The organism is Pedobacter sp. ok626 (assembly GCF_900100435.1).
Lineage (GTDB): Bacteria > Bacteroidota > Bacteroidia > Sphingobacteriales > Sphingobacteriaceae > Pedobacter.
Genome location: NZ_FNEX01000001.1, coordinates 173,015 through 230,685, shown reverse-complemented (window position 1 = coordinate 230,685; position 57,671 = coordinate 173,015). Strand labels below are relative to the sequence as shown.

General features: G+C 40.6%; 43 protein-coding genes (2 of these 43 running past the window's edge). 14 read left to right on the top strand and 29 right to left on the bottom strand.

Annotation, left to right across the window (positions count from 1 at the left end):
- Positions 1-499 carry the 5' portion of a 6-phospho-3-hexuloisomerase gene (hxlB, locus tag BLS35_RS00820; protein WP_090776884.1) on the bottom strand. The gene continues 92 nt to the left of window position 1, outside the view, so only the first 499 of its 591 coding nucleotides appear in the window; it begins with the start codon at positions 497-499; the stop codon falls past the left edge of the window.
- 12 nt (positions 500-511) lie between these two features.
- Entirely contained in the window at positions 512-718 is a 207-nt protein-coding gene (locus tag BLS35_RS00815; protein WP_090776883.1) for a hypothetical protein, read from the bottom strand.
- On the opposite strand from BLS35_RS00815, the gene BLS35_RS00810 reads away from it, so the two are divergent.
- On the top strand, positions 703-1,563 hold the full coding sequence (locus tag BLS35_RS00810) for a helix-turn-helix domain-containing protein (protein ID WP_090776882.1): 861 nt from the start codon (positions 703-705) through the stop codon (positions 1,561-1,563). The two genes, BLS35_RS00815 and BLS35_RS00810, sit on opposite strands and share 16 nt — an antisense overlap.
- 20 nt (positions 1,564-1,583) lie before the next feature.
- Here BLS35_RS00810 and BLS35_RS00805 read toward each other — a convergent pair whose 3' ends face one another.
- Positions 1,584-2,357 carry a glycosyltransferase domain-containing protein gene (locus BLS35_RS00805; protein ID WP_090776881.1) on the bottom strand — a complete coding sequence of 258 codons (774 nt, stop codon included), beginning with the start codon at positions 2,355-2,357 and terminating at the stop codon, positions 1,584-1,586.
- Between the two features lie 93 nt (positions 2,358-2,450).
- Here BLS35_RS00805 and BLS35_RS00800 point away from each other — a divergent pair, with 93 nt between their 5' ends.
- Entirely contained in the window at positions 2,451-3,479 is a 1,029-nt protein-coding gene (locus BLS35_RS00800; protein WP_090776880.1) for a glycosyltransferase family 2 protein, read from the top strand.
- Here BLS35_RS00800 and BLS35_RS00795 read toward each other — a convergent pair.
- Both BLS35_RS00795 and BLS35_RS00790 read right to left on the bottom strand, forming a co-directional pair.
- Positions 3,468-4,793: an HlyD family secretion protein gene (locus BLS35_RS00795; RefSeq protein ID WP_090776879.1), complete on the bottom strand. Its 1,326-nt coding sequence runs from the start codon at positions 4,791-4,793 to the stop codon at positions 3,468-3,470. The genes BLS35_RS00800 and BLS35_RS00795 overlap by 12 nt on opposite strands.
- A gap of 3 nt (positions 4,794-4,796) precedes the next feature.
- Complete coding sequence (locus BLS35_RS00790; RefSeq protein ID WP_090776878.1) at positions 4,797-7,034, bottom strand: peptidase domain-containing ABC transporter; 2,238 nt, start codon at positions 7,032-7,034, stop codon at positions 4,797-4,799.
- A 189-nt stretch (positions 7,035-7,223) separates the two neighbouring features.
- Here BLS35_RS00790 and BLS35_RS00785 point away from each other — a divergent pair, with 189 nt between their 5' ends.
- From BLS35_RS00785 to BLS35_RS00740, 9 genes are all read left to right on the top strand, one after another.
- Positions 7,224-8,099, top strand: a complete 876-nt coding sequence (locus BLS35_RS00785) for a lantibiotic dehydratase C-terminal domain-containing protein (RefSeq protein ID WP_090776877.1) — start codon at positions 7,224-7,226, stop codon at positions 8,097-8,099.
- A 6-nt stretch (positions 8,100-8,105) separates the two neighbouring features.
- Positions 8,106-8,915 (top strand): hypothetical protein, encoded by an 810-nt coding sequence (locus tag BLS35_RS27640; RefSeq protein WP_175459565.1) that lies wholly within the window; start codon positions 8,106-8,108, stop codon positions 8,913-8,915.
- A 9-nt stretch (positions 8,916-8,924) separates the two neighbouring features.
- Positions 8,925-9,617 carry a hypothetical protein gene (locus tag BLS35_RS00775; protein WP_090776876.1) on the top strand — a complete coding sequence of 231 codons (693 nt, stop codon included), beginning with the start codon at positions 8,925-8,927 and terminating at the stop codon, positions 9,615-9,617.
- Positions 9,618-9,715: 98 nt separating this feature from the next.
- Positions 9,716-10,537, top strand: a complete 822-nt coding sequence (locus BLS35_RS28015; protein WP_207909065.1) for a hypothetical protein — start codon at positions 9,716-9,718, stop codon at positions 10,535-10,537.
- Between the two features lie 46 nt (positions 10,538-10,583).
- On the top strand, positions 10,584-11,243 hold the full coding sequence (locus BLS35_RS00765) for a hypothetical protein (RefSeq protein WP_132225900.1): 660 nt from the start codon (positions 10,584-10,586) through the stop codon (positions 11,241-11,243).
- A 71-nt stretch (positions 11,244-11,314) separates the two neighbouring features.
- Positions 11,315-13,030, top strand: a complete 1,716-nt coding sequence (locus tag BLS35_RS00760; protein ID WP_165973191.1) for an erythromycin esterase family protein — start codon at positions 11,315-11,317, stop codon at positions 13,028-13,030.
- Between the two features lie 5 nt (positions 13,031-13,035).
- On the top strand, positions 13,036-13,914 hold the full coding sequence (locus BLS35_RS00755; RefSeq protein WP_090776873.1) for a hypothetical protein: 879 nt from the start codon (positions 13,036-13,038) through the stop codon (positions 13,912-13,914).
- A gap of 276 nt (positions 13,915-14,190) precedes the next feature.
- Positions 14,191-14,712 (top strand): hypothetical protein, encoded by a 522-nt coding sequence (locus tag BLS35_RS00745; RefSeq protein ID WP_090776871.1) that lies wholly within the window; start codon positions 14,191-14,193, stop codon positions 14,710-14,712.
- 15 nt (positions 14,713-14,727) lie between these two features.
- On the top strand, positions 14,728-15,270 hold the full coding sequence (locus tag BLS35_RS00740) for a DUF922 domain-containing protein (protein WP_090776870.1): 543 nt from the start codon (positions 14,728-14,730) through the stop codon (positions 15,268-15,270).
- Positions 15,271-15,279: 9 nt separating this feature from the next.
- On the opposite strand, the gene BLS35_RS00735 is transcribed toward BLS35_RS00740, so the two are convergent.
- On the bottom strand, positions 15,280-16,041 hold the full coding sequence (locus tag BLS35_RS00735) for a DUF72 domain-containing protein (RefSeq protein ID WP_090776869.1): 762 nt from the start codon (positions 16,039-16,041) through the stop codon (positions 15,280-15,282).
- A 169-nt stretch (positions 16,042-16,210) separates the two neighbouring features.
- Between BLS35_RS00735 and BLS35_RS27460 the strand changes: the two genes are divergently transcribed.
- Positions 16,211-16,360, top strand: coding sequence for a lmo0937 family membrane protein (locus BLS35_RS27460; protein ID WP_132225902.1), 150 nt, complete (start codon positions 16,211-16,213; stop codon positions 16,358-16,360).
- 23 nt (positions 16,361-16,383) lie between these two features.
- Here the strand turns inward: BLS35_RS27460 and BLS35_RS00730 are convergent, their stop codons facing one another.
- Positions 16,384-16,758 carry a nuclear transport factor 2 family protein gene (locus BLS35_RS00730; protein WP_090776868.1) on the bottom strand — a complete coding sequence of 125 codons (375 nt, stop codon included), beginning with the start codon at positions 16,756-16,758 and terminating at the stop codon, positions 16,384-16,386.
- Positions 16,759-16,773: 15 nt separating this feature from the next.
- The gene (locus BLS35_RS00725; RefSeq protein ID WP_090776867.1) at positions 16,774-17,103 is read right to left on the bottom strand and encodes a four-helix bundle copper-binding protein; all 330 of its coding nucleotides are present in this window, start codon (positions 17,101-17,103) and stop codon (positions 16,774-16,776) included.
- Positions 17,104-17,279: 176 nt separating this feature from the next.
- Here BLS35_RS00725 and BLS35_RS00720 point away from each other — a divergent pair, with 176 nt between their 5' ends.
- On the top strand, positions 17,280-18,086 hold the full coding sequence (locus BLS35_RS00720) for a hypothetical protein (RefSeq protein ID WP_090776866.1): 807 nt from the start codon (positions 17,280-17,282) through the stop codon (positions 18,084-18,086).
- 82 nt (positions 18,087-18,168) lie between these two features.
- On the opposite strand, the gene BLS35_RS00715 is transcribed toward BLS35_RS00720, so the two are convergent.
- The 11 genes from BLS35_RS00715 to BLS35_RS00665 all read right to left on the bottom strand — a co-directional run bounded on the left by BLS35_RS00715 (position 18,169) and on the right by BLS35_RS00665 (position 38,728).
- The gene (locus tag BLS35_RS00715; protein WP_090776865.1) at positions 18,169-21,003 is read right to left on the bottom strand and encodes a family 78 glycoside hydrolase catalytic domain; all 2,835 of its coding nucleotides are present in this window, start codon (positions 21,001-21,003) and stop codon (positions 18,169-18,171) included.
- A gap of 9 nt (positions 21,004-21,012) precedes the next feature.
- Positions 21,013-23,799 carry an alpha-L-rhamnosidase gene (locus BLS35_RS00710; protein WP_090776864.1) on the bottom strand — a complete coding sequence of 929 codons (2,787 nt, stop codon included), beginning with the start codon at positions 23,797-23,799 and terminating at the stop codon, positions 21,013-21,015.
- 28 nt (positions 23,800-23,827) lie between these two features.
- On the bottom strand, positions 23,828-25,687 hold the full coding sequence (locus BLS35_RS00705) for a beta-N-acetylhexosaminidase (RefSeq protein WP_090776863.1): 1,860 nt from the start codon (positions 25,685-25,687) through the stop codon (positions 23,828-23,830).
- A gap of 32 nt (positions 25,688-25,719) precedes the next feature.
- On the bottom strand, positions 25,720-27,021 hold the full coding sequence (locus BLS35_RS00700) for a hypothetical protein (protein WP_132225903.1): 1,302 nt from the start codon (positions 27,019-27,021) through the stop codon (positions 25,720-25,722).
- 69 nt (positions 27,022-27,090) lie between these two features.
- The gene (locus BLS35_RS00695) at positions 27,091-29,388 is read right to left on the bottom strand and encodes a hypothetical protein (protein ID WP_090776861.1); all 2,298 of its coding nucleotides are present in this window, start codon (positions 29,386-29,388) and stop codon (positions 27,091-27,093) included.
- 25 nt (positions 29,389-29,413) lie between these two features.
- The gene (locus tag BLS35_RS00690) at positions 29,414-30,760 is read right to left on the bottom strand and encodes an IPT/TIG domain-containing protein (RefSeq protein ID WP_165973192.1); all 1,347 of its coding nucleotides are present in this window, start codon (positions 30,758-30,760) and stop codon (positions 29,414-29,416) included.
- 17 nt (positions 30,761-30,777) lie between these two features.
- A complete protein-coding gene (locus BLS35_RS00685; protein ID WP_090776859.1) occupies positions 30,778-32,400 on the bottom strand; it encodes a RagB/SusD family nutrient uptake outer membrane protein in 1,623 nt (540 codons plus the stop codon).
- 20 nt (positions 32,401-32,420) lie between these two features.
- A complete protein-coding gene (locus BLS35_RS00680; RefSeq protein WP_090776858.1) occupies positions 32,421-35,774 on the bottom strand; it encodes a TonB-dependent receptor in 3,354 nt (1,117 codons plus the stop codon).
- Positions 35,775-35,995: 221 nt separating this feature from the next.
- Entirely contained in the window at positions 35,996-37,147 is a 1,152-nt protein-coding gene (locus tag BLS35_RS00675) for a FecR family protein (protein WP_090776857.1), read from the bottom strand.
- 91 nt (positions 37,148-37,238) lie between these two features.
- A complete protein-coding gene (locus tag BLS35_RS00670) occupies positions 37,239-38,093 on the bottom strand; it encodes an alpha/beta hydrolase (protein WP_090777322.1) in 855 nt (284 codons plus the stop codon).
- Between the two features lie 89 nt (positions 38,094-38,182).
- A complete protein-coding gene (locus tag BLS35_RS00665; RefSeq protein ID WP_090776856.1) occupies positions 38,183-38,728 on the bottom strand; it encodes an RNA polymerase sigma-70 factor in 546 nt (181 codons plus the stop codon).
- Positions 38,729-38,873: 145 nt separating this feature from the next.
- On the opposite strand from BLS35_RS00665, the gene BLS35_RS00660 reads away from it, so the two are divergent.
- A complete protein-coding gene (locus tag BLS35_RS00660; RefSeq protein ID WP_090776855.1) occupies positions 38,874-39,695 on the top strand; it encodes an SGNH/GDSL hydrolase family protein in 822 nt (273 codons plus the stop codon).
- A 135-nt stretch (positions 39,696-39,830) separates the two neighbouring features.
- Here BLS35_RS00660 and BLS35_RS00655 read toward each other — a convergent pair whose 3' ends face one another.
- The 10 genes from BLS35_RS00655 to BLS35_RS00610 all read right to left on the bottom strand — a co-directional run.
- Positions 39,831-40,598, bottom strand: coding sequence for a sterol desaturase family protein (locus BLS35_RS00655; RefSeq protein WP_254778586.1), 768 nt, complete (start codon positions 40,596-40,598; stop codon positions 39,831-39,833).
- A 1-nt stretch (position 40,599) separates the two neighbouring features.
- Complete coding sequence (locus tag BLS35_RS00650; RefSeq protein WP_090776854.1) at positions 40,600-42,891, bottom strand: Gldg family protein; 2,292 nt, start codon at positions 42,889-42,891, stop codon at positions 40,600-40,602.
- Positions 42,892-42,901: 10 nt separating this feature from the next.
- On the bottom strand, positions 42,902-45,685 hold the full coding sequence (locus BLS35_RS00645) for a M16 family metallopeptidase (RefSeq protein ID WP_090776853.1): 2,784 nt from the start codon (positions 45,683-45,685) through the stop codon (positions 42,902-42,904).
- Positions 45,675-48,326, bottom strand: a complete 2,652-nt coding sequence (locus BLS35_RS28120; RefSeq protein WP_254778584.1) for a MutS-related protein — start codon at positions 48,324-48,326, stop codon at positions 45,675-45,677. Before BLS35_RS28120 ends, BLS35_RS00645 begins: the two co-directional genes overlap by 11 nt.
- A gap of 2 nt (positions 48,327-48,328) precedes the next feature.
- Positions 48,329-50,632 (bottom strand): Gldg family protein, encoded by a 2,304-nt coding sequence (locus BLS35_RS00635; RefSeq protein ID WP_090776852.1) that lies wholly within the window; start codon positions 50,630-50,632, stop codon positions 48,329-48,331.
- 16 nt (positions 50,633-50,648) lie between these two features.
- Positions 50,649-51,572, bottom strand: a complete 924-nt coding sequence (locus BLS35_RS00630) for an ABC transporter ATP-binding protein (protein WP_090776851.1) — start codon at positions 51,570-51,572, stop codon at positions 50,649-50,651.
- 143 nt (positions 51,573-51,715) lie between these two features.
- Positions 51,716-52,483, bottom strand: a complete 768-nt coding sequence (locus BLS35_RS00625) for a DUF4397 domain-containing protein (protein ID WP_090776850.1) — start codon at positions 52,481-52,483, stop codon at positions 51,716-51,718.
- An 18-nt stretch (positions 52,484-52,501) separates the two neighbouring features.
- On the bottom strand, positions 52,502-53,941 hold the full coding sequence (locus BLS35_RS00620; RefSeq protein ID WP_090776849.1) for a RagB/SusD family nutrient uptake outer membrane protein: 1,440 nt from the start codon (positions 53,939-53,941) through the stop codon (positions 52,502-52,504).
- A gap of 11 nt (positions 53,942-53,952) precedes the next feature.
- Positions 53,953-57,270 carry a SusC/RagA family TonB-linked outer membrane protein gene (locus BLS35_RS00615; protein WP_165973193.1) on the bottom strand — a complete coding sequence of 1,106 codons (3,318 nt, stop codon included), beginning with the start codon at positions 57,268-57,270 and terminating at the stop codon, positions 53,953-53,955.
- Between the two features lie 254 nt (positions 57,271-57,524).
- On the bottom strand, positions 57,525-57,671 hold the final stretch of the coding sequence (locus tag BLS35_RS00610) for a FecR family protein (RefSeq protein WP_090776847.1). Its footprint extends 984 nt past the window's final position; 147 of the gene's 1,131 nt are visible here — the last part of the coding sequence; the start codon falls outside the window, past its right edge; the stop codon is at positions 57,525-57,527.

Here is a 57,671-nt window from a genome sequence, read left to right as displayed (position 1 = left end):
GCAGGAATTGTTCAAATAGACTGCCGGCATACTGCGCAGAACGACTACTTTCCAGATCTTGCTTTCCCGCTGCAGGAACCAGGATCACCTGATCTGCAAGACCGGAAAGTAAGGAATCTTCTTGTGTGGAAATCGCAACTACCATGGCCCCCATTTCCTTAGCTTTCTGCGCTGCCCTTACAATGGTACTTGTCGTACCTGATGCGGAAGCAGCAATTAACAGATCTCCCTTTAAGATTGCAGGTGTAGTGGTTTCTCCTACAAAGTGGACTTTAAGTCCAAGGTGCATCAAGCGCATCGCAGCTGAACGCATCGCAAAACCAGAACGTCCGGCTGCAGTAATAAAGATATGATGGGCAGATTTGATATCATTGACCAATGTGGCCACTTCGTTGAAATCCACCTGTTTTAATAGCCAGGTATTTTCCTTTAAAATCATCTCCAGATTGGCGCGGATATCTTTTGCAATCTGCTGCTCACTTATATTTTCAACCTCCATATTTCTTATGCTTTAATCTGGGGTAAAAGTAATCAGGCAGAACAGCTCCAGCCTTATACAATCCGCCCATTCTGTTGGACAATCTGGAAATTGGAAGCTCAAAAAGTCATAAACAAGCCACAAAAAAACAAGGATTTCCGAATAGTCCACCATAATTTCCCAATCGTCCAATACGCCAAATTCATAGTCCTTATCTTTATACCATGATGAATTCAGCATTGCAACCGGCACTTGAGAAATCGTTAATCTATATCCGCAATCTGGGCAATTGCCCTCCTAGCTACCTCAATGATCCGGGAAGAAAGGATTTTTTTGAAATTGTATGGTTGAAAAATGAAGCAGCACTTCATACCTTAAAAGATATAGCACTTGATCCTAAAGCTGACTGGATTTATCTAATTCCACCATACAGAGTCCATCAGTTGAACAAGGCAGGAAAGAATGGCGAACTGATTTCTTTCAAAAGAAGTATGCTGGAAGAAGAAGATAAGGAGTTTCTCCTCGATCTTTTTAAAATCTTTAATGTACAGGGAGAATTCTCCTGCCTGAGGTTAAATGAAACGGCTGCGGCTGAGCTCTCCGGAATATTCCATTTGCTGGAAAAGGAATATACAAGCAATAACTTCGTAATGGTAAAAGCTTTACTCAAAGTCTTCCTGCTTAAACTGATCCAGGTAAAGGAGCACGAATTCACCAGTCAGGATATCCATCAAAAAAGAGTGTACGAATTTTTAATGCTACTGGAAAGTAATTACCAGCACGTGCGTAACACAGACTTTTATGCAGGCAAATTGGGAATCAGTTCCAAACGCCTCAACCAAATCCTGAAAGACAAACTAGGTAAGACAGGTATGCAGCTGATTCATGACAGAATCATACTGGAAGCAAAACGAAGTATCATCCATAGTGAACTCAGTATCAAAGAAATATCCTACGAATTAGGTTTTTCAGACCGTCCGTACTTTAGCCGGTTCTTTAAAAAACAAACTGGGCAAACTCCCGAAGAGTTTCAAAAACAAGCCAGGACACATATCAAAGAAAAATTCAACACTTTAGTAGAATAATCAAATTGAATAGTCAAAAATCACTTATCCACCCAAACTTTTAAATCATCCAATAGATTTGTTTTCATAAGCTCTTTAACTGCTGGGCTATTAAAATGCAAATGACAAGGTCTGGTACCTGTGATTGAATTCGTAAATCGTCCATCTTCAATGATCATTTCGTTCAACAAACGATCTTTTTCTTGGCTTAACACAACCTTTTTCAATTCTTCGGAATGCAAATACGCTTTGGAAACTGGAATTTTACTGCAAAGCGTGTAAAATATTTCGCAATCAACGTCAATTTTAATTACATCTTGTTCATTCAAATAGATTTGATTCCATACGTATTGGTTACTCCATAAATGCTGAGAAAGCTCGATTCTATTCTCAAAATAGTATTTTTCAATTAAATCTACGATATCCCCACTCCTCCCAATAAAACCGCCACTATTCAGATATCTGAAATGAGTATCTTCAGTAATTCTTGGATAAAACCTACTTAATGTTGGTTCCGGCCAGCAAGCGATTTCACCAGAAAACACTATCGGGATATTAAATCTGTTGTATTTCTCAATGATTTCAGCTTCACTTGCAATAAAATAGGCATCGAATGCATCAGTAAATAAAATAAGCTCGTTCTTATCGATATCTTTTAAAAACTCATATAAGAGAAGATCCTTCAGCCTATGACCAGTGTATTTATCTTTAACTGTGAGAACTTTTAATTTCAAGTTATGGAATTCACAAGAAGGTTTTAAAAAGTCGATTAATCCTTCGTGATCATCTGTTGTGATTACACAAACTACTATCATGATTAGCGTTATTAATTGGTTAAATATCTATATATTAGTGATACTAGATCAACAATTATAGGATTATTTTTTCATTATATTTTTTCGCTCCTCATGAGTAATATCAAAATTTCCTTCTGCACTACCTGTATGAACAGGTTATCCTATCTCAAGCAGACGCTTCCAAAGAATTTAGCCGACAATATGGATTATGAAAATCTTGAGTTTGTGTTGCTCGATTATAATTCTTCGGACGGTTTAGAAGAATATATAAAATCAAACTATTCAGAATTTTTAAGTACTGGCAGACTTGTCTATTTTAAGATCGATTCTGTACAATTTTATGACTGGAGCCATTCAAGAAATCTTGTCGTTTCCTTAGCGACCGGTGATGTAATCTGCAATATCGACGCAGACAATTTTACCGGAGCAGGTTTTGCTACCTATGTGAGCGAAATTTTTAAAGAAATGTCTAATGTTTTTTTGACGACCTACTATACGTCCATGAAGAAAAATGATGTATTGGGCAGGATATGTATGCTAAAGAAAAGCTTTGTGAAAATCGGAGGATACGATGAGCGCATGAAACACTATGGTTTTGAAGATATTGATCTAATTTACCGTTTGAAGCGTTCGGGAGTTGAGAAGGTAGATATTGATAATCCTTCATTCTTGAATGCAATACAGCATTCTAACAAAGAGAGAATGTTAAACTCTAAAGAAGGCTTTTATCTCAAAGAATTATACATCAGATATATAACCCCCTATAGTTCTGAACTACTTTTTCTTTTCCAGGATAATACAACTAAGCTTGCTACGATGGTAAACAATTTTTTATTCAGCAAGCTAGAACCTGAGATACCTTTAAATTTTTCATTTCAATATAATTTCTCTATCCAGGAAGACTCCTGGACAAGCGGAGCCTGGCAAACGGATGGGCCGACTAACATTAGCGATTTTAAAAGCTTTTATAAGTTAGAATCTAAGCAGTTACGCGAAGACGCACTATTCTTTTTTCATCAGATTTCCAACAGATTAATTATGGAAGAAAACACAGAAAAGGGAATCAGCGTTGTAAAAAATAAAACTACAAAGAAAGGTAGCCTATATAGAAACTTCTCTCATACGCCTTTATTGGTTTAATTTATACCGCAAATTATCAAACAATCGTTCTATCAAACGGCGCTTATGAACAATGATATCACCCGTACCTTTTGTCTCAAAGCGAAATCCAAGTTCAGAACCGTAATTCGTTTTTAACTTGTCTGGTAAAGAAACATTCACCAAATAATTTTCAACAGCTCCATTTACCGTATTCTGCACATTGGTCGTCAATGAAATAGAAGACACCAATCCCTTGATACTTCCATATTCCATATAGGGGTAATTTTCCAATTTTATAATGACTTCCTGGCCAACCTCTACCTTCCCTGCCCCCTGAACTGGTAAACTCATTTGCCCCAATACATTATTTTGTAATGGAACAATCGTAAAAATAGGCTCACCGCTCTGAACAAACTCACTTTCCACCCAAAATTTCAGAAATTGTACCTTACCATCCATCGGTGCCTTCAGTACATATTTTTCCTCCCACATCTTAAAGTTATCCTCCAAATCTGTAAAAGCAGAAATCAGTTCCAATTCCAGTTGATTTTCCTTCTCCATTTTTTGTATCATATTCTGTTGCAACTGGTTATCCGTTTGCTGCAATTGGCTATTGGTAACAGAGTACTCTTTAAGCATATTTTGGTAACCATCCTGAGCAGAAATAAATGTGATTTGTGACCGGTCGTTTTCAGCTTCGGAAAGTACTTTTTTAGAAAATAAAATTGAATCCCTACCTGAGAATTTACCGACAAGCCCCATGCTTGCTCCGCTCATTTGGATTCGATGCGCAGTAATATCTCGAATTTTGCTATACTCTTTGATCAGCTTGTTTAATACTTCAGCTTGTTTATCATACAGGTTTGCATGATAATATTGGGCTGTCTTTGTAAACGCGTTAAGAAAGGCAAAATATTTAATGCTCAATTCGCCCAATGAAACATTTTTAGGGAACAAGGCTAACTTATCAAAGCTTTTGATATCCTTTACACTAAATCCTCTGATTAAACGCTCTACCTTTCGGACATCATCTAAATTTGCTGCATTATGGATCATCCCAACATATTCCCCCTCTTTCACCTCTTTCAAATTTTTAAGGTCATTCAACTGGAGTTTACCAGAGGTATGGGCTACCAGTTTCACAACTGCACTGCTCGCATTTATAGAAATTGATCCCGTTACAATGTCCGGATACTTGATCATCCAGCCAAAAGCGAAAAAAATGGATACCAATGCTAAAACAAAAAGGGTGATACGTAAGCCAAAGTTGGCGGGCATCCGATCAATAATCGCCTGGACCTCTTCGGTACGCTCTGCATTTTTAAATTTTTCTGGTGTAACTTCAGTTTCCATTTCTTATCCTTTTGTTTCTAATAACTGACTATCAATATTCGGTGTTAGCTCATTAATCAATTCTACCTGAGACGCTACCAATTGATAATAAAGTCCACCTTTCTTCATGAGCGTATCGTGTGTACCGATTTCTACAACACTTCCCTTTCTCATTACAACAATCTGGTCGGCCTTACGAACAGTACTCAACCGATGCGCTACTACGATGACTGTTTTATCTTTAAAAACACTTTCTAAGGCAGAGATAATTTTCTGCTCATTGATGGTATCTAAAGAATTGGTTGCTTCATCAAAGAATAGAAAATCCGGATTTTTATAAAGCGCTCGTGCAATCAATACCCGCTGCTTTTGGCCACCACTTAGGCCCCGACCACGTTCGCCCATCATTGTTTGATAGCCTAAGGGCAATTGCTCTATCTCAGTAGCAATATTTGCAGTTTCAACGGCATCACGTAAGCGCTCATAATCAATTTTCTCATCGTCTAATACAATGTTATTCATTATGGTATCACTAAATATTTTACCATCCTGCATAACTACGCCAACCTTGTCCCGCCATTGTTTCAGGCCAATGTTATTTAAATTCATACCCCCGATCATAATTTCACCGTATGTTGGCTTGTAAAGACGGAGCAGCAACTTAAGTAATGTTGATTTACCACTGCCACTATCCCCAACAATAGCGGTCACCTTCCCTTCAGGTATGGATAAATGCAAACCATTGATAACGACTGGTGAATTGCGGGTATACTGAAAAAACACATTTTTTAATAACAAGCTTTTGTCTTGTATAAGCGCCAGGCTGTTGTTGCCCATATGTTCGTCTTCTTCCTCTTGTTCATGTATCTCATTCAACCGGAGAAAACTGAGATGCGCAAATTGAGCCGAGACAATAAAACTCACAAACTGTTGTACCGGACCGCTTAACATACCAATAATAAATTGTGTGGAGATCATGACTCCAAAGGTGATCTCTCCCGCTATGACTGCTTTCGCACAGAAAAATGTAATCAATAGATTCTTAATGCTGTCGATACATTGAGCGCCCAGGTTTTGAATATTATTCACAGTAAGGCTCCGTAAATTCACTTTATATAGCTTTGCCTGAATGTTCTCCCACTTCCAACGTTTCGCTTTCTCATAATTATTCACCTTGATGTCTTGCATCCCTTCTATCGTCTCAACCCAGTAGCTTTGGTTTTTGGAAATTAATTCAAAATAATTCCAATCCAATTTGCGTCGTAGCTTCAAAAAAGCCAATACCCAAACTACATAGAGCGTACTGCCAACCAAAAAAGTATAAAAGATAAAAGTATTATAAACCCAAAGAATAATTCCGAAAACAACAAAGGTTAAGACAGAGAAAACCATGTTTAAGGAGTTGTTCATGATGAAACTTCTGATGCGTTCATGGTCATTTGCCCGTTGTAGAATATCCCCCGTTAACTTAGTCTCAAAGAAAGTTATAGGTAACTTCATCAGCTTCATGAGGTAATCCGAAATGAGTGCAATATTTATCCGCGATGTGATGTGAACCAAAATCCAATCGCGTACGGCATTCGAAAGTGTGATCGAAAGAATAATTGCAATGTTTGCTATGAGTACGATATTGATGAAATCGACATCCTGCCGCTGTATACCTACGTCGATCACTGCTTTTGAAATAAAAGGCAAAAGAGCCTGCAATAGCGTTACGATAAACATAACCACAAACAGATTTACAAAGTTCTTTTTATAAGGTGTAAAGTAAGCAACTAAATTACCAATCGTTTTCTTCCTATTCCGCTTCTCATTTTCATGTATTAATTTGAAGTCTGCCTGTGGTTCTAATGCCAACAACACCCCTTTTTTCAAATCATATTTCTGCTTGTACCAGTTTTCGGTAAACTCTGGATAACTATAGCTGACTAAACCTTTAGCCGGGTCTGAAACGTAAATTCTCTTCGCAGTTGCTTTATAAACAACCACAAAGTGACTGTTCGCCCAATGAATAATACACGGTAAAGGCACTTTTTCGTATAAATCCTGAATCGTTGCTTTTATACTGATACTTCTTAATCCAATACCTTCGGCTGCATAACTCAGATCAAGAAAAGAGACTCCCTCACGTGACAAACCACATTTATCCCGCAAATATTGCAATGAATAGTATTTACCGTAAAATTTTGAAATTGTTTTCAGACAGGCCGGACCACAGTCCATTTTATCTAACTGCCTGTCTACAGGGAACGTTTTGAGCATGGTTAATTTAGAGATTTGGTTTAGTTTTTTTTAAACGTTTAGCTAATATAAAGGGTCAACACTATTATTTTCTCTACACGAAAAACATTGAGACAAAACGACAAAAAATTGAACAAAATATCGCAGTGAAACTTTTTAGACTTGTATATAAATACACAATCCTAAATGGTGTATTTATAAACCAATATAATGATAAGACGCTCTCCAATAAGCTTTTCCATATACTATTCCAGACAGGAATGGCCTAATTTATTAAAGAACTGCTTAGCTCCCCTTATACAAGAGTTGGAAACAGCTGGTATTTGTAGCCAGTATACACTATCTTTCTGCGAAGAACAAGGGGAACATCTAAGATTAGTATTGCATCTGCAATCTACGGATCTGCACCAGATCCCGTTTTATCAATCTACTATTGAAACGTTCTTATCTGCCCATCCTACAAAAAGGATAATTAAACCCCTACCCCTCCAGGACACTTTTTTTTTAGATCTACCCAACAATAGTGTATACCTCAATATTTTTAAACCCAATTCAACTTGCACACCGCAACTTAATTCCGATCAAACTGCTTTGATCCGAAAAGAGATTTCCGCATTAATGTTGGACACCTTTGCAGAGCACATGCTTGATGAAGAATCGTTGTTTAACTTTTATCTCTGCTTAGAAATCGTGGCTTTAGCCGTATTTGGCAACCCATTAAATGCGGCAAAAGTCCTGCAGGCCGATTGTGAGAAACTTGCTGACCGATTACCTGTAGCAGACTTGATCCGACTTCAATATGAAGCCAATAAGCTCATAAAAACCAACCTTGATGATTTAAATCAAATGGTGACTTTGATAGCCGATGGCGATTGCACAGCTGACACAGAATGGCTGGCAAATTGGCTACAAATATGCAGACAAATGGTCCCGACGGTAGAGCCGATTAGCATTTTTAAAGATATCAGTATGCTGATCTGCAGGCATATAAATTTTTATCATCCCAAATGGAGCACATTGGCACTTATGGTCATGAATCGCCTATTAACCAACTACATAAACCAATCTATTTTACAACCTAAATAGTTAGAAATGAAAAGACTAAAATTAAATCTCGACCAGTTGAGCGAAGAACTGGAAATGCTAGACCCCGAGCACCTACGCGGCATTAAAGGTGGTTATGGTGAATCTGGGGGAAGCGGTGGATATGGCGGATATAACTCATGGGAGGAATTATGGAATGCCATGCAAAACGGCTATGTTCCACCAGAAGGTACTTATAACCCTGGTGGAGCAGGCGGTTATGGAGGATACAGTGGTGAGGGTGGTTATGGCGGGTATAATGGCGGAGGGCCGGGATGGTATCCGCCAGGAGGCAGTGGTGGTTATGGCGGATATTCTCCTTCTGGCGGGTATGGCGGCGGATATGGTGGGTACGGTGGATCTGGCGGATATGGTGGTTATATGGGGGCGGTTGACCCGAGCTGGGATTGCGTATTAAATTGTTTCGATTACTTAGATGGTAGTTCTCATGATTGGAATTTTTACAATTTTAGTATCCATTATAATTTAGGATATAATGGCGCAGATTATGGAGGAGTATTCACTGAGCACATTGTCAATATTGGAGGCTTCGGCGGTATGGCCGTAACCGAACTTAGTTCGGGATTTTCGATGTCAAGCGATGGAAAAGTCGGTGGTAACCATGTAATGATCACATACAACACTGGCGTTGCAGGAGCAGGTCATGCTGTCATTGCAGAGGGTTGGTACAATGATGCTAATGACGGGGGAAAACTCAAGATCGAATTTTATGACCCTACAACGGGCAAGAGGAGTCATCTGAATATGTCCGATGCAACTGGATTTTATGCAGTGAGTGGTACATCAATAGGGAGTTAAATAAATAATATGAGAAATTCTATAATCTGGATTGTTACCGCTTTGACCTTTATCCAGGTCGCTTATGCACAGGAAGTGCAGACAATGACGTTTGATATTGGACGGGGCAGGACGATAACAGTGACTGGCGACCCAAGTCCTAAAGCACCTCTAAAAGAGTTGAAATTAAAATATTCCAAACCAGATGGATTCAATGAAGTACATAAAAGCGAATGTTTTGATGACAATATTAAATTAAAGTCAATGCTATATTGTATATCTAATCAGTTGGTATCTGAAGATGAAGAGTTTGTAGCCTTTTTCCCCCTACATAGGCCTTATGCTAAATCTGATTCAATTAGCATAAATAAAATGTTCTCAGGGTCACTTCGCTCATTGAATGGCATGCATTTAAACGAGCTAAAACATCATATTGGGAAGGCATATGATGCCGAGGCAGCGAGGCACTGGAAAGATTATGTGACATACTATTCTTCAGCAGAGGCTAAGACAAAATTTAATGCTGACACGGCAATATCTTATACAATCCGATTGGACAGTAATGCATTTTATCGAGGTAAGTATTCATACGTGGCTGCACTACTTCTGCAAAAAAAAGACCTTGGGTATGTTTGTATGACATTCTTTTATACAGATAGCGCAAACGGAAAATTAAAAAAATATTGGCAGGCTATGGAAGGTATGCTCAGGTATGAATACTAATCAACTCAAGTCCAACACCTTGGAGTTAGGATAGTTTACATTGAACTGTGTCAACAAAAAAGCTAAACCAATCTATTTTACAACCTAAATAGTAAGAAATGAAAAGACTAAAATTAAATCTCGACCAGTTGAGCGAAGAACTGGAAATGCTAGACCCAGAGCACCTACGCGGCATTAAAGGTGGTTATGGAGAATCTGGGGGAAGCGGTGGATATGGCGGATATAACTCATGGGAGGAATTATGGAATGCCATGCAAAACGGCTATGTTCCACCCGAAGGCACTTACAACCCCGGCGGATCAGGCGGATACGGAAATTACGGCGGATATAATGGCGGATGGCCGGGATGGTATCCTCCAGGAGGCAGTGGCGGTTATGGAGGCTATTCTCCTTCTGGCGGCTACGGCGGTGGTTATGGTGGTTATGGTGGCCCCAATCCCTCTGCTACATTGGAGTTGATTAACAGAGTTCAAAATAATTTTTCCCAATTCTATGGTCACTTTCCTAATGCAATAACAATAGCAGGCTCTACAGCCCCCCAGGGATATACTATAAATTCCGAAGGGCAATATATAAATACAGTATCGGGAGCCGCATCATACGGCTTAACTTATAAAAGCGGAGATTTAACATTTGTGTATATATCTCCCTATATTATGAACCTGGATGAAACTACTTCTATGGGTCTAATCGGTCATGAATTAATTCATGCAGCTCATTTTAGCGAACATTCCGCTTTATATAATTCAAATTCTAGCCAGTTCAAATTGAACTCCGAGTATGCAGCCTATAAATTTCAACGGGATTATTATATTTCCACTGGTGATACTGAAAGTAGAAATTTATGCCAAGAACAGATGGATAGTCTTGAAGCTGCAGGAGCCGACACGACCTGGAGATCTAGCCTGACTAGCTTTTAAAGCTCATTAATTTATATCTACCATGAAATCATTTTATTTAATTTGCTTGCTTTTTCTGTTCACTGAGGTATCTGCTCAAGATAGGAAGGGAAATCTGGAAGCGCGACTTAGTGTTATCCAGGATCCTGAGGATCAACGTCATTTGATGGCCATTGGCGTTACGTTCATTAATCATACTGAAAAGGATATTTACTTACCGAGAATAGATGTCATTTCAGGATCAAGAAGCTCTTATAGTTTAATTTCCTTCTATGAGAAAAAAAATGGTGCTTACGAGATTCGAAAGCATCGAGAAATAGTTCTAGACGACAATCCCCATGTCATGTCTAATCCGATTCCAGGAGCCTCCAATCTTACCGCCAGCTTGAATTTGGCTAGCGTAAAGTTGAAAAGAAATCGTATTTCCGAAGTAAAAAAAATGATTCGGAACAGCGCGCTTAGGATTGACACCACTGCTTTGTTCGCTTATGATAACCTACCATTATTTCTGAAATCTGGTGAGGAACATACTTATTATTATACAGTGGAAATTCATCATCTCGCTAAAGGACAGTATAAATTTGCCTATGAACCAAAGGCTCTGGAAAATGAGCGACCAACTTTACCGGACGAACTGGTTGGATATAAAAAGTATAAAGGAAAAATAGTTTCCCAGCCTGTTTATATAGATTTTATTACAATAAAACGAAGGGAACATAGCTATTGAAAAATCAAAAAAAACACCGGCTTTTATTTTTGTTTCTTATGCATCTTTTTGTCATTTCAAGTGCACAAACAATGCGCGAAAAATATGATCTAAATTTTCAAAACGTAACATTATGCAGGAGGGCATGGTTATCATCAGGCAATAGCATCTTCTTAGTTGATACAACAAACATTAACGAGAATAAACCGGCATTCAAACTATATTATAATAGTAGGGCAAGAGACAAAAATATGCAATGCAACCTGTCAAGAATGATATTATTACCAAAAGTTGATCAACCAAAAGAATGCGAGATATCCATAATTTCCAAAGACAATGTAATTCATGATCTATATTTCAGACTGACGCTATTTGATCAGAATGAAAAGGAGATCTCAACTAAAGCAATCAGAATAAATAGTAAACAATGGGAAAAGAAATCTATTGTTTTACCTCTTGCGAAAGCAAAGGCCATCAGAATTAGCATAAATTATTTAGGTGATAGCGCCAATGACCAAAGTATCTGGCTCGACCGCATAGCTATAAAAATTGATGGAAATGATATCACATCACAAAATTATTTTTCGAAAAAGAAAGAAGACAGCCTGGAGGTCGTTCATAGTTTGAAAAAGAGGTATATTGTTCCCTTGGCTTTTGACAATGACAGTACATTGTTAAAAAAAATTGGTGCAATACGTCAAAAAAAAATTATTGGCCTTGGAGAATCGACCCACGGAAGCAGTAGCATACAATTGGCAAATTATCAGTTTATTAAAAATCTGATCCTAAATCAGAACTGCAGATTGATTTTAATGGAAATGCCAATGGATAATACGCTAATGATGGATCTGTATGTATTGGGAAAAATCCCAGAAAGCTATCAAAATCAGATTATATCTCATCTAAAACCTTCTATATGTGGCTATAGGAATTTAATTACTTTTCTCAATTGGTTAAGATCCTACAACGAACATTCAGTCACTAAGGTTCACCTGTTAGGTGTTGATAATCCAAAATATCCAGAACTTTATCTCTTTGAATATCATTTGACCATCTTAGGAAAACAAAAGGGTAAGTTCTATTTGAAGAAAATAGCCGATGAAAAGTATGAAGAAATCCTAACTCATGCACAACTAGATACAGTGCTGAAAACAAAATTAGGTTATAAATCATATGAGTTATATCTACTCTTTCTAAAAGAAGTAATCGCCAATCAAAAAAGTAATGTTGAACCACTGGCGAATAGAGACCTCAATATGTCTAACAAAGTACAAAACTTGGTGAAGTTATTTCTTAAGTCAGATGAAATCGCCGCTATTTATGCCCATAGTGGCCATATTACCAGCTTACCTGAAATGGATAGTTATTTAAACACGGACCCATCTTTAGGTTTTTATTTGAGAAAAATCTATAAGGATCAATATTTCTCCATCAGTTTTCAAATTGGAGAAGGAACATATTCTCAAGATGAATGCTCAATGAATGGAAAAATAGTCTCAGACAGGCTACTTTATCCACCTGCTTATAGCTTCGAGTACGCTGGACTTGCTACTGGATTAAATTACTTTTACTATCCGTCAAAGTACCTTGGAGATGCTATTCTTTCTTACGGTAAGATTTCTAGAGGGAGCAGATATGCAGACCTATATCGTTTTTCCTCATTAAAGAAAAGATTTGATGCATATGTGTTTATTAAAGAGAGTAAACCGATTGAAGAGGTGGAATCATTTCCTATAATATATAACATGGATTTTTTTGCTTCAAGAAGAAAAGCAATGAATGATGTTTTAAATGAAATAGACAACTAGATACAATGGAAGGTCTAAATTCAATCGACAAATCGAAACGCGATATATTTACTTCTGTTTATTTTATTTTTGGGCTCCTATTATTGTTGATAAACGACTTCTACCTCAAACAGGCTTTCCACAATCAGATCACAGGAAAACTTAGTGATATTGCCGGATTATTTATTTTCCCAATTTTCTTTTCGCATATTTTCCGTGCTAAAAAAGCTGTATATGTATTAACAATCGTATTATTCGTTATCTGGAAATCAGACCTAGCTACGCCAATAATCATTTATTGGAACAATTTGAATTTATATCAAATAGAAAGGACAATCGACATGACAGATCTCTATGCTTTGCTTGTAATTCCAATCAGTTATAAATATAAAGGAAGGTTAACATTCCGCGACGATGTATCGTTCAAGTATTTACGGCTATTTATCATGCTATTAGCTTGCTTTAGTTTCATTGCTACAGCTGGAACTCATGGGAATATAGCCAGATATAATATTGATGCAAGCAAAGCGGATGTTTATAATGCTTTGAAGCTTTTGGAAAAAGATAATCCCCAGAATGTTGTGCCAAATCCCTTTCCTGGACCTCCTGAACGTGTAAGCGTTAATGGTGAATCAGTGGGGAATGAAGATGATAGTTTGGTCGATAGCTTATATTTTAAGTTGTACAGACCTGACGAGAAAAAATACCCGGTAATTCGGTACTTTTTTAGCGGTGGAAACAGTAATTGGCAGGACAACAATTGCCAATTGGTATTAGTTGGTGTGGTGAATGGATATGGTAATAGTCTTTTTGAAAAAGACTTAAAAGCAGATGATAAGTCAAAGGCAAGAGATGATTTTAAAATATTAGTACTAGATAATTTGGATAAATATTTAAAAAAATAAAGTATCTATTTTACAACCAAAATAGTTAGAAATGAAAAGGTTAAAATTAGTGCAGAAGGAAATTTTAGTTCAGGATTAGAATAGATTTATTATGAAAGTATGCATCATCTTTTTCTTAGCTGTGTTTATGTGGATACAGGATTCAATCGCTCAAATGCCAATAGATGCGAGAATTATCTTAGTTGACACGTTGTTAAAAAATCTGAATAGTCACGAATTGAACTTACAGTTATATATTATAAAAACACCGGCGGCCAGAATTATTTTATTCCAAACATGTTAAATGGGTTCTATTATCAAAATAGGGATACACTCTCAGTCTATAAATTAAACGATGGAGCTTATAATTTAATACTTAGGTCAACGGGTTCTAAGGGCGGATTGGCTGTGTATCAAAAAACAAATTTTCAATCGGAAAATTGGAACAAGCTGTTCTATCGAAAAAAAGAATACGGAGATAGTATAGCTACCACTATACCACCACTCAAGGCACGCAACAATCAAAATGTGCTTTTTCTATCTAAAGGTGAAACATTTTGCTTATATGATATAAGTGCTCTAACTCATAAATTAAGAAATGAAGGAGAATATCTTTTTAAGTTTAGTCTGAATGTAAAATCAGATCCAAGCCTGCCGGAAGATATTGCTGGATACAAAAATTATGCAGGTTATAGTATAGTGGTTAAACCATTATACATCTCTGTAAAGCCAGTTAAACAAGGTAGTAAATTAACAATCCGTGATGAGAATCATAAGAAAACTCGCTCATTTGTTTGGAAATTTAAGAAGAGTATCTAACCTCCAGCTTTCAATATGAAAATATTTTTCCGCGTCCTACTTCCCATCCTTATCAGTGCGTTGGGAACTAAAACTGTTTGTGCACAAAAAAAATTGAAGGACGTCCCCCTACTCACCATAAGTGATTTTCGGGCACCTGTACCTCGCAATGCTAGGTTCCCCATTTATTTCAAATACAGGATTTATTATAAGATAGATACGGTCATCGAAAAAAGCAACAACAAGTACCAAGTCTTCGTAAAAACCAAGATAGAGCCACGGCCAGAAGAAAGCTATTGGGATACCGAGCGGGTACACATGAAAGACGTTTCACAAATGTTGATGCATGAGCAGGGACATTTTTACCTTGCGTACATCTGTGGCAGCAATATCGAAAAAACTATGTCTGCTTTTAATTTCACTGTCAATTGGAAAGAAGAAGTACGAAAAAAATTCTTCGAACTTCTAAGCAGTGAACGCGAATCTAATACCAGGTACGACGAGGAAACTGCACACGGGCTTAGACTAAAACAACAAACCAAATGGAATAAGTGGATGCAGGAAGAGTTGGGAGAGTGAGAAATAACCTTACCCTACGACTTTGTCCTTCAATGTAAATAAGTTCGCTAAGGCCTTACCCATAGTATTATTGAAATAACAATAAACTGTTTTTCCCTCCGACATCCAGTCCCGGATGTAACCAGCGTACTCATTTAAAACCTCATCCTCATAGCTCCCTCTATAGCTCCCATCCGGACCATGAAAGCGCAAGTAAACAAAAGGAAGTTCCGTTTCCAGCATTGGCGTAGCTGCTGGCGCTTTATCATGGATCACGATACCCAACCCAGCATCTTCTAATAACTTATAAACCAGATCTACATATAGCGAAGTATGCCTAAACTCCAATGCAATATTCCAATCACCATTTGGATCAGATTCACGCAACGTATTTACCAATAAAGCCAGCTGTTTAAATTGAGAGATCCGGACACTGGCTGGGAACTGCACCAACAAACAGCCCTTTTTGTCGCCTACCAAATCTATGATCCCTATAAAACGTTTTACGGCTTCAGTGTCAAATGCTAAGCCTTTATTATGGGTAATCTCCCTGGAGAGTTTAAAGGTAAATCTAAATTCTTTTGGTACTTCTGCAGCCCATTTAGCTACAGTGGATGCCATAGGTACTTTATAAAATGAACTGTTCACTTCGATACTGTTCATCATCGAACCATAAAAACAAAGCCGGCTTTTGCCTTTAAATTCTTCAGGATAAAAAAATTTATTAGGTACAGGCAACAATAAGCCACTAGTTCCATAATAATAAGCTGGTTCTCGATTAACTGGTAACATCAATGCCACATCCGTTAAATTTTAAGTTTTATTATTAAAAAGAACAGGCAAACAGAAATATTGTTTCCTCTGCAAGATCATTTACCCTGATGACTTAATTACAAAATAAAAAACAAAACCATCCCCCATGCGTTATAAAGTGACATCTTAACCTATAAAATAAAATATCATGGGAAATCTACTTTATGCCATCGCAGTCATTTTGGTTCTCATTTGGGCCATCAGTTTTTTTGGCGGTTTTTATACCGGCGGAATCATTCACATCCTGATCGTCATCGCCATTATATCTGTAATTCTGGGTGTCATTCGGAGGGCTTAATGAAGGAGCATACATCCTGTAAATTATTTTCTTAATTCAGATTCTGTATGCATAGCACAGATCCAATTTCCATTCTCCTTAACCCAGGTTGATGTACATGCGCATTTCCCTGAAGATTTCTGATCTTTCACCTCATATTCTAATTCTATAAGGTAGGCTAAAGTGGCTGTCCTTTCATCTATGATGTCGCTTTCAGCATCAGAGATATTGAGAACTTTCATTTGACTTCCTGCTCCAGAATCAAACATTTTTTTGAAAGAAGCTTCATCCACACTCCTTACCCCATCTTTTCCTGCTACGATGCAGGGGAAGCGGGTAAGTTTTTTTACAGTATCAAAATCGCGAGTTTCCATCGCTTTCCAATACCTTTTTTCAAGTTCAAGAATTTGATTTTCCATAATATTAGTTTTTGATTAAGCAGCCATTTTTCTACATTCTTCTGCGCAACGCAGACAGGCCTCTGCACATTCTTCGCAATGCTCGGTATTGTGCTTACCACATTCAATTCCGCAGGCATCACAGAGTTCTGCACAAATCCTGCATATATCTTTAGCCTGGAGACTTCCCAAGCTCATCAATTGAGCAGCAGCATAACAAACCGTGGCGCATTGCATATCCAGATCAATACAAGCAGCCATCATTTTAACATCTTCTTCTTTGGTGCAGGAGCTAGCGCAGTGGTTGCAGACTGCCGCACATTCCAGGCATGCATCAATGCATGATTTCCATTCATGATATCCCATAATTTTCACATTTAGTATTAAAAAAACATCCCTAACTCAGAATTGATTTGAATACTTTATAAAATGACATATCTGCTGCCGAAAAACTGAATCGAGAACTCATCAAAAAATACCCATTTCTAGGTATTTACTGCTAAAAAAAGCCGCCTTACTTTTGAAAACTAAAAGCCATCCTTATGAAAAACCTATTTAAATTAAAGCTATTGCTTTTCTTTCTCGCATTAACCTTTGTCCTGAATTCTTGTAAAAAGAATAAATCTGTGCCTCCCGCCGAAGAAGAAATACCTGGAACAGCAGATGGAACACTAACTTTAACCACAGTCAGTATTGAATATTCTGGCATTAATGTTTTTGTTAAAATACAGGCCGCTGGGACTGCTACAATGAGAAACTGGGGAATCTGTTGGAGTACAAACCAAAATCCAACTACTTCAAATACAAAAAATTCGGGTACAATACTCCCCGGCACCACCAATATGTCTACCAGCGTTGGTGCTACGCCGATTGAAGGTTGTGTTAAATATTACGTTCGTGCCTTCGCCATTACGACAACAGGCGAGACCTATTACGGTAATCAACTGGATTTCAAAACTGTTGGAATACTAAATGATTGCCATCCATTCAACGGATTTTGGCAGAACTCAGCAGGAACTATTGTATTCAAAGGAAATGCAGCGCATTTCTCCTTCAATTCGATCACTCCTACAGCAAAACCTGAATATGGCTGGAGAAATGCATTGGATAGAAATTTGATTTCTATTGGAAGTGACTATATCTATAATATTGTTAAAAAAACGGCAACTACCTGGAACTGCACAGTGATGTGGACCAAAGCTAATGCCGCTGGCACCCTTACGGAAGAAGTAAAACCAGCTCCAAATTCAACACTCACCTTAAGTACTGATGAAAAGACAATAACAATTAACTCTACCAGTCCGTTTGGAACCGGACCGGGGACGGCTGTACTTTCCAAGCAACCGTGAAACAGATAATAATTAGGGGAAGTCCGGATCAGAGAGCGAAAACAATCTATTCCAGACTTCCCCTCAACCCAAAGTGTAAGTTTTAGTATGGCGAAAAACCAGAGCGGTCAATAGATTTTAGCCTTAAATTATGCCGACCGCTGCTGACTTCCAACAAGCCATAGCCATCTTTAAAGCCTTTAATTTTCAGGTGATCACTTTCTTTAATACTGTTTTTGACATCATTTTCTGCCAACTGAATAACTGCGGTGCAGTTCGGCGGAACGCTCAGCTCCAGATTTAAATCCCTACCTTTTCTTTCCCAGGAAGTCTTAATTAAACCTGCGGGGGAATCAAAGGATGCTTTAGCCCAGGATAAAGAAGAGGCTTTTAAAGCTGGGAGTTTAATTAGAAATTTTTGAAAGCCGGGCGACCCGGGGTCTCTTTGAATACCAGCTACCCCCTCCACATACCAGGCACCAGGATAGAGGTAAGAACTATGCAGCAGGGAATGTCCGGGGAGATCCTTTTCCCACATTTCCCAAATCGTCGTCGCACCATTCGCCTTCATATACCCCCAACCCGGATAATCCTTTTGTGAGGTCATCGAATAAATCAGATCATCCCTTCCTTCCTGACGCAACAATTTAAACAGAATCGCTCCTCCGGTAATTCCGACATTGATATGCCCCTTATGTAACACCAGAATATCTTTTTCCAATCTTTTCATCACCCCGGCCCTTAAATCTGCGGGAGGTATCTCTGCCAGCAACGCAGCTGCAAGGTTAGACATAGAGCCATCTGCATAACTTTGATCAGTAGCCCGGTAAAATCTGGAATGGATAGCAGCCTTGCATCGCTCCGCTTGCTTTTCCCAACGCCCAGCCTCTTCATTTTTACCAATTACCCGCGCAATTTTTGCCGCTGTACGTAAATTAAATACCCTATAACTATTATTTAAACAAAGGGTCTCCTCTTTATCATTGTTCATTCCCGCTGCCGTGGCACCTGGCCATAGCCAATCACCCAAAAAATCCCAGCTACCACCAAATCGTTGTAATATATCATCTTTGGTGTGTAAGTCGAGGAAAGCCAACCATCCCTTTATCAGCTCAAAATTTCTTTCCAGAATGCGCTGGTCTCCCTCATGCTGGTAAACAAACCAAGGCAAGGAAACTACAATGCCACCCCATGCCGGTCCCCCGCCCCCGGAGTAAGTCGGAGCAGTATGCGGCAAAATTCCGTTATTAAATATTCTGCCACTCATAACATCTGTTCTGGCGAACTTCGGATCGTACATATTGCCCACAATGGATTCCGTCCCTTGTACATCTCGCCAGTCCTGCATCCATTTAGTGTAAAATGCGCCCAATTTGTAATTGTACATTCCCGTTTCACAGGTAGCGTGTGCATCACCTCCATACCCCAGTCTTTCACGTTGTGGACAATCGACTACAAAACCGCCAATAGCCAGATTTTCAAAGGTCCACCGTACTTTATTATAAATCCAGTTTTGCAGCGTATCCGAACATTCAAAACTGGTAGCCGTCTGAAAATTCGTTCTTACCATCCACCCCCTCACATCACTTAAACGAGGTTTATATTTCAATCCATGGATGGTGATCCACCTACCGGAACTATAATTAAAACGATTACGAAAAGTCCCCTTACCGCTTTCACCAATGATATAGGCACTATGCAGGTTGAAAGTCTGGTCAGCTTGCGCTCTTTCAGAATATTCAAATTCTATTCTATCACCCTTATTTCCCATCAGATCAACTTCCGTCCAGCCGGCAAAATTAACGCCCATATCCACCCTATATGAACCATCCGGCCTGGCCTCAATACCAACACTTTTGATCTGGTCAAATACGCGGTTCGGTTCAACGTTTTGTGCAGACAAAATCAAGTCAGGCTGATAAATGACTGCTTTATTCCAGCTTGTTTCATCGCAGGTTACCGTATTCCAATCGGGAACCTCTTTATTCGCGTCCCAAAGCTCACCACCCATTTTAGCAAAATCCCAGGTTCCCAATAATTTATTCGGACTTTCATGTGTTTTCCAGCTTTCGTCGGTTTGAACAACCATGACAGGTTTGGTTTCCGCACCAGCATTTTTTTTATTATAAATAGCCAATTGCGCGATCACTATTGGGGTGTTTGGCCTCCCGGGTTTTACATAGGGGCCAAATATCGACCAGGACGTTCCTAACCAAATGCCAATTACATTTTTCCCTGGCTCCAACGCAGCCGCAATATCATAAGCCACATAACGTGCACGTTTGGTATGATCCGTTACTGCGGGAGCAAGAACATCATTGCTAATTTTCTTTCCGTTCACATATAACTCATGGTACCCTACCGAGGCGAGGAATATCACAGCCTTTTCGGGTTTCAGCTTTAAGCTAAAAGTTTTTCTCAACCAGGGATCGGAAATGTTGCAGTCCTTTTGTGAGGGATCAAATAGCTGATCTGTTCCGACCCATTTGGCTTTCCAATCTTTCTGCTGAAGTAATCCTGTTACCCAATATGCAGTTTTACTCCATCCGGAAACAATTCCTTTTTCATCTTTGGCAGCTACCTTCCAATAATAATAACGATCTGACCGCAGTCCCTTCCCCTTATACTCTATTTGTTGCATCTGATCAGAAGCAATCCAGCCAGAATCCCATTCGTCGCCTCTGTTCTGATTCAGCAGCTGCATGTCAGAAGCCACTATAATGCGGTAAGCTGTTTGCTTCTGTCCATAGGCAGCTGGATTTACAGCTTTATAAGTCCAGTTTAAACGAGGGATCAATTCATCCAGTCCAATGGGATTATTCAAATACTCGCAACGTAAATTCTCAGGCTGCATGCTACTTTTCGGAACTACCGAAAAAGCACTTCGTATTCCAAAAACCAACACTATGAATAGCAACAGCAGATTTTTTTTTATCATGATCAGAAATTATTTTACCCAGTCTAATAAGTAGGTTCCAGAACCCAAAACAATTTTCAATTTACCCTTTTCAATATACGCTTTCCTAAATTCTTTGCGCTGATCTAAGGGGTGTTGATTCAGCTTTGACAGCTTCGTATCAGAAATCGGCAAAACAATTAAGGCTTCTGTATTTGCAGGGATGGTTACCTGCAATAACACTTTACGTTGCTCCACCTTCCAGTCGACCGCAATACGGCCACTAACGGCCTTATAACTTGCTTTCAACCATTCTATCCCTTCTACAAACTGCGGCTCTATCAAAATCTTGCTAAAGCCAATGTCCCCCTCCTGCTGTTTTATTCCTGCCAGGCCGCTATAAAACCATTCCATTAAATGGCCCAGCATCATGTGGTTATTGGAGACATTTTTCAGTGCAGGCCAGGATTCCGTTAATGCAGTCGCACCGCTTCGGATCTGATAACCATAGCCTGGAACATCATCCCTGTTGTTCATTTGGTACAGCAGCTGTGACGCTCCTCCCTCTTCCAATACCCTGATCAGATAACGATATCCAATGTCGCCCGCTGTAAGCGCATAACCGCTTTGCTGTATAGATGATTTCAAATTAGCAAATACCTTTTCCTTGAAGGATTCGTCTACCAGCCCCATATACAGCGCCATGGCATAGGAGGTCTGGCTACCAGTTGAATAAATACCTGTTTCCGGCTGGAAGAACTTTTTATTGAACGCTTTTTTAATACTCCCCGCCAGTTTCCTGTAACCTTTTGCATCTTCTGTTTTTCCCAAAACATTTGCAATCTGGCCAAGTAAATCTGCGTCATAGTAAAAGGTAGCGGTCGCAGTTAAGGATTTAGGCGTAAGCTGTGATTCTCCCGGCTCTTTTGGACCAAGGTCAAACCAATCACCCAAACCGTGTGACAAAATATGGGCTTCAGCTTTACTTTCCAGGTAACTAAGATAACGTTTCATCATCGGGTAAGCCTTTTCAATTGCTTTTTTATCACCATACCATTTATATAAATACCAGGGTATAATAATAGCAGCACTACCCCATTCCGGAGAATCCCTGAAACCATCATCAAATACAACATATTCAGGAACAATATCCGGCACCAGGCCCGAAGACAGCTGTGATTCAGCCATATCGTCTATGATTTTATTGTAAAAGAGCTGAATATCATAGTTATATTTTAATGAGCCTCCGACTAAATGTGTCTGTTCCAGCCATCCCAGTTTCTCTCGGTGTGGACAGTCGGTGCTTACATGACTCATGTTACTCTTCATCGCCCAATCGATCAGCTTAAAAGTTTGATTGAATAAGGTATTAGAGCAGCTAAATGTACCTACCTCCGGAAGGCTGTTACGGGTATGAAGCATTTGAAGCCCCTGTATTAAAGGTTTGTCTGACATTCCAGACTGACCCGCTGGAACTCCGCCCTCAATCAAGGCATATCTGAATCCGTAATAGCTAAAACGAGGCCCCCATATTTCTTCGGTACCGCCTTTAAGGGTATAATCGAAATAATAGGGACTTCCCGATGCCTTCTGATCCGGCATTCCCTGAACGGTCAAGATTTCCGCAGGAATAATCCGGACCCGGTCTCCCTTTTTTCCCTTAACTTTCAGCCGAATAATACCAGAGGTGTTCTGACCAAAATCATATAAGTAGCTGCTCTCGGTTATTTTCCTGATCGTTTGCGGCTCAAAGGTTTGCATCACCTTTAATGGATAGCTGGTTTCTGCCTTCATCGCCCCCCCTAAACCGGCCAGTAAAACTACCTTTTTCCAGTGCTGATCATTAAATCCAGCGCTATCCCAACCGGGTTGTTCAAGGCCCGCATTATAATCTTCACCGCCATAGATGCTACTGAATACAATGGGCGATGGACTTGTTTTCCAGCTACCATCGGTCACAACCTCCCCGCTACTGCCATCCTTATAACGGATCAGCAGTTTCAACCTCAGCATAGGGAAACCTTCGGCCCTCGCCATTTTACGGTAACGTTCGCGGTTCACATACATAAAGCCGGGTCCTACTATCGCTCCCAATGCATTTTTTCCTGAAACCAGCGCAGCAGTTACATCATATGTATTATAAAGATTAGTTTTAGCATAGTTGGTCCAGCCGGGAGCAAGAAAGTCATCTCCTACTTTTTTACCATTCAACTGCAGCTCGTAGTGCCCCAGTCCGGAAACAAATACATAAGCTTCAGCAATCGGCTTTTGTACATTAAAGAGCCTTCGGAAGTAAGGAACAACGGCAGGCTGAACAGCCTTTTTGCCCAGTGATTCTCCATTACCATGTAATCCAGGAACAACCTTCATAGAATCCTCCAGCACCTGGTAAGCGATCCAGTGGCTTTTATCCCATTCTTTTACGTTTAAAATACCGGTAGAGAAAGATGTTGGCCTGCTCCATTCGGATGGTTTACCATTTGCAGACCAAATTCTTACACGCCAATAATACCGCTTGCCAGACACAAGTGGTTCTCCTCTGTAAACTACGGACATAGCAGAACCAGCATTCATTTTTTGTGAATCCCAGAGGTCCGCCTTCCCTGACTCAGCGTTTTTGGCCTTGCTAAACACCTGTACCTGAAAGGCCCTTTGTAGGAATGACCGCTGCGTAGCACCGATCTCCCATCTGAATTCAGGATTAGAGTTTGCGATGCCCACAGGGCTTTCCTTTTGATCACAATGAAGGTTTATGGCGACAATTCTGTCCTGTGCCTTTATGATGCCATTAAACGCAAAAAAAGCTAGAACGATTAAACCATATTTAACGTTTTTCATTAGTATGTCTATTTCTGATGATTCCCAGTTACTTTACCGTGTACTCAGTAGTTTTTCCGATCTGCACTCCGTTTTTAAAAGTCGCAGCCTTAATTTTCGCGTCAGGATTCACATTAAATGGCCCGATATACCTAATGGATTTTTGATCAGGATCTGTGCCATCCAGGCTATAATAGATTTCAGGATTATAGCTTTGTGTTTTTAACACCATCTGAGGCTTTTGAGTCCTGGCTCCGCTAACCATTTCAAAACCGACCTGGTAAGCACTCTTGGAATAATTGATCCCTAAAGCCTCGTAACGGTTGTACTCCCTTTCCATTTTGCCCTTAAATCTCTCCCAGTTCTTTTTTTCCGGAGAAGACCATGCTACCTCCGCCAGGGCGGCAAGGCGGGGGAAGGCCATGTATTGCAAATGATTAAAATCCGGTATAAACTCTGTCCAGATATTCCCCTGTAAACCTTTAATATATTTAGCTTCGTCACCATTTAGTTCTGATGGGATCGGCTCATAACTATACACACGCTCAAGGGTATTAAAGCCGTCAATAGTAAGTGGCTCAAGATAAGGTGCACCCTGGTAATAATCCAGATAAAGGTAGGTGGTTGGCGTCATCACCACATCATGATGTTTTTTTGCTGCCATCACACCTCCCGTTGTACCTCTCCAGGACATTACGATTGCATCGGTGGCGAGCTCCTTTCCTTCCAGAATCTCATCCCAGCCAATCACCCTTTTGTTTTTAGCCTTAAGTATCTGAGCTATACGATTGATAAAATAACCCTGTAATTCGTGTTCATCTTTCAGCCCCTCCTTTTCCATACGTGCCTGGCAATATGTACAACTTTTCCAGTTCGTTTTGCGACATTCATCGCCACCAATATGAATGACCTTTCCGGGGAAAAGCGCAGCCACTTCCGTAAACACATCTTCCAGAAATTTAAAGGTATTTTCTTTGCCGGCACAGTATACATCATCAAATACGCCCCATTTATCCTTCACTTCAAAAGGCCCAGGATTTTCGCCACAACCCAATTCCGGATAACCTGCAAGTGCCGAGGTACAATGCCCTGGAAGGTCTATTTCGGGAACAACGGTGATGTATTTTTGCTGTGCATACGCCACAATATCTTTAATCTCTGCCTGCGTATAAAATCCACCATGCGGGACAGCATCGAAACGTTCCGGCTGCTCTTCAAAATGTCCGATCAGACTTCTTTTCCGCCATGCCCCTACTGATGTCAACAAGGGATATTTTTTGATCTCTATCCGCCAGCCCTGGTTATCAGTTAAATGCCAGTGAAAAGTGTTGAGCTTATAAGCAGCCAGAAAATCAATGTATTTTTTCACCTGCTCAACGGTAAAAAAATGTCTGGACACGTCCAGCATAGCTCCTCTCCAACTAAACCGAGGTTGATCTTGAATGTGGAGTGCAGGAATGGCGACTACATCCCCATGATTTACAGGTAACAATTGTAATAGAGTCTGCATGCCATAAAAACACCCCTGGGGCTGCTTTGCTGTGATGACAATACCACTGGAATTAATATCTAAGGTATACCCCTCAGCACCCATCCCCGGCAGTTTATCTGAGAGTTTAAATACAATCTGGTTTTTACCAGGAACACCTGGTAACGTCCTTAAAGGTAATTTACCACCCGTATGGGATTTTAATTTTGCTGAGAGCTGATCCGCAATGAATTTCAGCTGGCTATTTTTATCCTCATATGAGATAACTGTAGCGCTATTAGGTATGAAGTTTCCAGGCATGACCTTTACCAGTTCCGGCTCAGGAACGATTGAAAATTGTTGCAACTGCTCCTGTGCTCCCGCATCGCTGTTTATAAAACAAATCAAAACGGCCATCAATAATATTTTTAATGCATTCATATCCTAACAGATTATGTGTAAAACCAGTATCATTATTTGTAAATCGCATACAATTTACCTTCACCAGGTAAAAAACTATCTGTTAATTTATGGTCTGCGACCTTGTAGTCAATGGTTATTTCCAATCCATCCACTTTAGAAATTCCTTTAACGTTTGTAAGCGCATTACCTGTTTTAAAGGTGAAAGACTTACTTTCAGTTAAAGATTTATTCACCACCATAATGTAAGTTCGGTTATTCGCAGGATTCACAAAATGAGTAATCAGCATAGGCTCATTTTCATTTTCTGCTTTCCAGATAAAATCTGAGGGTGTTCTCCTGGTACCGGCAGGGATGGCAAGTCCAACATGATAAACATCTATTGCATCCAGCTTGATCAAAGTTTTACCCAGTTGTTTCATTTCAGCGTTAATCACTGTAAACGGATCGTAGAGATCAGTCTTATTTCCTTCCACATCTACTATAGCATTGGTAAATTGTTCCGTTGAACCAATTGGGGTCCAATAGGTAAACCATACCGGCAGTTTAATGCCATAAGCCAGATTCGTAAATGCACTGTAGCGAAGTTCATTGGCATCTGGTCTTCTTAAACCAATAGAGCTGCCTATGGATTGCAAATAAGAAGAGGTTCTGATTTTGTATTTCAATCCTATTCGCCTGAAGAGGTCCAGGTCTTTGTAGTAAGGAATTTCCCTTAAACTTCCGTCTTTCATAAAAGGATAATTATCAAATGAAAGATATTTAAGGTTAACCGCCCCTACTTGCGCTATCCACTTCTCTACATATTCCTTTTCATACTCCACATTCGCTAAAGCCCCGGTTGCATAGCTGGGGAGAAGGTTAACATGCGGCACCTTTTCGGGATCGAGGTTAATCAGCTTTTTATATCTGGCAGCAGCATCCGGCAAATCAGGCACAAGGGGTTCATCCTTGATATAATACCCGGATGTTGCCGGATGATTTTTGTAAGCATTCACCATCGCGGCCATCTCTGCATCTGTGCCATTAACCCGTTGATCTCCTACAAACATTTTCAATTGATGGGCAGCGGCCATATTCAGCATTGATAGCTTATTAGCCTGTGAATAACTTAAAGATATGTCTTGTATAAGGTCAACATTCGCATCCCTGATGTTTTTAAAATGATGGTCAGTAATGTAACCTATTCCCGGCGACACATAGATACCGATCATCATCTCGTCTTTTACTTCAGCAACCGGTGGTTTAACCGGCTCAGTCTTTATTTTTTCGGTTTGTGCTTTACTACAGCTATAGATACTTGTAAGTATGAGCATACAAGCACATACTAAAGATATTTTAATCGATCTGTCCATTTGTGTGATGTTTAGATGTGTGATATACAAAAGCTTTCTACCCTTCAGAAGAAGAGCAGAAAGCAAATTTTAGGGTGATACAATTTTTCTGATGCGGTGATTGGCTTTATCCACGATATAAATAGTGCCACCAGGAGCAACAGTAATTCCTGTAGGAACAGTAAATTTTGCGACAGTACCCGATCCGTCCAGATAGCCTTGCACAGCAGTGCCGGCAATAGTGGTCACTTTATTAGTCCCCGCTTCAATCCTCCTGATATTTGACGCATCCGGAGCAATCGTTGGCGCATCAAATAAATGACCGCAGCCTGCAACATAAATATTGTCGCTGGCATCAACGGCGATACCCCATGGATGTTCAAATCTTGCGCTAAGTCCAACACCATCCGCCTGTCCGGTCGTACCGGCCAGACCCGCAATTTGTGTAACAGACCAGTTGCTGGTATTCACCTTATAAACATTCGAGCTACCATTGTCAGCGATTACAAGATTTCCCTGACTATCCATTGCAATTCCTCCGGAGATTACAGGTACGCTCAAGGTTCTTGTAGTCATTGCTCCGGCAGGGCTAACTTCAAAAAGCTTATTGTTGCTAGCTGAAGGCAAGGCGCTCACAAGGTAAAACTTACCCGTATTTTTATCAATCGTAATTCCCTGCGGAAAGGGTATTACCCAACCAAGTATAGTTGTTACCGTACCTGTAGGCGTGATTTTACGAAGTGCCCAGTTCCAGGTATCTGCTACATAAATGTTGTTATTCGCATCAGCGACTACAGCCGAAGGATGATCAAATAAAGCTGCTGTACCTACTCCGTTGACATTTCCGGCTACACCAGGATTACCAGCGAAGGTGCTCACCAGACCTGCTGGAGTAATCTTTCGGATGCAATGATTATTGATGTCAGCTACGTATGCATTACCATTGTTATCAGTAGTAATCCCCGCATTGGTTACGAAATTAAACTTAGCAGCAGTACCCTGCCCATTCACAAAACCAGTGATTCCTGATCCTGCGAAAGTACTTACAGTAGTTGTATAGGCCGCTTTTTCCAGGACATACAATTTGCCTTCACCTGGCAGGAAAGTATCCGAAAGCGAATGGCTGGCCACAGCAAAATTTGTGGCTTCTTCCAGGCCTGTAACTTTAGAGATAACTTTGACATTGGACACCTGGTTTGCCGTTGTAAAGCTAAAGGTATTACTAGCTGTAAAGGATTTATTGACCACCATGATGTATTCCTTACCTGCAAGGGGATCTATAAATTGAGTGATGATCATAGACTGCGCAGCATTCTGGGCCTGCCAGATAAAATTTGCCGCAGGTCTGACCGTACCAGTCGGAATTGTTGTTCCGGTATGGTAAACAGCATTCGCATTTAGTTTAACCAATGTTTTCCCCAGCTGCTTCATTTCAAAGTTTAAAGCTTTAAAAGGAATGTACAAATCGGTCTTATTTCCCGCAGCGTCTATTATTCCATTGGTAAAAGTTTCTGCTCCTCCTGTTGGCGTCCAGTAACTAAACCAAACCGGCTTTTTTATTCCATAAGCCAGGTGCGAATAAGCACTATATCTCAATTCGTTTGCGTTTGGCCTTCTCAAATCTGTTGAGTTGCCTATAGATTGGAGGTAACCAGAAGTTTTGATGTTATATTTTAAACCAACGCGCCTGATGACATCCAGATCATGAAAATAGGGGACATCCCTAAACGTTCCATTTAATAGGAAAGGATAATTGTCCATTGCCAGATACCTCAGGTTTGCAGCAACCACTTTCTGAATCCAGTTTTCAACATAATCCAGCTCATAGTTGATACTTCCCAAAGCTCCTGTAGCGTAACTAGGAAATAGATTTACATGAGGGTCATGGTTATTGTCAAGCGTCAATAGCTTTTGATAGCGATTGGCCGCATCCTGAAGCTGACTAACTGTTGGTTCATCCTTCACGTAATAACCGGCCAATGCAGGATGGTTGATATAGGTATTAACCATAGCCGTAATGTCTGCATTAGTACCATTTACTCTATTGTCTGCAACAACCATTTTTAAACCGTGGCTATCCGCCATATCCAGCATAGTCAGCTTATCAACCGGTGAAATCCAGCCGGCGATATCTTGTATCACATCGATATTCGCTTCACTAATCGCACCATATTGCAGGTTTGTTGTAAACTCAAATGGAGGAGCGATGTAGATCCCTATGGGCATCCCATCTTCAACACCATTAAGTAACATGGGCTGATCAGCCCTGCCAATATCTTTGACTGGCATCTCTGTGATAAATTTCTGACAGCCAGCAAAAATAAAAGCAAAAAAACTTAGTGTAAGGAGCGCAAAGCGCCCCTTATTCATGTGTGATCCAGTATTCATAATTAGTTAAATTAAATTGAACTACTTATTCTGATACGATTTTTCTAATTCGGTGATTTCCTTTATCCAATACATAAATGGCACCATCCGATCCGATAGCAATACCGGTAGGCACTGCAAACCTGGCTACTCCTCCTAAACCGTTGGTAAAGCCTTGTGTATCACTCCCGGCGATAGTTGAAACTTTGTTTGTTCCCGCTTCGATCATTCTGATATTGGAGGCTGAAGCCGAAATATTCGGTCCCTCAAACCTATGCCCGCAACCTGCGACATAAATATTATCTTTTGCATCCACAGCAACGCCCCAGGGGTGGTCAAACCGTGCAACTGCAGCTATTCCATCTACCAGACCTGCTTCTCCCCACGAACCGGCAATTGGGGTACGAACCCATGTCGTAGTATTTACACTATAGATGACCGAGCTCACATTATCAGCAATAATCAGGTTGCCCTTGCTATCAACAGCCATTCCTCCTGAGAAAATTGGTACGTCCACCCCACGCTCACTTAATACCCCCGAAGCAGAAAATTCATAGATTTTCCCGCCGTGATAATTTGCAGCTAATGCACTGCTAATAAAAATTACTCCTGTACTCTTATTTATTGCAAGTCCTTGCGGGAAGGCAAATGCTTGTCCACGGATAGAACTCACCACACCATCAGGAGTAACCTTACGTACGGCCCAGTTCCATGCATCAGCAACATAAAGGTTATCATCTTTATCCACTGCTACATCCATCGGGTGGTTAAACAGCGCGACATCTTTATTTCCATTTACATACCCTTCCACGCCTGGTTTACCGATAAAAGTACTCACCACACCGGCAGGGGTAATTTTACGGATACAATTGTTAAAAATATCTGCTACGTAAAGGTTCCCCTTAGAATCGATATCCATCCCCGCATTACTCCTGAAATCGAACTGCGCAACAGCAGCAGCTCCATCTGCAAAACCTGCAACACCAGAGCCGGCTAATGTACTAACGGTTCTTTTTAAAGTATAGATAAAAGGTTCTGTAGTATTAACTGTTTTTCCGGCTATCGTAATTTCAATTATCCCGGAGCCTAAAGCTGCTGGGATTTTAACAATGATACGTCTCTGACTTGAGCCCATAACCACTACAGACTTTCCATTAATCTTTACACTAATGTCTGATACTTTACTGCTAAAATTATTACCATTGATCACCACTTCACTAGCTTCACTCCCTTCCAGTGGAGAAAAATTATTGATAACAAAAGGTGTATTTATATCATGGATGTATGAATCATCAATTTGCTGGAAAAACTCTTCTTTACATGAGGCCAATCCCAATTGAAGGAGCAGCACAAAGCCATAAAAAATGGCACTTATTACTTTATGTTTTTTCATTTTAAATAGCTTAAACATTAGTTGTAACCATTATTTTGATCCAGCGCAGTATTTTTATTGCGCTCCGACTGAGGAATTGGATACAGATCAAAAGCATCCTCATAAATGCGTGATTCAATAAGGAACGGTGTATAAGAAAAATTCCCTCCACCTTGATTTAACGCACGCATTCCTCTGGCTTCACGCATCACACTTTTTCCGATACGCCATCTCTTGATATCCCAAAAACGGAATCCTTCAAAAGCCAGTTCAACCCTCCTCTCCCTTCTGATCCTTTCTCTCATTTGTATTTTTGTGAGACCAGCAGGTAAAGCCGGCATATTAATGCCAACCCGCGTACGCACAGCATTCACAGCATCATAAACGCTGTTATCCGGATTTGTTAATGCCTCATTCTTAGCTTCGGCAAAGTTCAGCAGCGTTTCTTCGTAACGCATATAAACCCAAAAATGATCACCCGGTTTGTTGTCAGGAGTCAAACTTCCATTCTCGTCCAGGAGCTTACGCAGGTAATAGCCGGTCAGTGTTTTTGCACCTTCTTCCGAAACCAGTCCATCTAAACCATTTACAAAAGTTTCAATGGTATTTTCTCTCCATTTACTTCCATTGTAAATTATAGAGGCCGCAAATCTTGGATCACGATTGGCATAAGGTTTATTTGCATCATACCCCGATCCAGTTTCATCGGGCTTTAACCCATTTGACATTTCATAATCATCAACTAAATTTTGCAATGGCTGAATCCAACCTGAACCGCCCTGACTAGGTACAAACATCTGTTTAACCCAGCTCGTATTGTTAAGTGTAGATTGAAATATGATGTTAGCGGCAGTTCTTTTATGAAACAGTCCAGCATAATCTCCGTCAACCTGATACAAATTAAGCTTCATCACCTCCTCAGCGGCATCAGCAGCCCGTTGCCATTTCTGAACATCCGAAGTTGGATTATGTAATAAACTCGCAGCATAGAGTAACACACGAGCTTTCAACATCATGGCAGCTCCTTTAGTAGCTCTTCCAATATTTGCTGAGGTATGAACAGTAGGTAAAATAGCAGAGGCCTCATTACAATCGTCTACAATAAAACGCACCAGCTCTTCTTCAGAATTCCTTGGAATATTCAAGTTATCGCTAATCTGTAAAACCCGGTCTACTATCGGGACTGTCCCATAACGTTTATGCAATTCAGCATAAAAATAGGCTCTTAAAAAATAGGCTTCACCTTTCATGCGGCTTTTTCCAGTTACTTGTGTAGCATTCTTTACCGGAACAGCATCTATCTTTTCAATAAAGCGGTTAACTTTACGAATAGCGGCATACAGTGATGCCCAGGCATCAATCGGATTGTGATTGGGACTAATCAGCCCTCGGGTAAATACCTGTGGGCCATTAAAATACGAAACCGGGCACTTAGCTTCATCAGAAGCTGCTGCATAGGTGAAACTATTTGAAGGCATCCAGTCATTTAATAATTGAGCATATACATTCGCCAGATAGCGTTCTGTTTGTACATAATCGCCAAAAACCTCTGTTTCTGATAAGCCCCCAGTCTCAGCTTTATCCAGGTATTCGTCAAATTTCTTACATCCGGAAAATGTGATTACTCCCAGCATGCAAATCACTATTATTTTAAATTTCATGTGACAATTAAGTTAGAGGGTTAGAAACTAAGAGAAGCACCAAAGTTGATGATGCGCTGAGCCGGGTATACATTACCAATAGTATTGGGTTGCCAATATTCCGGGTCAAACATAGGTTGTGCTTTTGTCCAGGTATACAAATTCATTCCATTTCCGTAGATGCGGAAAGTAGATAAATGAGCTTTTTTTGTCAGCTGGATATTTTTGAAAGTATAACCTATCTCTAAATTTTTTAAGCGGATATAACTGTTATCTTCCAGATACAGTGACGACATACGGTGGTTGTTGCTATTCCCGCCATAGTGAAGTGCCGGCCATGTTGCTGTACTTGCAGTCTCAGGGGTCCATCTGTCCAAATGTTGAGTTCGTACCTTTCCGCCTTCATAAAACTCCCATGACATTCCTCCAACAAGGGTCCTACTGCTGTTTGCAGCACCTTGAAAAAGGAAACTGATATCGAAATTCTTCCAATTCAGCCCACCAGAAAGACCAAAAGTAATTTCAGGAATATTGCTTCTACCCATAGGTCCCATGTCATTGTCATTAATGACACCATCGTTATTCAAATCTTTATATTTTACATCACCTGGAATTAACTTTCCATATTGTGCAGGACTAACCCTGATGTCCATTTCATCTCTGAAAAAGCGATCCGCCTGTAAAAGAAAAATTTGCCCCAATGGATGTCCTGTTTGATATTGATAATCAAATTCCCTACGCTCCTCATCCATAAAAATGATTTTATTCTTTGCCAGCGCAAAATTACCGCTCAAAAAGTAGCCTCCATTATTGAACCTGTTGCGGTGAGACAGTTCCACTTCAAATCCCTTGTTATCTACTTTACCCATATTCGCAGGCGGCAAATCCTTTCCAGTCATACCGATCATGGATGGTACTGATGAACGCAGAATAAGAATATCATTACGTTTTTCTATAAAGAAATCAGCAGTTACAGAAAAAAGATCTTTCAACAGCTTCAGTTCCACACCTATATTTCCTTTCTTTGCCGTTTCCCAGGTAACAGCTGGATTAGACATTGCACCCTCGTAAATACCTTCCACTCCAACAAGCTGGTCTCCATATAAATAACCATTACTTCCACTTCTGATGTATTCAGAACTAAATAACCATCTTCGTCCATCTATCTGGTCATTTCCGGTTAATCCATATGAACCTCTTATTTTTAAGAAATCTATAACAGAATTCCCTTTTAAGAATGACTCTTCAGAAGCAACCCAACCTGCTGAAAATGCAGGAAAAAATCCATAACGCTTATCTTTAGAGAAGTTATCTGTTCCATTATAACCTGCATTAAACTCTGCAAAATATTTGGATTTATAGTTATAAGTTAACCTCGATACAATACCTTGTGATACAAAAGGGACTTGATTTCCTCTTACTTCCTGGGCACGATTTATGAGTAACAATCCTGTAAATCCATGATCTTTATACTGCTTTGCATAATTTAAAGATACATCCATCCACACGTCCCTTTTTTGATTGTAAGCCGAACTAGGTGCAGAAAGCGGAACATCATTGCCCCTGTAAGTATAATTAGCAGGATCATTATAATCACCTGAACCTTTGTACTCGGCAGTCATTACAGATTTAGACCTTTTAAAGTCATTCTGGAAATAGCCATCAAAAGAGTAATTACCTTTAAGTGTAAGTCCTGGAGTGATAAAATTCAATTTCCTGGTTAAGGATAACATTCCTGATAAAGAAGAATTGAAAGACTCACGGAAACCAGTCTGGTTTAATAACCTGGCTGGGTTAAGAAACAATCTTTCACCGTAGCTTCCGGTTGGGTATTTTACAGGAAAAGCATTTGGAGGAACCTGGTTTAAGGTCCAGAAAAGATCAGCAACAGAAACATTGGGATCTCTTTTGTTTTCTATAGCGCCAAATAAATTTAAGGCCATAGAAAAGTTATCATCAAAATCGATGTCGATATTAGAACGGAAATTATAGCGTTTAAAACTTGAAGTTGGATCATATTTAGGATCTTTCTCCGTTTTATATATCCCTCCCTGATCCGTATAGCCAACGTTAACAAAGTAACGGGATTGTTGCCCGCCACCGCCAATATTAAAATTGGCCTGAGTTTGCATTGCCGGCTTCATCATTTCATCCAACCAGTCAACATTCGGATATTTATAAGGATCCGATCCGGAACGATACCCTTCTAATGCCGCTGCATTATAAGGCGCTGTTCCACCCGGGTGATCATTGAGGTAAGCCTCATTGGCCAAAACCGCATAATTATAGGAGTCCAGATATTCAGGCAGACGAATTGATGTCTGCACCGCACGTTGTACGCTTGCTGAAACTTCTGGCTTTCCTTGCTTACCTCTGCGTGTAGTTACAATGATCACACCATTTGCTCCTTTAACACCGTACAATGCAGTGGCCGATGCATCCTTTAGTATGGTAATGTTGTCAATTTCATTTACATCCAACAAAGCGATAGCACTATAATCTTTCTTTACCCCATCAATAGTGATCAAAGGTTCCTGACCGTTCATTGTTGCACGTCCACGGATAAGCAGTTGTGATTTATCATTGCCCGGCTCACCACTAATTTGTATTGCCGTAAGCCCCGGTAATCTTCCTGCCAACGCATTGGTAATATTTGCGGTAGGACTTTGTTTCAATTCTTTTAAACCAATAGAAACAGAAGAACCGGTTTGCGCTACTTTTTTCTGTGTTTGTCCGAAACCAAGAATAACCAACTCATCCAATGACTGATCACTTTCTTTTAGCGTTACATTCAGTACCTTGTCTCCATCTCCTACTTTAATCTCCTGACTGATAAAGCCTATGTAAGAGTAGACCAGCGTCAGATTTCCCTCCGGCAACTTAATGCTATAACGACCATCTTTATCAGTAGTTGCCGTTATTTTAGTACCTTTTACATTTACAGATGCACCAGGCAGGGGTATCCCCTTTTCATCGACTACTTTTCCATTGATTTCTACTGTAGCCAGATAACTACTTATTTTATCCAGCAACGTAGCCTCCTTCTTGGAAAGGATAATGTTATTATCTACAATTTTGTAATTAACAGGGAGTCCTTTAAGGACGGTTTTAATGGCGTCTTCAATATTCGAATTTTTAAGCGTAACACTTACTTTCGGTTTGTTCAGGTCATAATCCCGGCTCAAAAATACATACCCGGTTTGTGCTTCTATTGCATTCAGGACAACCTTAAGTGGTACATTCTTTTGTTCCAGATTTACATTCTGACCAAAAGAACTGGCAAAAACATGTGCCAATGATGTGATCAATATGAAAATGGTCAACTTCATAATCAATAATAATTTGGGTGGCAGCCACAGTTTGGGCACGCCTAGGTTAAAAGCATTTAATTTCATACTTTTGATTGGTTTGGGCTAATTCGTGAATCGGTTGATATAGATTTATCCCGGCTTTCCGGGAAGGGTTGACCCAAGCTATTTCCGCAGAGGTGCGCTAACACTTCTGCGGTTTTTCACCGGCCACCAAATGGACATTAAGGCCCTTTTCGTAACTGTTTTTTCATGTTTGGTTTATTTGGTTATTTATTGTTTTGTTTATTGAATTCTTATCATTGCCCTTAAGGCATAATAATGATGGTTTTTCCTTCAAGTCTGAACTTAACATTGGCATATTTCAGCACTTCAAGTACCTTTGAGAGGTTAAGATTTCGGTATACTTTACCATCAAAACTCGCTTTAGGAATCTCTCCTTCATATTTGACGCTGACGTCGTACCATCTCGAAATTTGCCGCATCACCGCCGGCAGATCATCTTTATCGAATAAGAAAAAGCCATTTTTCCATCCTATTGCTTCTTCTATGTTTGCCGTAGTTACTTTTATGCTGCCGTTATCTGATAATTGAGCCTGTTCTCCCGGCCTCAACAGGGTTTCTCCATTAATTTTCACCGAACCTTCAAGCAGTGTCGTCAATGTTTGTCCTTCATCAACATAGCTGTTGACGTTGAAATGGGTACCCAATACAACAACCTCCTGTTTTGCTGTTTTTACAATGAAAGGGTGTGACTTATCTTTTGAAACCTCAAAGTACGCTTCCCCATTCAATTCCACCGTACGCGTTTTTAAACTGGTAAAAGATGCAGGATAGGTTAAGGTTGTGGCTGCATTTATCCAGACCATACTTCCATCAGGCAAACGAACCTGATAGGTTTCTCCCCGGGCAGTTGCCAGCGTATTAGTTTTAGATCCTGAACGATTACCTTTGTCTTTAATTTCATAAATAATCTGACCATCACTGGTCTTTGTGATCACTACTCCAGCCTCCTCAGACAGCTCCCCATTATGGGCTTCAGCCAATGCTATTTTTTTACCGTTTGCTAATGTTAACGTCGCCGCATTTTTTCCCGGCAGAATATTATTGGCCAACACAAATGAACGTTGATTAACTGAATGCTCTGAAAGAAAATAATAGTATCCACCGATGGTGCAGGCGATCGCGATAGAGGCTGCAACCGCTATTCTAAGCCAAAGCCTTTTTGCCGGTCTTAAGTGCTTACGTTCAAAGCTGGAAAAAGCATCTGCTGCGTTGAAGCCATGCATAATGTTCAGTTCTTTCCTCAGCTCAACCTCAGAAGTAAGTCGGTCAAAAAGCAGTCGATTATTCTCATCAAGGGCAATCCAATCCTCCAGTTCTTTCTTCCCTGCCTCATCAATTTCCCCTGAATTGTAATCGCCAATCAGTGTAATGATCTTATCATATTCTTGTTTCATTCCAGTCTTCTATATCTGATTTAATACTTAAACTACATGAAGGCGAAAAAGTACCGGGAAAATGCAAATTATTTTTTATGTATATAAAATATCAAAAACCCTCACTTTTAATAAAGCGAAATATTGGCTGCATCCATTCGTTTGGAGGAAGGTGTAATACGAACCCATGGTCGCCTTTAGGGAATAAATGCAACTCTGCATTAACTCCATTCTTTTGCAGAGCCTTATAAAACACAATACTATTGTCAACGCTTACCACCTTATCATCACCACTATGTGTCAGATAAGTGGGAGGAGTATCCTTGTTTACCTGTTCTTCGTTAGAAAACAATCGCACTTTTTCTGGCCTGGGCTCCTTTCCAAGCAAATTTGACCTCGAACCTGAATGCGTAAGACCAGTCTTCATGCTGATTACCGGATAGACCAGAACCATAAAGTCAGGTCGAAGGTTAATACCTTCCATATTCGAAACATAACTGGTTTTAAAATGTGTACCTAAGCTGCTTGCCAAATGTCCTCCCGCACTAAAACCGATGATTCCAATCTTTTGTGGATTGATATTCCAGGTTGCGGCTTTTGATCTTACAATTTTGATAGCTTGCTGGGCATCCATTAAAGGTCCTAAACTTTTATCCTTCATTTTATCCGCATCGGGCAAACGGTACTTTACAACCACTGCCGTTATTCCTTCTTTTACAAAAGCCTGGGCTATTGGGGTACCTTCAGTATGTGTAACGATGGTGCCGTATCCCCCACCCGGAAAAATAATTACTGTGGTACCGGTGGCTTTATCTGCAGGCGGCAAATAAATAGTTAATGTTGGCTTTTCATCTTCCTTCAAACTAACCTTACAATTGGGAATACTATCCGGATAAAGCGGCAATATCTGTTGAGCAAATGCATTATAGCTGATGAGCAGCAGGATAATCGTTTTTAATGATTTCATGATAATCTTATTTCGTTTTGGTTTAAGTGTTGATTTAATAATTAAACCACACCATAGTTGAAAAGTACCGATAAAATGTAATTTCATACTTAGCCCTTCCTAAAGCCGTAAATCAATAAAAACAGCATGAAAATATCAGGTTTAAGCAAATGTCGTAAACTGTCCAGGCCCTTTGATTTTAGATTTTTTACCGTTTGTACAGAAATTCCAAGGAGCGCTGCAATTTCATCATTCTTCAAACTTTCAAAATAGCTCATTTTAATAATTTTTCCGGAATGACCCGGTAACTGGTCAATCACCTTCATTACCTCACGCAATACCTCTGCCTGAATAATGTCATTTACATACCCCTGCTCTTCTGAAGGCAAATTAGAATTATAATGCCACTGACGTTCTTTAACTCTGGTAGATACTTTTATATAACTTAAACAGGAATTTTTAACAGCTGTATAAAGATAAGCCCTAATGTTCTCGTCCTCTGATATTGTTGATTTATGGTGAAGCACTTTCAGAAAAACATCTTCCACAATATCCCTGGCCTCCTCCTGATCTCCTACAATTTTAAATGCGAAGTAACAAAGGGCAGCATAAAAATCAAGATACAACTGTTTAAAATCCAGAACTGCTACGGACATATTATCTCAAATATTGATTGATGATCTGATGGTAAGGATACAGCTTATTTTTGAAATATAAAAAACCTTCAAATTTTTATTGTTTAGAAATTGCTAATTTTAACCCGTCGACAAATTTCTAAAACCGAAAACAAGCAACTATAAGATGAAAAAAGTATTACTCATTTTCCCTTTACTTTTACTGCTTACTTCATTCAGTGGCAAACAACAGGTTTGGACTGCCATTGGCGATTCCATTACTTATATGAATGAGCATCCAGAGGAAACAAACAACAGGATTAGCAAAGGGTACATGAGTATGGTGACTGCAAAACTACCCAACTTGAAATACATTAACCAAGGTCATAATGGCTGGACAGCTGGAGGCATTGCTGAAAAAATAAATAACCTTGATTTGCAAAAGTCGGATATTTACTCTGTGTTCTTAGGAACTAACGATTGGTGGGCTGGCCGACCACTGGGTAAAATAGCCAACTATCTTGAGAACAAAGGTAATGACACATTTTATGGTTCTTATCGCATTATTGTTAATAAGCTGCGAGCACTAAACCCGGAGGCCAAAATCATATTGGTTACACCAATGCAACGTGTAGATTTTGTATATCTAAAAAATGCAAAGAATAATGCATGGGGCTCTTACAAACAAAAAAATGGGCAATCATTGTCCCAATTTGCCGATGCGGTAAATGAGATTGGTAAATATGAGCATTTTCAAGTGGTAGACTTATTTAACCAAAAGGCGTTGGCCTTACATCATTTAGTGAAATATAAACGACTCAAAGACCCCGAGACCGGAACGTACAAGAATTTTAGTTATCCAGATTTTATTGATGTACCCTTTGATCCACAAAAGGACGAATACCCATACCCTGTTGATGCTATCGATATCACATATGATGGGTTACATCCTTCAGATAAAGGGTATGAAATTATTTCTAAATTGCTTATAAAGGTCATTAGGAAATAGCAGTACTAGTCTGGCCTACTAGTCCCCTGCCTTAGTAACATCTGCCAGGACATAAAATATGGATCAATTAAGAAAAGCCTGAATCAAAAAGCAAAAGCAATCTGTTCCAGGCTTCCCTTTTACCAAATACATTTATCATTTACCAAATCGCTTTTCTTGCAGCTGGTCATAGTTTTTTACATAATCCGGATTTTCCGTTCCCATCATCCTATCCCAAACCCTTAAATACAAACCATAATTGCCTTTAAATTTCTGGTGGTGCAAATTATGAAAGGTAGAAGTATTGATAATCTCGAACAGGAAGGTATTCCTGAAACCCCTGGGCATAATTTCATAACCCAAATGCCCATAAACGTTAATGATAAAGGACGACAGCGCAAAAAGTCCAATGGTTAAAGGATGTAATGGCATCGTAAAAACCAGCAAAATGATCACCGCCCCTTCTGCTATCGCTTCCAAAAAATGGAAGGAATAGGAAGTCCAGGGCGAAGGATTGGTAGACTGATGGTGCACCAGGTGGGTTGCTTTAAACAGTCTTTTATGGTGCAATATTCGATGCATCCAGTAGAAATAGGTGTCGTGTACGATTAGGGTTAATACGAGACTCAGCGGAATCCACCATAAGGGATAGGCCTGCAGATCCGTATAGATAAATGTATGCGGCCGGAGCTTGTCGGACAATGCGATAATTGAAGTAATGGCCAGCATGATGCTGGATATAGAGGAATGCAGGATTTCCCTAAGAAAATCGGCCTTGCCCGCCAGCCTGCTTTGAATTTTATTTCGCAGCAGACTTTTGGGGAAAAGCAGATAAAAAACTAAAAAAAAGATACCTGCGATTATGAAATAACGGCCAATGGTAAGGAGAAAGGCCCAGCTAATGGATTCTAATAGATGGTTCATGTTATTTACGTTTTCTACGGATTAAGATGATCAGTCCTACTAAGAATATAGCGCCCGGAATCACGAAGTAATACAAGATCTGTATCGGTTTCACATAAGCCTTATCCAGTGTAGTCATGTTATCGTTGGAAGCGGGGCGGCTGACATCAATCGGAAACTCCCCGTAAGAGAACCACTTGAATATACTCATTGCAAAATTGGAATTTAAGGTTTGCAGGTTGTTCCGGCTCAATTCTGTATTGCTGAAAAAATCTGCATCGGCAGATACGATGATCCGCTGTTCCTTATTCTTCACATTTCTTGTGAGCATCAAAGCTGTAGGGAAACTACCCTCCTGATCACCTTTTAGGTAATCAACTACCAATGCTGCTGAGTCCAACGTAAACTTACCCTTTTTGATCCAGCTATTCTGTGCATCAGACATTAACAACGGATGAATACTAAAGCCTCTCTGTTGTGCATAGTTTAACGCCCCGGCATTGGGCATAGATACCACCATTTTATACATATAAAACTGCTGCAAACTTTTATCCATTGCTACAGCGCCCGCAGCCAGACTTGGCGTAAGCAGATCAAAAGAATAATCCCTGCTTTTTTGAAGAATTGTTCCGTTAAGCATTTGAACACCCAATGAATCTAGCAAAGGATTCACCACGTTTTGTTTACCGGGTTCTCCGGCAATCATCAGGTTTCCACCCTCGCGGATGTATTTTTGAAGCTTTGCTTTGGCAACAGCACTAAACTCTACCCTCGGATCAGCAATGATCAGGGCAGCAATATCCTTCGGAATCTCATTCCGTTCTAAAGAAACACTATCTACATCAAACCCCTGGTTAACTAAAGAGCTTCTGGAATACTTACTATTGGCCAATACCTTATAATCCCGATCGCCCATTTTATCCATACTCCGTTGATAACCGTCAGTAGCAAAAACAAGCTTAGGTGCGGTAACAATCAATCGTTTTAAAGCAGCTCCGGTTTCAGCTTCAGAAGGCCAAAATTGAGTATCAGGAGCAGGAAATGTCCGTAAAAAAGTAGTCTTCCCTTTATACTTCAATTGCATCACCAAACGTGCACTTTCTCCTCGCAAATCAACCTGCGTTTTAAGCTCTTCAGGGCTCAAAAAATCAGTAATATCGATTTGTTGCAAATCAGCCATAATGGTCACATATTTATTGAAGCTCACTTTCTGCTCAATCAATTGTGGCGTAACACCAGGAACACTGTCATAATAATAAACCCATTTCAGCTTAATATTAGGCTTAAATCGCAGATAAGATTCCCAACGGGCAATATTAGAAATGCGTTCAACAGGTGCTCCTCTAAAATAGGAATCGTCTAATCCATTAACGTAGGTAGTCACTTCAATGGGCTCGTCACCCATATTTTTAAGGATCTCCCGTGAGGCTTTAGTAATCGTATTTGTTTTAGTAGCCGTGGCATCATAATATCCGATCATTGGCTGACGTGAACTGATATAGGCAATGCTTAAACCGACCAATAAGATCAGTGCATATCTGCTAGCCTGCTGTAAAAGCGATCTGGACAGCCGTTCCAGTTCCAATTTTGTAATGGTAAATGCCAGGAACATTCCTGAAATCACCACATAATAAATCACATCACGGGTATTTAACAACCCTGCAATCATGCGTTCGGTACGGCTAGGCATGGAAAGACTATGTGTCAAATCACGGATAAAATCAAGATCCTGTCCAAGCGTTCCTATGTAATTCATAAAAGCCAGCATCACAAAGGTGCTAATCGCGGCTACTGCCTGATAAGTGGTTAAACTGGATACAAAAATCCCAATCGCTGCATAAGCGCTTAACAACAAGTAAACCGCCAACAGGGCAACCAAGGCATGTGGATAATCAAAATTAACGAAGAACACGGCACCAATCAGCATAAACAAAACAAGTATGCCTACAATCACCAGGTTATAAATGAGCATAGAAATAAACTTCCCATAAATTACCTGGCTTAGTTTTACCGGGGAAGAATAGAGTAGTTTGATGCTTCCGCTACTGGTTTCCCTGCTGATAATTCCCATGGTAATCAATGGAATGTAGAGATACAGATATTCCAAAACTCCTGTAAGGAGATTCGTTTTATCCGGTACATTGGCATAAATTGTAGTTAAAAAACCGTAAGTCCCTCCTTGCACCAATCCGGGAATACCTGACATAAAAGCAAGGTTTACCTGTGTAATCAGCACAATGATTAATAACCAGGCTATTGGTGAATAAAATAGCAGGCTGAGCTCCAGCCTGGCTATTTGTATAATTTTCTTCATATTTCGTATATCAATAGTTAGTTTTTTCGGGCATCAATACCAGCTTTACATAGTTTTTATCCTGAATGTAAGTCGCTGCAGCCTGCTTAATGGATTGAACAGTCATATTATTTATCGCACTTTCATAGTCAAAAAACTGTGTGATAGGCTCTTTATTGATGTTCCTTGAAACCAGGTAATCCAACCAGTATCCATTATTTGTTGAACCGGTTTGCAGTCCTGACTTACTTACTGCTTTAAATTTCTGCAGATTTTCGGCAGAGGGACCTGATGTTCTCATTTTATTCAATTCATCCTGTGCAGAAACAATCAATTTATCTACATTCTGCGGGGCACAATCAAAGGAGATGGTCAGACTAAATCTGCTCTTCAGGTATTTGGTCATGCTCATTTGTACGTTTGGTGTATAAGTACCACCCTGCTGATCGCGAAGTCGCTGTGTAATGCTAATCTTAAGGGCATCGGCAATGGCATTCATCTTAAAGGTATTGTCAAAACTGTAATCAAAAGAACCAGAATAAACCAGCATCACGCTTGATTTCTGTGCCATACCATTGTATACGGTCTTAGCAATCCGACCTGCAGGAATGTTAATGTTCAGGTCGCGAGCTTTTTCTTTCAATCCTTTGGAAGGCAATGAACCCAGGTATTTTTCCAATAAAGGTTTCATCGTTTCCAAATCTATGTTTCCCACAAAAAAGAAATTAAAACCTGATGCATCAGAGAAACGCTCTTTGTAAATATCATAAGCCCTGTCCAGTTTAACGGCATTTATGTTTTTTATGCTTTGGGGCTGTTTACGTACATGATAGTTCCCCAATACCAGGCTTACCGTGTCCATAAATACCTGGGCTGGACTACTGCCTTTATTGGCCAATTGTTCTTTGGTACGGCCAATCAATACATCGAATGCTTCCTGGTCCTTTCGGGGCTCCGTAAAATAAGCATTGAGCAGTTCAAGCGTGGTTGCCAACTCTTCTTTAGAGCTACCACCGCTAAAACCCTGGTAAGTATCATTCACAAAAGGGCTTAGCTGTACTGATCTGCCTGTAAACAACTTACTAAGCTGCTCGGCACTATAGTTCCCTGCACCCGAAACTGACACTATGTTTGCAGCATTAATGGCGTTTTGATGATCTGCATCTGCATATAGAGAAGCTCCCCCCTCGGCAAGCCCTTTGAACAAAATCTGATCATTCTGGAAGTTTGTTTTCTTTAACCATACGGTTACTCCATTGCTCAATATAATCTTCTGCACACCGATCTTTCCATAATCTTCTACTGCAGTAATTTTACCAGGAATGGGCGCTTTTTTCAACAATGGAAGGTCCTGCACTTCATCTACAAATGGACTTAAAGGAGCCGAATAAACTGCGTCTATCCAAGTCAGCACAGTAGCCTCATCTGGCAGAAAAGCTTTATTTTCTTCAGAAGATTTCACAATGATGTCCCTATCGGTATCCTTCAGATAAGATTTCAATAAGTCGTTAATTTCTGTTAAGGTAATATCAGGCAATAGCTGACTGGTCAGTTCATTTTCCTTAGCAATTCCGGGAGCAATATTGCCTGTCAGGAAATGTTGTAGATAAGGTTTGATCAGCACTTCGGAAGCCGTTTTATTTTGCTCTTTCAGTGCATCGGCCATTCTCTGCTGATAGCTCTTTTTCACCCGGTCCAGCTCAGTTTGTAAAAAGCCCTGCTCCTGCATCCGGCGTAGTTCTAACCAAACACCCTGTAAAGATGGTTGTGTCTCTGCGGGCTTGGTGCCTAGGTTAACTGAGAAAGCAGAAAGTCCACCGGTTAATGAAGTAAATGTGGCGAATGGCATTTGCCTGAACCTTGCATTGATCATTTGTCCCAATAGGTTTTTCAGCAGCGCGTTGCGGTAGTCTGAAGTAGTAGCCATTACAGCTTGTTTCTGTTTCATCAGTATCTCGACACCAATACCTCCAAATTCAGGATCGATGAATTGCATATATTGATTTTTTCCAGTCAATTCTGCGCGATATACTGGGCGTTCTTTCTCTTTTTCCGGATTTTTCAGGTCTGCAAACTTCGCTTTGATGGCTTTCTCCATCTGGTCAACATCAATATCCCCCACAACAATTAAAGCCTGCAAATTTGGGCGGTACCAGTCTTTATAAAAACTACGGATTTCTTCTGCTGTAACCTTCGAAATGACTTCCTCTGTTCCAATCGGCAAACGCGATCCATATCTGGAGCCATTGGAACAGAGCTGTATACTTTTTTCTTCGTAACGTTGCTGCATGCCCTGGCGGACACGCTTTTCTTCTAAAATCACATGACGCTCCTTTTCCACATCTTTTGCTTCTATATTCGCATCTTGCGCCCAGTCCCGCATAATTTGTAAACCGTTGTTAAGCAGTTCAGGATTATCGGACGGCAATGGCAGCTGGTATACAGTTTCATCAGGGCCCGTATTGGCATTGATGTCTGCGCCAAAACGTACCCCTGATTTTTCCAGGTAATTGGAGAGTTCCTTTTTAGGAAAATGTTTGGTTCCGTTAAAACTCATGTGCTCTATAAAATGGGCTACTCCTCTTTGCTGATCGGTTTCCAGAATAGAACCTGCCTTTACTGCCAGGTACATCATGACCCTTTTTTCAGGGCTTTTATTTTTGCGGATATAATAGGTAAATCCATTAGCCAGCTTCCCGGTCCTCAATTCAGGATCAAGTGACAAAGCCTGGTTATCCAGCTGAGTTTTACAAGCCAAAAACATGCAAAGGGCCGCAACAGATAGTAAGCCTAAGAATCTATATTTAATTAACATTTTGTTCTGCTTTAATAATCTCTACAATCTTTTCATTTTCGATGATGATCATCCCTTGTCTGTCGGTAGTGATTCCGCTGGCTAGTGTATATGGATAAGTAGGTACGCCATCTTTCATCACCGTAGGCAAGAAAGAGAATTGTACATTATCCGATACTTTACCTAAGGCTTCCCCAACTTCAATGATATGGGTGGATACCACAAAGAAGCTGTTCCTGTTCTCAGAGAAAGCTTTGGTAACCGCCAAAGTAGCATCGTAAGCATCCTTCACATTCGTTCCTTTAAACAACTCATCAAACAATACGTATAAGTCCTCCGATTCACTGACTGCTTTAGCGACCGTTTTTGTACGCAACACTTCTGCATAAAAATGGCTGTAGCCCATATCCAGATTATCTGATACGTTAATTGAAGAGAACAGTCCATCTTTTACCGAGAATTCCATACGTCTTGCCGCTATCGGGAACCCCATGTGCGCTAGGTAAACCGCAATTCCCATAGATTTCATGAAAGTAGATTTACCCGCCATATTGGCCCCCGTCAGGAACAGCATATTGCGCTCCCTGGTTAAATGCAGGTTGTTGGTTATTCCATTTTTTAAAGCCGGATGCCGGAATCCTTCCATATCCAATAACATCTGTGTGGCTGGTAAGGCCTTGGCATATACAAAAGCCTTATCTGCCGCTACAGCGGCTACCCCCACATACACATCCAGTTCATAAATCATTTTCAATAAGCCCTCCATCTGACTGATCATCGCATGGCGGATCACATAGTCATTGCGGATCAGCTGCATCAGTGAAAGCTGGCCTTCTGGTGCATCTAAGATCCCTTGTAATCTTGAATCTTGTAATACTTTCAATGCGGTATCTAAATCGCCCTGATATACTGAAACACCTGCTTTTCCTTTCAATTCAGAGAAGAAATCTCTGAAAGACTGCAATACTTCAATGGTTACCGATTGTCCGGCTTGCAGCTGCAATAATTCGGCATTATGAAAAAGCACTTGTTTAAATTTCTTGGCGAAAATGCCCCAGGCTACTCTTGGCAAAGCAGCGCCAGCTCCCCCGGCCAGGTAATCTTCCATCGATTCTACCTGCGAACGGATCACCGGAAAAATGATGCTGTGTTGCTGAAAAAAAGCAAACAAGGCACTACGCTTGTTGATCTGCTCCACGTTATTCAGCGGACGGGCGAACATGCCTTCCAGTACCTTTTCTCCTCCCCGGGTTTGCAAGTGATTGAATAGGCTATAAACGGATTGTTGTTTAAACTTACCCTGCAGGTTCAAATCTTCTACTGTTTGCTTATCTGCGAGAAAGTTAGGATGCTGTTGTTTCGTTTGCTTTTCATCTTTGATGAGTTCTATTACCCCTTCGTTATTGATGATGATCATCCCATGACGGTCATCCGTAATCCCTTCGGTAAGCGTATAGGTGTAAACGGGCTTACCGTTCTCCATACGTGTGGGCAAATACCGGAAGATCATGTTACTGCATCTTTCTCTTAACACCGATCCGGCTTCCATAATGTGCGTTGAGATCACAAATAGAGAATGTGGCTTTTTAGCAAAAGCTTCCATGATGGCAATGGTGCCTTCATAAGCATCCTTCACATTGGTACCTCTAAACAACTCATCAAATACGACAAAGAGATTTTTTCCTGCACCCAGTTCTACCGCTACTTTCTTTACCCGCAATACTTCCGCGTAGAAATGACTGGCGCCCATGGCCAGATTGTCGGGCAGGTTGATGGTCGTATACATGCCGTCGCACACCGAAAACTCCATTTGCTTTGCAGCAATAGGAAAGCCCAGATGTGCCAGGTACATGGCAATACTCAGCGATTTCATGAAGGTCGATTTTCCCCCCATATTGGCCCCAGTTAGGAACACAATATTACTTTCCGGGGTCATCTCTAATGAATTGGCTACCGGTTTATGCAACAATGGGTGATAAACACCCTGTAAGTGCAAACGGTTGGCATCTCGCTTTAATGCCGTAGCAAAAACATAGCCCCTTTCGGTGGCTACCCGGGCAATGGAAATGTATACATCCAGGTGATAAATATGTTGTAGTATTTTTTCCATCAAGGCACGCTGCTGAAAACGTAAAATATTATCATATTCTACAATTTTTCCAGAGGAGATTTTACCCTTACCATGATCAGCAAAAATGAGTTCCAGCTCTTTGGCGTTTAACAAAGTGATCACTAACTCCACTTGTTTAGCATAAGGATTAGTCGATAGTTTAGGCTGAATCTCCTGCATAAATCTTTTCAGGCCCTTCAAAATTTCGATCAAAGCCTCTACACTTTGTCCGGCAGCTTTAAAATCGGCCATACTAAAGCCCTGGTTAGATAGGCGGCTACGCGGATCTGTATTCCCTAAATATCGTTCGGCTTCTTCAAAGCGATTCCCCTGTAAAGGAAATTCCGCTTTGCTTTCCTGGAAATACCGTAAAATGGCTACCCGGTCGTTAATTGCCCCATCATCCGAAAGTGGGTTCCGGAACATATCTCCCAGCAAGGAAGCTCCGCCCTGAGTATAGGTTTTATTAAAAATATGGTAGATTGAATCACTCCCCGATTTGGAGAAAACATTCAAATCGTCGATGGTTTGTTTATCGGTTATAAAGCTCATAATTATTTACGTTTTCTGCGGATCAAAAGCACCATGCCCAGCAGGACAATTACACCCGGGATCAGACCATAGTACACTATCTTTACAGTTTTCACTCCTGCTTTATTCAGCTTCAGCTTGTTGTCTTTCGAGAGCGGACGCGACATATCAACAGGGAACTCATTGTTGGAGAACCAGGTAAAAATGGCCATCGCTAACGTGCCGTTAACTGTTTGCAGGTTTGATCTTCCCAGCTCTTTGTTACTGAAGAAATCTGCATCTCCTGTAACCACAATCCGCTGTTCTTTATGCGTCATTTTCCTTGTTAGCATTAATGCCCCAGGAAAGGCACCTTGTTGGTCGCCGTTTTTTGCTTCAAAAACCAATGCAGCCGAATCCAGTACAAAAGATCCTTTTTTAATCCAGCTATATTTGGCATCGGTGCTGAGGATGGCCTGGGTTTTAAAATCCGATTTCGGGTCAAAACTTAACGCAGCTACACCTGGCATCGATATGATCTCTTTCTTTTGATAAGGACCAATTAAGCCTGAATACATGGATAAAGAAGCTTTAGTCAACTTAGGTGTAACCAGGTTATAGGAATAATCTTTGCTACGCTGTACAAGTGTTCCATCGAGCATTTTAACACCTAGTGAGTCCAGTAAAGGATTAACTACGGCTTGTTTGCCCGGCTCGCCCGCAATCAAAAGATTTCCGCCATCAGCAACATATTTCCTGATTTTAGCTAATGCGGCCGAACTATAGGCTACCTTTGGATCACCAATAATAAGCGAGGCAATGCCACTTGGTATTTCATGGTTTTCTATAGCAACACTATCGACATCAAATCCATGGTTTATCAATGAAGAGCGTGCAGTCTTGATATTAAAGAACATTTTATAATCGCGATCGCCCACCTTATCTACACTTCGCTGATAGCCATCTGTAGCAAAAACAAGTTTAGCTGGGGTAACAATCAAACGCTTCAGCGCCGCAGCCGTTTCGGGTTCTCCCGGCCAGAATTCGCCATCATCGAAAGTTCTTAGAAAAGTGGTTTTGTTCTTGTATTTGACCTGCATCACCAAACGTCCATTTTCTCCATTCAGGTTTACCTGCTTGCGGATCAGCTCAGGTTCCAAAAAGTCGTTGGTATCCAGTTCTAAAGCTTTTACCCTTTCCTTAAACAGGGTTTTTAAGCTTTTTCCGGGATTGGCTGCATAAAATTGTGGAGCAGGGATACTATCATAATAATAAACCCATTTGAGCTTAATATTCGATTTAAAGCGTAAATAAGCCTCCCAACGCGCAATATCAAGAATCCGTAGTCCAGGGTCACCATTGGAGTAAGTATGATCCATGACATTGATGTATTCGGTCACTTCAACAGGCTCATCCCCCATATCTTTTAGTATTTTCTGGGTTGCCTTAACGATGGTATTCACTTTAGTATCTGTAGCATCATAATAGGCAATTAGGGGCTGTCTGGAGCTGAGGTAAGCTAATGTGAGGCCCACAATCACAATCAAACCGTATCGGCTCAGCTGTTGCAAAAATGGTCTTGCACGCCTTACGAAATCGAGCCTGGTAATGGTGAAAGCCAAAAACATTCCGGAAATAACCAGGTAGTAAACGACATCTCGACTATTCAGTAAGCCCTTGATCATCAAATGTGTGCGACTCCCAATAGCCAAGCTATAAGTCAGGTCACGGACAAAATCAATTCGCTGTCCAAAACTGCCAATGTAATTTAAAGATCCAAGCACCATAAAGGTACTAATGGCCGCTACAACCTGATAGGTAGTCAAGCTCGACATAAAGATCCCGATGGCTGCATAAGTACTCAACAAGAGGAAACAGGTAAACATCGCGACCAAGGGATGCGGATAGTCAAAATTTTCAATAAACAGGGCTCCAAAAATAAAAAACAGCCCCATTACACCTATAATAACCAGGTTAAAAGCCAGCATGGAAACAAACTTTCCAAAAATGATCTCACTTAACTTTACTGGGGAAGAGTACAATAACTTAATGCTGCCGCTATTCATCTCCCTACTGATGATACCCATGGTAATCAAGGGTGTATATAGGTACAGGCTTTTGAGTATTAAGGCATAAATACCACCTACACCTGAATTTGTAGCAGTAAAGAACCTGTTGGTTAAAAAATCAAGGTCAAAACCGAAATGTTGCAGGTGTTGCAATTGCCCCACCATTAGGCAAAACGTAAGCACCATCTGCACAAAGAGCACCATGATGAGTAACCAGGCAATCGGGGAATAAAATAGCAGGCTGAGTTCCAGTCTGGCTATCTGTATTATTTTTTTCATTGTGTGTGATAATACTTTAATTAGAGATCCGGGACAGTTGGGCAAAGGTTTCATCTAGGGAATTCTTTTCCATATTTAGTTCACGCAAGCGCCAACCTCGCTTTGCACTTTCCAAAACAATGGTTTCAGAAATATTGCGATCACCATTAAAATAGATGCGTAACTGCTTTTCAGTCAGTATTTCTATTCTTACAATGCCTTCAATAGCCATTAAAGCTTCTACCGGAGGTGCATTCTCCATCACTACCAACATACTGTGTGGGGCGATATAGTTGTCGAAAGCCTCCATGGTATCTGCAAAAACGATCCTGCCGCTTTCAATCATCACAATATCCTTGCAGAGGTACTGTACTTCGGTCAGGATATGGGTAGAAAGGATTACTGCACGTTCCGCAGCAATGTCCTTGATCAGTGCACGCACTTCAAGAATCTGGTTTGGATCAAGGCCATTGGTCGGCTCATCAAATACCACCAACTTGGGATGATGAATAATGGCCTGGGCGATGCCTACCCTTTGTTTATAGCCGCCGGACAGGTTCTTGATCAATCTTTTATTAATATGGGTTAATCCACAGCGCTCTTTTACCTCTTCCAATGCTTTTTTCAGCTGACTTCTCTCTACCGAGCGCAAGATTGCGGTATGCACCAGGTATTCATCCACTGTCAAATCCATGTACAAGGGCGGGGTTTGTGGTAGAAAACCAATTTCCTGCTTAGCGCGTTCCGGTTCTTTACTGAGGTCGATACCGTTGATGATCACAGATCCCGTTGTTGGTGTCAATACCCCGCATAGAATACTCATGGTGGTAGATTTGCCAGCGCCATTAGAACCTAGCAGGCCTACAATCCCGCTGCGAGGAATTTCGATGTTAATGTCTCTGATAGCCCAGCTGGTACTGTAACGATGCGACAGTCCGCTGATACGAACAATTGGTTCCATATTTTTTGAATTAGGTGTTTTTATGATGTACAGGTGATCGGGTATTTTTTGATTTTTTAGACAAAAACGTCCCCGATCACCTGTTTAATGGTGATTGATTTGATGCGTCAACCTGATGATTTTACACGCTTTCTATTGGTATGTTAATAGTTGTTGATCATGAATGTTTTTTGTTTTTGCTCCGGGTCAACAGTATCTGGAATACCTATCAGCGCCAGGGTAAAATTCCTGTAGCGCCATAAATTCTCGGTTGCCTTAGCGGCACCTTCCAGTGTATAAACAGCAAGTATCCGTTGTGTTTCCTGATCCCTGAATTCAAAAGTATAAGTACCTGTTTTATCCATTGCAGCATAATTTTTATACCCGGTAATCCCTTTATAAATCAATCCTTCGACCTCTTTTCGCTCTCCATTGCTGATCATGTATACATTAACCGGTTTGCTTTGGTAAGAAAGGTTGGTAAATCTTAGGCCAAATGTACTGTCTGCTTGATTGTGATATGGCGGTATTGTAGTATCCAGTAAATAATCTGGGTGATTAGCCGTACCTGTTAGCAATAAAGAATTTATACTTCCCTTAACGATCTGAAGTTTCAAATCAAACAAGGGCTGACTTGTAGCAGTAGTGTCTGGAAGTTGAAACAAACGAAGTCTTTGTGTGGGATTTTCTACATTTAACTTCCCAACATCGCCTTCAAGCACTCCATATTTCAAAGCACTAGCCGTGCGATATAGATAATAGCTAGGATTTGCGCCCTCATTTAAATTGACGACAAGCGGCTTGCTACCTGCAACAGCATTGGCAATGGTTAACGAAGAGGTAGCTGGTAATGGTTCTTCTTTTTTACAGGATAAAAATGCTATGGAAAGCAGCATACTCAATAGCAGGGTATTTATTTTAAAGTTCCTCATGTTCTTTTCATTTAAATGTTAATAGCCTGGATTCTGGCTCAGGTTATTGTTTGCCCTGATCTCTGCATCTGGAATTGGATACAGGAATTGTTCATCCCCTAACCAGGGTTGTTTCCTTTGAAGAACCGAAAGTACATCATGTGCCCGTCCTGTTCTTTTCAAGTCAAGCCAGCGGTGACCCCATTCTGCAAAAAGTTCCGTTCTTCGTTCCTTTTCAATCGCAGCAATCGCCTCAGCTTTGGAAAGTGTTGCTGACAGGTCATCCACACCAGCTCGGTGACGAATCACGTTGAGGTCATCAATGGCAAGCCCCAGCCCAGCGGCACCTAAAGCACGAGCTTCGGCCCGGATCAGGTATTGTTCAGCCAGTCTCAATACCATGTAATATTCAGTTAGTGGATCATAAATATTATTAACCCCTTTTTTATATTTATAAGGCGAATAAAGCGTCCTTCCATTCTTAACGACGCGAAGTATCCAGTCAATTTTTCGTTTGTCGTTGTTTTCAAAATCCTGTAGTAATTCGTCAGAAAACAGAACACTGCTTATTCCTGTGGTTAAAAAATTCGGTAGAAAACCATATCCCTCCGGTGTGGTAGTGCCCGTTCCGGTACCTGTTGGATCACTTTGCTGTAATTGCCAAATGGCTTCTGTACTATTCTTCAAAAACACCTCATTCAAGTCATCTTTTAACTGGAACAAGTTGGATTGACCGATCACTTCGCTAGCCATTGCTGCTGCATTTTGATAATCACCCATAAACAAATAAACCCTGGCCAGCAAAGCTGTGGCAGCCCATTTGTTTGGGCGGATCCGGTCACTAGTTTTTGAGCTGGAAAAATCAATACCAAGACCTGACCTTGCATCTTCAAGGTCTTTGACCATTTGTGCATAAACTTCAGCTTTAGGGGTACGTTTCATCCGAGCAGTCTGATTAAAATCTACGGTAAGTGCCAGCGGCACGTCGCCAAAAAAATTGACCAGGTAAAAGTAAGAGAAAGCCCTTATAAACTTAGCTTCAGCAGTCAGCCTGATCCGTGTCGGGCCTTTAAGTGTGGCTGCTGTTGAAGCTGCAATACCTTCAATGACATCATTGGCACCATAAATTGCTTTATATGCCGAAGTCCATAATGGATGACTCTCTACCTTAATTAAACTGGTCGGGTTAGGATCAGGAGAATACGAAACAAATTCATCAGAAGAGGAACCTCCATACATGGTACTACTGCCACAGGCAAAACCACTATAAATATTTCCACCTCCAAGTCCCAGGTTAATCATTTGAGAATACACTCCAGCCATGGCCGAAGTTGCCTGGGCGTCAGTTGCAAACACTTTACTTGTCGTTATGGTATCAACCGGATCAGGAACGCCGACCATCTTTTTGCAGGAAAAACAAAACAATACCACTAAAGCAATCAGACAGCCATAGGTATTTATATTTCTTTTAATTATCATCACTTTAGCAATTAAAAATTTAACGATAGACCGAATAAAATGGTTCTGGCCGGTGGAAGTGCTCCAAATTGTATATCAGGATCCATCCCTTTAGAACTACTGATTAAAAAGATATTCTGTGCATTCATCTTCAAGCTTAGAGATTCGGCTCCAAGCTTTTTAACAAACTTCTGATCAAAGGCATAAGAAACAGCCACATTAGATAAGCGTATATATGAACAGTTCTCATATGTCGCATCAGAATTGGTATAATTAGCAAAATTAATATCTTGTAAAGTGGTCGGTTTTGGATACTTTGCCAGGTCACCTGGTTGTTTCCAGTAATTACCAATCACATCATTCGGTAAATTCAGCATTCCGCCTATCCCCGTACCAGGGCTAAGGCCTGGTTTCATTCCCATTTGGTTCCTGAAATCAAAGAAACAGCTGACACTAAAATTACTATAACTAAAATCAGTACCAATTCCACCGTTAAATCTAGGCGTAAGGTTTAAACGAACGTACCGGTCGTCTAAACCTGTACCAGGTGCACTGGTGTTACGGTTATCCACTCGACCATCGCGGTTATAATCTTCAAAAGTGTATCGACCGGTAAGCGGATCTACACCGGTATAGTGAAAAAGATAGAGATTGTTCAAACTTTCTCCTACTTTGTACTTATCGGCATAAGGAGAGTGTTCTATATTGGGATAGTCCAGCAATTTATTAAAATTACGTGAGCCATTAAACCTGACACTCCAGTTGATCTTATCGGTGCGGATGACTTTTGCATTAATCGTAATCTCCCAGCCACTATTCTCAACCAATGCAGGCCAGTTGGCAGATACGAAATCGAATCCAGTGTATATTGGTGTAGGATATTTGGTTAGCTGATTACCGCATCGATCACGATAAAGTGCTGCTTCGAGGGTAAGTTTATCTTCCAAAAAGGCCATCTCTAAGCCTCCTTCCAGTTTTTTATTTACCTGCCATCTGTATTGCTGATTTACAGCTTGCGTGCTCACCAAAGGTGTACTACCATCATAGTCTGGTAAGAGTGGAGAACCTGTCGGACCTTTCGTCCACCTGGTTAAATACTGATAATCTCCAATGCCATCACTACCAGTCAATCCATAACTTCCTCTTAGCTTCATAAAACTAACAAAAGATGGAACTATATTTTTAAACCATTCCTCACTAGAGAGGGTCCAAGCGACAGCAGCAGAACCAAAATTACCAAACTGCGTTCCTGGTGCGAAACGAGATGAACCATCTCTCCGGCCGTTCAGGCTAAAAATATATTTTCCGTTTGCTATGTTGTAATTGATCCTGCCAAATACAGCTGCGTATTTGTAAAAGCCCTGGTCTTCCTTGGTATCGGTAAATGGAGCGAGCGAAATGGAGCCAAGAAGATCATCACTTTCATAGCCAAATCCAAATGTTCTGAAGCCGCTGGTTGCTGTTTTCTGAAAACTTCCTCCTGCTAAAACACTCAGTTGACCTGGCCCCAGCTTTGTATTATAATTGATCTGCGGCTCAACAATCAGGTTGTAATTGTTATTTGTCCCTGTAAATAGTCCTCCTTTCGGGTTTAACGAAGGGTCTTGGGCAGTTATTGCCGTAGTGGCCTTATTGGCATTGCTCGTTTTTTGGTAACCAAATTTGGTTGAAAATGACAAGTTATTAAGTATGGCATAACTGACGTCCAGGCTGCTGGTCAGGAAGTGTGTATCTGAAGAAGATGGCATTTCTAGTGCAGAAAAAGGGAAATTAAGGCTCATATCTGCCTTACTCCAGGGCTCATAATTGAGCAAGCCATTTTCATTATAAATATCGGGCGCATTAGGCGCCAGGGTAACCACACTTGGTGTCATCGTATTGTGAACGGATGTATAGGTATACATCGCACTCAAGCCAACTTTAAGCTTCCTGTTTAAATTGCTATGCCCTATATTGAATGAAAGGCCTCCCCGCTGGTTCCCCCCCGTACTGTTTAGGATCTCTGTCTGTTTTCCATAATTTCCGCTCAGTGTGAACTGGGTTTGTGTATCTCCACCAGATAGGTTTACAGATGCATTGGTCTGTTTACCTACTTTGCCCCAAAGCTTTTTTTGCCAATCGGTATACTTGGTGGTATCCCACAACATCAAATCTGGTGCATTAAATATTGTAGGTGTGATGTTGTCATTTTTTAAAGCCGCTCTTCTCACCTCCAGGTATTGCTGGGTATTGAGCATATTCCAGCGTTGTGTTACGGTACTGAAGCCCTGTTCCACATTCGCCGAAAATTTAGTAGCCCCGGGCTTTCCTTTCTTGGTGGTGATCAGGATCACCCCCCTGGCACCTCTTGAACCATAAATTGCCGTAGCGTCTGCATCTTTTAAGACTTCCATGCTTTCTATATCCTTTGGATTGATGTTATAAAAAGGACTTTGGCCTCCACTTGGAGAATATCCATTTTGAATTACGCCTGAAGACCCCCGATCATAACTGGACATGTTAGTTAATTCCAGATTGTTCATTGGGACACCATCGATAATGTACAGTGGATCTGAAACAAAATCAGCGCTGATGGACTGACGTCCCCTGATTTCAATTTTTACTGGACTGCCTGCATATCCGCTAACCTGTGAAACGATCAATCCCGGCACTCTGCCCTGCAAGGCCATTAAAGGGTTTTGTACAGGCTGCTTCTCGATATCAGCAGCAGAAACGGTGACAATATTCCCGGTCGACAAGCGTTTGCTGGTTTTTCCGTAAGCCATTACCTGCACTTCATCCAGTTTTGAAGTACTTAACTCCAATTTCAAGCCCAGAAGGTTGGAATTTGCTTTCACCTCTTTGGTGACGTATCCCATGAAGGAAATCTGTAAAATCGCATCTTCAGGAATATTTTTCATCGTGAATTGTCCACCGGCACCAGTTGTTGTACTGCGCTTTCCGTCTTTAAGGGTTACTGTTGCACCTGCCAAAGGGTTGTTTTGAGCATCAACAACAACTCCAAACAGATCAATACCAGCAAAAACATCAGCAATTTTATCCAGGAAGGAGGGTGTTTTTGCTTTCAGTAAAACGGTTTTGTTTTCAATCTTGTAGCTGATCGGCTGATCTTTGAAACACTGCTCCAGCACATCTTCTATCTTAGCGTTTTTTACCGCGATTGAAATGCGCTTGCCCGACCTGATGAGCCCCTCGTTGGAAAGGAAATCATAGCCGCTTTGCTGACGAATGTCTTTCAGCACCTCCTCCAGGGCCATATTTTTAGCATTCAGGGTAATGCGCTGGCCGAAGCTGCTGGCACTCACCTGCATAAAAGTAGCTATTAAAATTACGGTGGTTAATCGTATCATTAGCAAAAGTTTTTTCACGTACCTGTTTGGCACGAGTCTGTTCGTATATTTCTTATACATTTCATCTTGTTTACGACAAAGTCTTAGCGGCCGATGAAACCATAATATTGCTTTAACGGGCAATATTTGCTAAGTTTGTTTGTCTGGTTTAGTTGATAGGATCTCAAATTTTTATGAACGTATTCCGACATCGGTCAGGAGTGTTTCAGCACTTCTGGCCTCTTTTTTTTAAGGATTACGCAGCTTAATGGTGTCTATTTCTTTACGATAACCCTCCTTCCTTCAACTTTAAAGTGCAGGTTTCCTGTGTATTCGAGCATATTTAAGACCTCGGAGAGGTTTTTATTTCTGGAAATTTCGCCCTTATATTTAAACTCGGGATCTGGTTGGCCCTCATAGCT

Coding starts and splice junctions, on each gene's coding strand:
- BLS35_RS00755 (WP_090776873.1), top strand. CDS start 13,036: ATGGAAGGTCTAAATTCAATCGACAAATCGAAACGCGATATATTTACT.
- BLS35_RS00645 (WP_090776853.1), bottom strand. CDS start 45,685: ATGTTAATTAAATATAGATTCTTAGGCTTACTATCTGTTGCGGCCCTT.
- BLS35_RS27640 (WP_175459565.1), top strand. CDS start 8,106: ATGAAAAGACTAAAATTAAATCTCGACCAGTTGAGCGAAGAACTGGAA.
- BLS35_RS00740 (WP_090776870.1), top strand. CDS start 14,728: ATGAAAATATTTTTCCGCGTCCTACTTCCCATCCTTATCAGTGCGTTG.
- BLS35_RS00815 (WP_090776883.1), bottom strand. CDS start 718: ATGCTGAATTCATCATGGTATAAAGATAAGGACTATGAATTTGGCGTA.
- BLS35_RS28015 (WP_207909065.1), top strand. CDS start 9,716: ATGAAAAGACTAAAATTAAATCTCGACCAGTTGAGCGAAGAACTGGAA.
- BLS35_RS00805 (WP_090776881.1), bottom strand. CDS start 2,357: ATGATAGTAGTTTGTGTAATCACAACAGATGATCACGAAGGATTAATC.
- BLS35_RS00745 (WP_090776871.1), top strand. CDS start 14,191: ATGTTAAATGGGTTCTATTATCAAAATAGGGATACACTCTCAGTCTAT.
- BLS35_RS00760 (WP_165973191.1), top strand. CDS start 11,315: ATGCGCGAAAAATATGATCTAAATTTTCAAAACGTAACATTATGCAGG.
- BLS35_RS00775 (WP_090776876.1), top strand. CDS start 8,925: ATGAGAAATTCTATAATCTGGATTGTTACCGCTTTGACCTTTATCCAG.
- BLS35_RS00685 (WP_090776859.1), bottom strand. CDS start 32,400: ATGAAATTTAAAATAATAGTGATTTGCATGCTGGGAGTAATCACATTT.
- BLS35_RS00705 (WP_090776863.1), bottom strand. CDS start 25,687: ATGAATGCATTAAAAATATTATTGATGGCCGTTTTGATTTGTTTTATA.
- BLS35_RS00800 (WP_090776880.1), top strand. CDS start 2,451: ATGAGTAATATCAAAATTTCCTTCTGCACTACCTGTATGAACAGGTTA.
- BLS35_RS00620 (WP_090776849.1), bottom strand. CDS start 53,941: ATGATAATTAAAAGAAATATAAATACCTATGGCTGTCTGATTGCTTTA.
- BLS35_RS00790 (WP_090776878.1), bottom strand. CDS start 7,034: ATGCTCAAAACGTTCCCTGTAGACAGGCAGTTAGATAAAATGGACTGT.
- BLS35_RS00655 (WP_254778586.1), bottom strand. CDS start 40,598: ATGAACCATCTATTAGAATCCATTAGCTGGGCCTTTCTCCTTACCATT.
- BLS35_RS00695 (WP_090776861.1), bottom strand. CDS start 29,388: ATGAATACTGGATCACACATGAATAAGGGGCGCTTTGCGCTCCTTACA.
- BLS35_RS00725 (WP_090776867.1), bottom strand. CDS start 17,103: ATGGGATATCATGAATGGAAATCATGCATTGATGCATGCCTGGAATGT.
- BLS35_RS00630 (WP_090776851.1), bottom strand. CDS start 51,572: ATGGAACCAATTGTTCGTATCAGCGGACTGTCGCATCGTTACAGTACC.
- BLS35_RS00810 (WP_090776882.1), top strand. CDS start 703: ATGATGAATTCAGCATTGCAACCGGCACTTGAGAAATCGTTAATCTAT.
- BLS35_RS00675 (WP_090776857.1), bottom strand. CDS start 37,147: ATGAAACAAGAATATGATAAGATCATTACACTGATTGGCGATTACAAT.
- BLS35_RS00625 (WP_090776850.1), bottom strand. CDS start 52,483: ATGAGGAACTTTAAAATAAATACCCTGCTATTGAGTATGCTGCTTTCC.
- BLS35_RS00735 (WP_090776869.1), bottom strand. CDS start 16,041: ATGTTACCAGTTAATCGAGAACCAGCTTATTATTATGGAACTAGTGGC.
- BLS35_RS00730 (WP_090776868.1), bottom strand. CDS start 16,758: ATGGAAAATCAAATTCTTGAACTTGAAAAAAGGTATTGGAAAGCGATG.
- BLS35_RS28120 (WP_254778584.1), bottom strand. CDS start 48,326: ATGAGCTTTATAACCGATAAACAAACCATCGACGATTTGAATGTTTTC.
- BLS35_RS00785 (WP_090776877.1), top strand. CDS start 7,224: ATGATAAGACGCTCTCCAATAAGCTTTTCCATATACTATTCCAGACAG.
- BLS35_RS00795 (WP_090776879.1), bottom strand. CDS start 4,793: ATGGAAACTGAAGTTACACCAGAAAAATTTAAAAATGCAGAGCGTACC.
- BLS35_RS00720 (WP_090776866.1), top strand. CDS start 17,280: ATGAAAAACCTATTTAAATTAAAGCTATTGCTTTTCTTTCTCGCATTA.
- BLS35_RS00710 (WP_090776864.1), bottom strand. CDS start 23,799: ATGAAAAACGTTAAATATGGTTTAATCGTTCTAGCTTTTTTTGCGTTT.
- BLS35_RS00700 (WP_132225903.1), bottom strand. CDS start 27,021: ATGGACAGATCGATTAAAATATCTTTAGTATGTGCTTGTATGCTCATA.
- BLS35_RS00715 (WP_090776865.1), bottom strand. CDS start 21,003: ATGATAAAAAAAAATCTGCTGTTGCTATTCATAGTGTTGGTTTTTGGA.
- BLS35_RS00660 (WP_090776855.1), top strand. CDS start 38,874: ATGAAAAAAGTATTACTCATTTTCCCTTTACTTTTACTGCTTACTTCA.
- BLS35_RS27460 (WP_132225902.1), top strand. CDS start 16,211: ATGGGAAATCTACTTTATGCCATCGCAGTCATTTTGGTTCTCATTTGG.
- BLS35_RS00680 (WP_090776858.1), bottom strand. CDS start 35,774: ATGAAATTAAATGCTTTTAACCTAGGCGTGCCCAAACTGTGGCTGCCA.
- BLS35_RS00670 (WP_090777322.1), bottom strand. CDS start 38,093: ATGAAATCATTAAAAACGATTATCCTGCTGCTCATCAGCTATAATGCA.
- BLS35_RS00615 (WP_165973193.1), bottom strand. CDS start 57,270: ATGATACGATTAACCACCGTAATTTTAATAGCTACTTTTATGCAGGTG.
- BLS35_RS00690 (WP_165973192.1), bottom strand. CDS start 30,760: ATGAAAAAACATAAAGTAATAAGTGCCATTTTTTATGGCTTTGTGCTG.
- BLS35_RS00635 (WP_090776852.1), bottom strand. CDS start 50,632: ATGAAAAAAATAATACAGATAGCCAGACTGGAACTCAGCCTGCTATTT.
- BLS35_RS00665 (WP_090776856.1), bottom strand. CDS start 38,728: ATGTCCGTAGCAGTTCTGGATTTTAAACAGTTGTATCTTGATTTTTAT.
- BLS35_RS00650 (WP_090776854.1), bottom strand. CDS start 42,891: ATGAAGAAAATTATACAAATAGCCAGGCTGGAGCTCAGCCTGCTATTT.